Source organism: Rhizobium sp. BR 315 (genome assembly GCF_050577975.1).
Lineage (GTDB): Bacteria > Pseudomonadota > Alphaproteobacteria > Rhizobiales > Rhizobiaceae > Rhizobium > Rhizobium miluonense.
Genome location: NZ_JARWKZ010000016.1, coordinates 57,672 through 115,033, shown reverse-complemented (window position 1 = coordinate 115,033; position 57,362 = coordinate 57,672). Strand labels below are relative to the sequence as shown.

Sequence of the window (57,362 nt, the reverse complement as noted above, 5' to 3'; positions counted from 1 at the left end):
GCCGCCTATGCACTCGCGATGACGATGGGGCACGGCAGTTTCGGTGCCGTAAATATCGGCCTGCTTCTGGCTGCAGCCCTCGGCGCCGCGCTCTTTGCGTTCACGGAGACGAAAGTGAAGTCGCCGCTGCTGCGCCTTTCCATGTTTAGCGATCGCGCGCTCAGCACAGGCCTTGCCATGAGCACCCTCGTCTCTACCGTCATAATGGCGACACTGGTGGTCGGCCCTTTCTATCTCTCCCGCGCCCTCGGCTTCGATGCGGCCCATGTCGGCGCCATCATGTCCGCCGGCCCGCTGGTGTCGGCCCTGACGGGCGTACCGGCTGGCCGCATCGTCGATCGCTTCGGCGCCCACCGTATGACCGTTACAGGTCTGATCGGCATGATTGCCGGCCTCTCCTTGCTCGCAGCGCTGCAAGGCAGATTCGGCGCCGCCGGTTATATCGGCCCGCTCGTCATCGTCACCGCGAACTATGCGCTCTTTCAGGCGTCCAACAACACCACGATCATGAGCGACATCACTCAGGAGCAGCGCGGCGTCATTTCCGGCATGCTGAGCCTGTCGCGGAACCTCGGGCTGATAACAGGCGCATCCGTTATGGGCGCGATCTTCACACTGGCGTCGGGAACGACCGATATCACCACAGCACACCCGGAAGCGATTGCAACGGGCATGCAGATCACCTTCGCGATCGGCGCCTTGCTGATCGTCGCGACATTGATCGTCGCCATCACCGGCCTGGCTTTTGCAAAGCGCGATGCGCTCTCCCGGGAAGCTTCTTGAGAACACGACAAGCAGGGATGGCGGATAACAAGCCCGCCATCCGATCAAACCGGTCCGTGGCTGCCGAATTCGGATGAGGCGAAGTCGAGAAAGCTGCGAAGCTTCGGCGTGATGCGGCGATCCGGTGCGTGGAGAATATGCAGTTGACGGGTCGGCACGCGGTACTCCGGCAGCAGAGGCACCAGCGCGCCCGTCTCCAAGCTGGATTGAATGAGCTCGATCGACTGCAGGACGATGCCTAGCCCCGCCAGGGCTGCCTTGAGCAGCGCCTCGCCATTGTCGATCATCAGCCGGCCGGAGATCGGAATGCTGACATTTCCATCCGGCCCTTCGAAATCCCAGTGCGTTCTCAACATGGTATGCGAGAAGATCAGGCACTCGTGATCCCGCAGATCATCCGGCTTGGAGGGAACGCCATGGGAGCGCAGATAGCTCGGCGCCGCGCAGATCACCAACCGATACGGGCCGAGGCGGCGGGCGATCAATCCGCTGTCGGCGAGCTCCCCGATGCGAAACACCGCGTCGTAGCCCTCGTCGATCAGATCCACCATCCGGTTCGTCAGAGACAATTCGAACGAAACCTCCGGATGCGCGCTCAGATATTTGGGGAGCACCGGTGCGAGCGCGTGGATTCCGAAGGTAACGGGTGCGTTAACCCTCAGCTTGCCGCGCGGCACGGCCCGGCTCTCCGCCGCCAGCGCCTCAGCCGCCTCGACCTCGGCCAGGATATTGCGCGAGCGCTCGTAAAACTGGCTGCCGACCTCCGTCAGATGCTGGCGGCGCGTGGTACGGTTCAGCAGCCGAACACCGAGATGCTGCTCGAGAAATTGCACATGCTTGCCGACGAGCTGCGGCGACATGTTCAATGCGTCCGCTGCGGCGCTGAACGAGCCGAGCTCGACCGCCCTGACGAAGATGCTCATGCTGGAAAAGCGATCCATTGGAAACATTCCGTTTCAAGTATAGTGCCCTATAGCTCACTTATCCGGATCTGGCGATAATCGTATTCATTGGTCAGCAACAACAAGGAGCTGACCAATATGAAAATCGCTGTCATCGGAACTGGAAATATGGGCGCGGGCCTGGCACGGCTGCTGGCCGGAACAGGATCTGATGTGGTTATCGGTCATCGCGATCCCGCAAAGGCTGCTTCCTTCGCCGCAGAACTGGGCAGCAATATCGAGGCGGGCGGCATTGCCGCCGCTGTCAAGCTCGCGGATATCGTCATACTGGCCGTGCCCTACGGCGCCGTGGCAGAAACGCTGAAGGCGGTTGGTAATCTCAAGGGCAAGGTGCTTATCGATATCAGCAACCCCGTCACATCAGACTTCCGCGGTCTCGTCGTCGGACATTCGACCTCTGCTGCCGAGGAAATTCAGGCGCTCGCACCGGAGGCAACGGTGGTGAAGGCGTTCAACACCATCTTCTCGCAGTTGCTGCCCGTCGAGGGGCGCAACGGAAAGGTGCTTCAGGTCTTCGTTGCCGGTGACGATGAGAAGGCTAAGGATACCGTATCTCGCCTCGCCAAATCCGCCGGCTTCGAAGCGGTCGACGCGGGTCCGCTCACCAATGCTCGTTTCCTCGAGCCCATCGGCGAGATGAACATCCACTTCGGCTTCTTCCTCGGCAAAGGCCCCAGCGTGGCGCCTGGCTGGGTTCAGGTCTGACGGCACTCGGCACGACAAGGAGACGAAAGAGGCTCGGAGTCTTCACTCTGAGCCTCTTTGCATGGGCGGACGGCGACCCGCGATTAGAAGCTTGCCGTCATCGGATCCGGGCCGATACGGCCGCTGGCCGAATCGAGCTTGGCGATCTCAGCCAGATCGTCGCTGTCGAGCTTGAAGTCGAAGACTTTCAAGTTCTCTTCGATACGGCTCGGCGTCACCGATTTCGGGATAACGATCAGGCCATTGTCGATGTGCCAGCGAATGATGACCTGCGCCGGCGTGCGGCCGTGCTTTGCAGCGACCTTGCCGATCGTGGCATTCTCCAGAAGCTTGCCCTGGCCGAGCGGGCTCCAGGATTCGGTCTTGATGCCGAGCTTGTCGTGCACTTCGCGCAGAGCCTTCTGCTGGAAGGTCGGATGCAGCTCGATCTGGTTGAGCACGGGCGTGACGCCGGTCTCGCCGATGATGCGGTCGAGATGTTCCTTGGCGAAGTTGGAAACGCCGATCGAGCGGGCGCGGCCTTCTTCCTTCAGGCGCACGAAGGCCTTCCAGCTGTCGAGATAACGGTTCCGGTGCGGCGACGGCCAATGAATGAGGTAGAGATCGACATAATCGGTGCCGAGCCGCTTCAGGCCATCGTCGAAAGCCTTGAGGGTAGAATCGAAGCCCTGCGCCTCGTTCCACAGCTTGGTGGTCAGGAAGATATCCTTGCGGGCAACGCCGGACTGGCGCATGCCTTCGCCGACGCCATCCTCGTTGGCATAGATGGCTGCGGTATCGACATGGCGATAGCCGGCTTTCAAAGCGGTGCTGACGGCCATCGGCGCGACGTCTTCCGGCGTCTGCCAGACGCCGAGGCCGACCTGCGGAATGGAATTGCCGTCATTGAAAGTGATCGTCGTTTGCGTGGTCACGATAAGTCTCCAAAGAATGAGAAGTGGGTGGAGTGAAGGCGTGATTTAAATTTTGAAAGAAACAATTTGGGCCAAGCCCGCGCGGGCGTGCCAATAGGAGAGCTATATAATAGAGAATATTGGGATTTTAACCCCACGTAGCGTTTCAGGCAATGCGAACTGTCGACCTTTTCGCAGCAAGGGAAGGGTCTGCCGCATCGGCGGCTGCGCTCCTCGACATCACAACACGGCCACCGGAGTGATCAAAAATTCGAACCGTATCGGCGCGCGATTTTTGCCCGGCGCAGTACCCGCGACAAATGTGGCAGCGGCCCGCTCGGCTCCACTCTCGCCTTTTCCATTTGCTCACATGTTTTTGCTTTGCGCGTGATTTCATTTGAAATCATAGCAGTTTCAACCAAACGACCAAGCCTGGGCTGCCTCGCGACTTGCTAAAAATGCAATTTGGCGTAGGACTTAGGTGGGATTAGAACGAGGATCCGAACGGCATGACGGCACGCACCATACTCCTGGTGGACGATGATAACGACCTGCGCGAGATGTTGGTCGAGCAATTATCGCTTTACGAGGAATTCAATGTCCTGCAGGAGGTGACGGCCGGAAAGGGTGTGCAGACCGCGCGTACCGTGCCTGTCGATCTCCTCATCATGGATGTCGGGCTGCCCGACATGGATGGTCGCGAAGCCGTGAAACTGCTGCGCAAGAACGGCTTCAAGCCGCCGATCATCATGCTGACCGGCCACGACACGGATTCCGACACCATCCTCGGCCTCGAAGCCGGCGCGAACGATTATGTGACCAAACCCTTCCGCTTCGCCGTCCTGCTCGCCCGCATCCGTGCGCAGCTGCGCCAGCACGAGCAGAGCGAGGACGCGACGTTCACCGTCGGCCGCTACCTCTTCAAACCAAGCCAGAAGCTTTTGACCACCGAAGACGGGCAGAAGATCCGCCTTACGGAAAAGGAAGCCGCCATCATCCGCTATCTCTATCGCGCCGACCAGAAGGTCGTGACCCGCGATATCCTGCTCGAAGAAGTCTGGGGCTACAATTCCGGCGTGACCACCCACACGCTCGAGACCCACGTCTATCGCCTGCGCCAGAAGATCGAGCGCGATCCCTCCAACGCCGAAATTCTGGTAACGGAAAACGGCGGCTACAAGATCATCCCGTAGGCGACAGATATGGCGCTGAACGACGATATCCGACTGCTGTCGCAACTGCCGCTCTTCCACGGCATGGGCGATGAGCCGTTGCGGCTGATCGCCTTCGGCGCCGACCGCCGTCATGTAAACGAGGGTCAGACGCTTTTCAGGGAAAAATCGCCCGCCGAATGCGCCTATGTCGTCACACGCGGCAGTTTCGAGCTCAGCACGATCGATGCGGCCGGACAGAAGCAGGTGGAAGCGGTCGTCCAGGCCGGCACCATGCTTTCGGAGCTTGCGATGGTAACGCTGGTGGAGCGGAAATACACGGCCGTCGCCGCCGAAGAGTCCGACGTGATCCGCATCACGCGCGCACTCTTCCACCGGTTGATCGAGGAATATCCCGATGCCGGCCTGCTGATCCAGAACCGCATCCGCGAAAACTTCGCGGCCCTTGCCAGGCAGACGGCCGCACTTCTCGGCCGTTTTTCCTGACCTTAGACGACGATCCTAGAGATCGAAATGCGCCGTGACGGGCACGTGGTCGGACGGGCGATCCCAGCCGCGCGCTGCCTTCAGGATCTCGATCCGCTGCAGATGCGGGCCGAGATCGGATGACGACCAGATATGGTCGAGGCGACGACCGCGATCGGCGGCCTCCCAATCCTTGGCGCGATAGCTCCACCACGTATAGAGCTTCTCATTGGCAGGCACCTGCTGGCGCATCAGGTCGAGCCAGGCGCCGCGCTTCATCACCTCGATCAGCCCATCGGTCTCGACCGGCGTGTGGCTGACGATCTTCAGGAGCTGCTTGTGCGACCAGACGTCATGTTCCAGCGGCGCAATATTGAGATCGCCGACGAGGATCGCAGAGGTGTTCTGCTCGGCATTCGCATGCAGCCGCTTCATCTCCTCGATGAAATCGAGCTTGTGGCCGAATTTCGGATTGATCTCCCGATCCGGCTCGTCACCGCCCGCCGGAACATAGAAATTGTGCAGGCGAATGCGGCGGCCGCCGCGCTCGAAGATCGCCGAGATGTGCCGGCTGTCGCCGACATTGCAGTAGTCCTGCCGGTGATCCTCCATCAGCGGGAATCGCGAGGCGATCGCGACACCATGATAGCCTTTCTGGCCATGAATGATGATGTGCTCGTAGCCGAGCGCCCTGAGCGGCGAATAGGGGAAAAGCTCGTTCGGAACCTTGGTTTCCTGCAGGCAGAGAATGTCAGGCCGGGCCTGCATGACGAACTGCTCAACGATGGGCATGCGCAGCCGCACCGAGTTGATGTTCCACGTCGCAATCGAAAATCCCATGCCCAAGCCTTTCCCCTCTCGCGCAATTCCAGGAAAAATGCGCCGCGGTTTTCCGTCCGGAATTGCGTCAAAACAGACAGCCAAGGCGATTCAGCGAAACGCTGAAGCGCCTAGTCAGCGTAAGGCTTTAGACCGGCTGCAACGGAAAGAAAAGGCCATTCGGGCGCGTCCCCGGCCAGCGGGCCGGAGATGCGGTCGCTGCGGATATCAGCGCGTATAATCGATACGGAAAACGCTGTCGTCGAAGGCGACGTTGGTCTTGACGTTGTTGATGATGACGTCGGTCGTCTTGCCCTGCGGATCGATGACGGTCCATTGGCGCAGGTCGTAGCTCTTCGAATCGAAGATCATCGTGATCGTCGAATCACCGAAGACGGTGCGGTTGCCGAGCGTAATCTTGGTCAAGTCCGGCTTCGAATCGACATCGCGCACCATGTCGGCGGAAAGGTCGATCTTGTTGGCGAGCAGCAGGCTCAGCGGCGTCTTCGACAGCTGATACATGTTACGCGTCTGCGTCTGGTCGTTGATGACCTGCACGTTGTTACCGTCGCAGATCACGCGCATCCGGGATGGCGGATCGTAGTTGAAGCGCATCTTGCCTGGCCGCTGAATGAAGAAGGAGCCGCTCATCTGATCGCCGCGCGGTCCGATCTGCAGAAAGCCGCCCTTCATCGTCTTGATGGACGAGAAGTGATCGGCGATGGCCTGGGCAATGCCGGGATTGAGGTTGGCTGCAGCTGCCTGTGCCGGTGCTTGCGCCTGGGCCTGCGCAAAGGCCGAAACCGGCAGTGCGCCCGCCGCGCCGACTGCGACCGCGGCGCCGAGAAAATGCCGGCGGGTCAGGGAAAGTCGGTTGGACGGCTGCGCATCAATCTTTGTCATCGAATTCTCCTTCATGCTTCGTCCATGGCGCGCAAAGTCGGCGTCTTCATGGCGCGGCGGCCCATGGCCGGCAAGGGGCCGCGATCAAATTTGCCTGACAATAGGCGGGATATATGACACGGAAAGGCGGTTCGCCTCAGCGATCCAGAATATCCGCTTCGGTGGGAACGAGAATTTCGCGCTTGCCGGCATGGTTGGCCGGGCCGATCACGCCCTCCTGCTCCATGCGCTCGATCAGAGAAGCGGCGCGGTTGTAACCGATGCCGAGACGGCGCTGGATGTAAGAGGTCGAGGCCTTGCCATCGCGCAGCACGATTGCAACCGCCTGATCGTAAGGGTCTTCCGAATCCGAGAGATTGGAAGTGCCTGCCGGACCATGGCCGTCATCATCCTCGTCGTCATCTTCGGTGATCGCGTCGAGATATTGTGGCGCGCCCTGCGTCTTCAGGTAGGCGACGATATCTTCCACCTCGCCGTCGGCGACGAAGGGGCCATGAACGCGCTGGATGCGCCCACCGCCGGCCATGTAGAGCATGTCGCCCATGCCGAGCAGCTGTTCCGCGCCCTGCTCCCCAAGAATGGTGCGGCTGTCGATCTTCGACGTCACCTGGAAGGAGATGCGCGTCGGGAAGTTCGCCTTGATCGTACCGGTGATGACGTCGACCGACGGGCGCTGCGTCGCCATGATGACATGGATGCCGGCTGCACGCGCCATCTGCGCCAGGCGCTGCACCGCGCCTTCGATGTCCTTGCCGGCGACCATCATCAGGTCGGCCATTTCGTCGATGATGACGACGATGTAAGGCATCGGCTTCAGGTCGAATTCTTCGGTCTCGTAGATCGCCTCGCCGGTGTGGCGGTCGAAACCGGTCTGCACCGTCCGGCTGATCGCCTCGCCCTTGGCGACAGCCTGCTCGACGCGCGTATTGAAGCCGTCGATGTTGCGCACGCCGATCTTCGACATCTTCTTATAGCGCTCTTCCATCTCGCGGACGGTCCATTTGAGCGCGACGACCGCCTTCTTCGGGTCGGTGACGACGGGCGACAGCAGATGCGGAATACCGTCATAGACGGAGAGTTCCAGCATCTTTGGATCGATCATGATCAGGCGGCACTGTTCCGGCGTCATGCGGTAGAGCAGCGACAGGATCATCGTGTTGATTGCGACCGATTTGCCCGAGCCTGTGGTACCTGCCACGAGCAGATGCGGCATCTTCGCGAGATCGGCGATGACGGGCTCGCCGCCGATCGTCTTGCCGAGCGCCATGGCGAGCTTGGCTTTCGAAGACTCGAAATCGCGGCTGGCGACGAGCTCGCGCAGATAGACCGTCTCGCGGGTGGAATTCGGCAGTTCGATGCCGATGGCGTTGCGGCCGGGAACCACTGCGACGCGCGCTGCGATCGCGCTCATCGAGCGGGCGATGTCGTCGGCAAGGCCGATGACGCGGGACGACTTGATGCCGGGTGCCGGTTCCAGTTCGTACAGCGTGACGACAGGGCCTGGACGGACGTGGATGATCTCGCCCTTGACGCCGAAATCCTCGAGCACGCCTTCGAGCATGCGCGCATTCTGCTCCAGCGCATCCGCCGAAAGTGTAGCGTCGCGGGCAACGGCCTTCGGCTCGGAAAGCAGGTGCACGGCGGGAAGCTGGAAGCCGTAGGGGCGGATGAAGGATGTCTGCGCCTCGCGCTCCGCCCGCGCCCCCGGCTTCGGGCGTGCTGCGGCAGGAATCACGCGCTGACCGGCCGCAGCCTTCGGCGAAGCTGGACGCAACGGCCATTCGTCGTCTTCATCGTCAGGCAGAATGCCGGCCGGGCGCGGCGGGTCGCGGTCGTAGGACGAATCATCGTCCTCATCCTCGTGGTCGCCGAGACTGATCGATGGGGCAGAAACGACGCGGCGTGCGGCCGAACCTTCGAGCGACGGCTCGACACGCGCTATCGGCGCCTTGGCGCGCGCAGGCTCGTTCAGCGTGCCGAATTCGTCGTCATTGAAATCGTAAGGGGCATCGAAGGCATGGTCGCGGCGCTTGCGCGGGCCCATGCCGAAGAGGCGGCGAAGGCGGGCCTGGGTGTTGTACCAGGCATGCATGACCGCACCGAATGCCATGAAGTTGCTGAGGAAGCTACCGCGGTCGTCATCCTCGCCCTCATCGCCGACGCGGCGCGCGCGGCTGCGCGTTTCCTCGTAATCGTCCTCATCCTCCTCATCCTCAACGGGGCCTTCCCCGATCACGCCTGCGCCGAAGAGCATGAGCCAGGCCGCGGGAACGGCGAGGACGCAACCGATCACGATGGCGACAACGCCGCTCGGATAGGTGCCGATGAAAAGGGCGGGAAAGCGCAGGAGGATATCGCCGACAACCCCGCCGATGCCGTTCGGGATCGGCCAGGTGGGCGGCGCGGGAAAGCAGGCCATGGAGCCGGCCGCGACGATGCAGCCGCCGAGCCACGCGCCAAGGCGCGACGGCACGCGATTGAGCTTGCGGTTGGAAATCATCGCGAAAGCCCAGGCGGCAACAGGCAGCATTGCGACAAGGGAGGCAAGGCCGAGGGCCTGCATCAGGACATCGGCAAATGCGGCGCCGGGAAAACCGAGCAGGTTGGTCGGGACATTGGCTGTGGCGTAGGAGTAGCTCGGATCCATGACGTTCCAGGTCGCCAGCGCAGCGACCGCCAGCGCCAGCAGGAACAGCAGCGCAAAGCCCGCCAGACCCTTGATCTGACGCCAAACGACACTCGATAGCGATAAGCGGTCGGGGCGACCGCTCAACGCCGCCGAATTGCTTCTGCCCATGGTATTCAGCCCCGTTCCTTATCGAAAGCGCAAGCGAATCGGTCGATGCCCACTCGCCGGCAGGTTAGCTCTACCTAATCAGAGGAGGGTTAATGGCATGTTAACCATGCGCCCCAAGGTGTCGAATCGCCGGCCTTGGCGCGCAAGTGGCGCTGCATAAACAAAAAAGGCCCGAACCGAGGTTCGGGCCAAAAGCAACCCATTTGCGATGAAACAGGCTGCGACGGGATGTTCAGCGATGCCGGCTGTTGGCTCCGGCATCGCAAGCTCGGATCAGGAATTGTGGTAGGCAGCTTCGCCGTGCGAGGCGAGGTCGAGACCTTCGCGCTCGGCTTCCGGAGCGACGCGCAGGCCGATGATGATGTCGACGACCTTGTAGAGGATCGCAGAACCGATACCGCACCACAGGATGGTGGTGACGACTGCGGTCAGCTGCACCATGACCTGGCTGCTCATGGTGACGCCATCGGCATAGCCGACGCCGCCGAGCGATGCGCTGGCGAAGACGCCGGTCGCGATGGCACCGAAGATGCCGCCGACGCAATGGACGCCGAAAACGTCAGCCGTATCGTCGTAGCCGAACTTGTTCTTCACGACGGACACGAAGAAGTAGCACAGCGGCGAGACGATCAGACCCATGACGATCGCGCCCATCGGGCCGGCGATACCGGCAGCAGGCGTGATCGCGACGAGGCCGGCGACCATGCCGGAAGCGCCGCCGAGCATGGAAGCCTTGCCGCGGGTGAAGGTTTCAACCAGCGACCACGAGATGATGGCGGCAGCGGTTGCGATGAAGGTGTTGACGGTGGCGAGCATCGCGCCGCCCGAGGCTTCGAGATTCGAACCAGCGTTGAAACCGAACCAGCCCACCCAGAGCATCGAAGCGCCGACCATGGTCAGCGTCATCGAATGCGGGGCCATCATGTCCTTGCCGAAGCCGACGCGCTTGCCGACCAGGAGGGCACCGACGATGCCAGCGATACCGGCATTGATGTGAACGACGGTGCCGCCTGCGAAGTCGAGTGCGCCCATCTTGAAGAGCATGCCGTTCGAATCCCAGACCATGTGAGCGATCGGGAAGTAGACGAAGGTCGCCCACAGCGCGCAGAAGAGAACCGATGCGCCAAACTTGATGCGCTCGGCATAGGCGCCGATGATCAGTGCCGGTGTGATGGCGGCAAAGGTCATCTGGAACAGCATGAAGATGAACTCAGGAATGACGACGCCCTTGGAGAAGGTCGGAGCCGTGGTTGCGGTCGAAACGCCCGAAAGGAACATCTTCGCCGTGCCGCCCCAATAGGGGCTGGTGCCGCCGCCGAAGGCGAAGGAATAGCCGTAGAGGACCCAGATGATCATCACGACGGCGCCGATCATCGTGCACTGCATCAGCACGGAAAGCATGTTCTTCGAGCGGACGAGGCCGCCGTAGAATAGCGCCAGACCTGGCACGAGCATGAACAGCACAAGAATGGTGGAGATGAACATGAAGGCGGTGTCGCCCTTGTCCGGTACCGGCGCTGCGGCAGTCGCAGCAGCGGCGGCGGCTGGAGCCGCTTCCTGCGCGAAAGCAATCGCCGGCGCGAGCACGGCCGCAGAAAGCATACCCACCCGTGTCAGGGCGGAGGAAAGCTTGGAAATTGACATGCAAATAACTCCCTGATCAGCCGTGTCTTACAGAGCTTCAGAATCGGTTTCGCCCGTACGGATGCGCACGGCATGGTCGATCGAATAGACAAAGATCTTGCCGTCGCCGATCTGGCCGGTCTTGGCGGCCGACGCGATGGCCTCGACGGCTTTGTCGACGATCTCGGACGCGACTGCGACCTCGATCTTCAGCTTCGGCAGGAAGCTGACGGCATATTCGGTGCCGCGATAGATCTCGGTGTGCCCCTTCTGGCGCCCGTAGCCTTTCACTTCAGTTACAGTCAGGCCCTGAATGCCGACAGCGGTGAGGGCCTCGCGGACCTCATCGAGCTTGAACGGCTTGATAATGGCCATCACAATTTTCATCTGGTTTCCCATCCTTTGTTTAGCCTCGGCCTTGAGCCGACTCTCCTTGCCGCCGACGAGTGTTTCAGCAGCGACTGGAGATACACATTCAAAGGACGTGCCAGATTCGTGACACATTTATAAACTATTGAAATTAAACAGATTTATTGTCGACGCCCAATAAGTTGGCGTTCAACGACAGAGCAAGAGCACAAATAAAGTGCATATTTATAAATTTGCACTTTATTTAATCATTTGCCTTTTTGCGAATCAGGCCCTCCTGCGCCACCGACGCAATCAGGACACCGGATCGCGTAAACAGGCTGCCGCGGGTAAAACCGCGCGCGCCGGAAGCGCTCGGGCTTTCCTGGCTATAGAGCAGCCAATCGTCGAGCTTGAACGGGCGGTGAAACCACATGGCGTGGTCGAGGCTTGCCACCTGAATGCTTGAGTCCAGAACCGATGTGCCGTGCGCATTAAGAGCAACATCGAGCAGGGTCATGTCCGAGAGATAGGCGAGCACCGCCTTCTGATAGAGCTGGTCATCCGGCACGGGGCCGGTCAAGCGCACCCAGATATTCTGCCTTTGGCTTGGCTGAGAGCGGGAGAAATAACTTTCGATCGAGACCGGCCGGATTTCGATCGCTCGCCTGCCTGCCCAATAGCGGCGCACGTTCTCGGGCGCGTGCACGAGATATCGCGCCTTGATCTGCTCTTCATCCATCAACTCCTCAGGCATCGGCACCCGCGGCATCTCTCCCTGATGCTCGAAGCCGGGCTCGTCGGCCTGGAACGAGGCCGTCAGCGCAAAGATCGCCTTGCCGTGCTGGATCGCCAGCACGCGCCGCGTGTTGAAGCTGGAGCCGTCACGCAGACGATCGACCTGATAAAGGATCGGAACCGAGGGATCGCCCGGCAACATGAAATAGGCATGCAGGGAATGCGCGAAGCGATCTCCCTCGACCGTCCGCTGCGCCGCCATCAATGCCTGGCCGATGACCTGCCCGCCGAACACACGCTGCCAGCCCACCTGCGGGCTATTGCCGCGAAACAGGTTCATCTCGATCGTTTCCAGATCGAGCGTCGCAAGCACGGTTTCCATGGGGGTGGGCTTTTCCGTCTCTCGCGACATTTTGCTTGAACTCCGATGGTAGGAACGACGAATAGGATGCTCTATATAGAACAGGAAGTGACAGTAAGACACAGGGAAGCGCTATGTTGGACATGCTGGTAGTAGGTGGCGGATATGTGGGTCTTGCCGCAGCCGTTGCAGTCAAACAAGCGGCTCCGCATCTCGACGTCATGGTCATTGAAGCCGCTCCGGAGAGCGTCTGGAAGCAGGATATGCGGGCCTCAGCAATTATCGCCGCCGCTTCCAAGATGCTGGATGTGCTTGATGTCTGGGACGAGATCGCGCCGGAGGCCGAGCCGATCACCCGCATGATCGTCACCGATTCGCGCACCAGCGATCCCGTACGCCCGGTCTTCCTCACCTTCGACGGCGAAGTGGCCGAAGGCCAGCCTTTTGCCCATATGGTGCCCAATCTCACTATGGTCGGCGCGTTGCGCGGCGCCTGCGAGCGCCTGGGCATTACGATCAAGCATGGCCTCAGCGCCACGGAATTCGTCACCGACGACACAAAGACCACGCTCACCCTTTCGGATGGCACCACGCTGGAAACCCGGCTCCTGGTCGCCTGCGACGGCGTGCGCTCGAAGCTGCGCGACATGGCCGGCATCAAGACGGTCAACTGGGATTACGGCCAGTCAGGCATCGTCGTCACCGTGGAGCATGAGCGCCCGCACGGCGGCTGCGCCGAGGAGCATTTCCTGCCCTCCGGCCCCTTCGCCATCCTGCCGCTGAAGAACAACCGCTCCTCGCTCGTCTGGACGGAGCGCACCTCCAACGCCGAGCGGCTGATCGCCTCGGACGATCTCGTTTTCGAGGAAGAACTGGAGCGCCGTTTCGGCCACAAGCTCGGCACCCTGCGCGCCGTCGGCGATCGCCGCGCCTTTCCTCTCGGCCTGACGCTCGCCCGCGCCTTCGTCGCGCCCCGCTTTGCGCTGGCAGGCGATGCAGCGCACGGTATCCACCCGATCTCTGGCCAGGGCCTTAATCTCGGCTTCAAGGATGTGGCGGCGCTGGCCGAAACCATCGTCGAAGCGGATCGCCTCGGCCTCGACATCGGCTCGATCAATATCCTGGAGCGCTACCAGACCTGGCGGCGCTTCGACACCTTCCGCATGGGGGTGACGACCGACGTGCTGAACCGACTGTTCTCCAACGATATCTCGCCCCTGCGCATCGCTCGCGACCTCGGCCTCGGCATCGTCGATCGACTGCCCAGCCTCAAATCCTTCTTCATCGGCCAGGCCGCAGGCACGACCGCTAGGGACAATCCGCGCCTGCTGGCTGGTGAAGCGATCTGAAGGATCGAGACCGGACGACAGCGTAATTCGCCCGCGAATGTCACCGCCGGCGACAGCCGGAGTCGGCAACGACAAGACATGCCGTCGGCCCGAGCAAGCTTTTTCAGCCGGAGGATGCGGCGTTAAAAACCGCCAATTGAGCGGCAAAAGCACGTTGGTAGGCGGGCCGTGCTTCGCCGCGGGCCATGTAGGCCGAAAGGTTCGGATATTCGTCCACCATGCCCGACCTTTTCAATCTAAGCAGCACCGTAATCATGAGAAGATCACCAGCGCTGAATTCGCCATCGAGCCAGTCAGCATCGGCAAGGCGATCGGAAAGTTCACCCAGCCGTCTCCGGATTCTATCGTCGACAACGCGAAGGCGCTTTTCATACCAAGGCTCGTCGCGCTCAAGGATCGTGGCGATGGTGCGCTCGAAAATCGGCGGCTCGATCGTGTTGAGCGCGGCAAACATCCATGCGATCGCGCGCGCCCGGGCATTCGCATCCTCCGGCAGCAGACCTCGATGGCGCTCAGCGATGTAAAGCACGATCGCCCCCGACTCGAACAAAACCAGGTCGCCTTCTTCATAGGTCGGAATCTGCCCGAACGGTTGAAGCGCGAGATGCTCAGGTTCCTTCATCGCCTTGAACGAAACCAGGCGAACGTCATAAGGCTGGCCAGCTTCTTCGAGCGCCCAGCGAACGCGCATATCGCGCGCCAGCCCCCTGCCGCGATCCGGCGACCGTTCAAAGGCGGTAATAACGATAGACATGATGCCCTCCATAGCTTGTCTGCCTTGAAGACGACTGGCTAATCGAGATTCCGACACCCCAAGCTCGAGATAATCCCGGCAATCAGTTCAAATGCACCCAGAAGGATGCGCTTCTGCTGCTGTTGAGCGCTGGATTTTTGCGTGAAGCGCCGTCGTGCGGCCTGCCGGGATCGCGTCGGCACTGGCTGCCCGACTCCCTGGAGATCTGCCCTCAATCCTCGATGCGCCGCGCTTCCGAAATTAGCATGATCGGAATGCCATCGCGGATCGGATAGGCAAGGCGGGCCTTTTCCGAGATCAGCTCGTTCTTTTCGCGATCGTAGCTCAGCCGCCCCTTGGTGAGCGGGCAGACGAGCAGATCGAGCAGCTTCGGATCGACCTTGCTGACCGTGACATCCATGTCGACCTCCTATTGCAGGACCGAGCCGGTGTCGCCGGAGCCGGCGAGCACGATCTTGATGATGGCGATGAAGGTTTCGGCCCTCGTCTTCAGATCATGAGCCTCGAGAAGCGCCTGCTTCTCGGCGGGATCGAAGGGCGCCATCATCGACAGCGAATTGACCAGCATCATATTGTCGGCCCGCTCGACGCTTTCCCAATCCGCCTCCAGCTTGTTGGCCTCCAGATAGGCCCGGAAGGCCGAAAGCAGCGCGGGCCGGTCGACCGTGCCCTCCTCATGGTGCGACTTGAGGTCGGAGATGAAGGGCGTGATGCGGAATATGCGATAGGGCTGATGAGCGGTCACTTCGTCCATCAGCCGGATGCGGCAAATGCCCGTCAGCGCGACGATGTAACGTCCATCGCCGGTTTCGGACATGGAGGTGATACGGCCGAGACAGCCGACATGAGACAGATTTGGCGAGTCCGCCGGTTCTCCAAGCGCCGGCTGCACCATCGCGATCAGGCGGTTGCCCGTAATGGCGGCATCGACCATGGCGAGGTACCGCGGCTCGAAAATATTGAGCGGCAGTTGCGCACCGGGCAATAGCAGGGCGCCCGACAAGGGAAAGACGACCACGGTTTCAGGCAGATCGCTTGGCTTCAGGTATCTGGCATTACCCACTTGCATGTTTTCCATCCCGCTAGATCGCTGCGCCTCGCCGCCACGGGCGCGCAGGAACGACACACCGTCGCGGCTGTTGCCCATCTTACGCCGCGCAACCGACAATGTGGGCTCGTCTGGCGAAAACACAAGAGTATTTTGCGCCTGAGAGCCTATACGCCGCCATGATCGCCCGCCTTCCGGTGAACGATCTTGCACGACGCCAAGCGCTACGCTTCCTCGCTCAGGAAAACAGGATCGAGGAAAGCTTGCGCCGCGCCGCGATCGTAGCGGGGTCCTTCGGGCCCCATACCTCGAAGAATTCCAGCAACTGACGGCGCGCGCCGTCATCGTCGAAGCTGCGATCCTTGCGCATGACGGTCAGAAGATGATCGGCCGCCTCTTCCCGCTTGCCTTCGACATTGCGGATTTTAGCAAGCTTGATGCGCTGCTCGTGATTGTCGGGATTGGCGGCCAGTTCATGTTCGATCGCCATGGGATCGCCAAGCTTGCGGGCTTCGTCGATCTGGTCGAGCTTCTTGACCACGGCCTGAATGCCGGCGTCATTGGCGAGCGTTTCCGGCAGGTCGGCGAGCGCTTCGCGGGCGCGCTGGCTCTGGCCGGCGGCAATCATGCACTCCGCCATGCCGGCAAGCGCCTTGGCGTTTTCCGGGTCGGCCTGCAGCACCGCGCCGAAGAGCTCGGCGGCACCATTGATATCGCCGGCTGCCAGCAGGCCGCTCGCCTCTTCCGAAACGGCGGCGATCTCGGCTGCCTGATCGTCGGCGCCGCCTGCAGGACCGCCGAGGCGATCGATGAATTGGCGAACCTGGCTTTCGGGAACAGCACCCATGAAGCCGTCTGCCGGGCGGCCGTTGACGAAGGCGATAACAGCCGGGATCGACTGGATGCCGAGCTGGCCGGCGATGGACGGATGATCATCGATATTCATCTTGACCAGCTTGACCCGGCCTTGGGCTTCAGTGACGACCTTTTCCAGAACTGGCGTCAGCTGCTTGCACGGGCCGCACCAGGGCGCCCAGAAATCGACCAGCACCGGCTGCTTGCGCGATTCCTCGATGACGTCCTTGGGAAAGTTGGCGGTGGTCGTGTCCTTGATCGGCGAAGCGCCGGATGCCGCAGGCGCAGCACCAAAGGATGCCGAGGCCGACATCTGTCCGCCGAAGGAAGCGTTATAGGGATTGTTCGGACCGCTCATGAGTGTCTCCCGCCTGCCGGCATCCGTGATCTTTTGAAGAGCATGCTTCCCAAACGAATCGATCAAATCCGGATGGCCACACGCTCAATGAAGTCGTCGAAGCGATGGGACAATCCGAAGACACCCCGTTCGCAATAATCTCAGCGCTAAAATCGTACGTTAGCCCGTGACTTTCAAGACTTGCGGCGCATGACCCGTCGCCTCCATGAAGCGCAACAGGTCGGCGCTGGCAATCGACGTCGTCGCATCATTCGACAACGGGTGACAGTTGACGATATCATGCGCCATCAGGTCGGCATCGAGAATGAAGGTGACGTTCTTGCCGATATCGTTAATCGCACCGAACGCAGTGACCGAGCCTGGAATGACGCCGAGATATTCCATCAGCTTTTCCGGCTTGCCGAACGAGACTTTGCTGGCCGCGCCGATCAGGGTGTGCACCGTCTTCAGATCGACGCTCGCGTTTTCCTCGACGGTCAGCAGGAAGAAATTGTCCTTCTTGTCCTTCACGAACAGGTTCTTCGTGTGGCCGCCGGGAATCTCGTCGCGCAGCGACACCGATTCGGCAACGGTGAAGACCGGCGCGTGATCCTTGGTGCTATGGCTGATGCCGAGCCCATCAAGGAATTGGAAAAGATCGTCGCGTGTTTTCGGGCTGGTCTCTGTCATGGGATCTCGCAGTGCAAATAGTTCGCCCCTGATACGTCGCCCACAATTTCATTGCAATCTTTCAGACACGAAAGGCCGACGTTTCCGGGCTTTCCGCGAGCCCCGGAACGAAACCTGGAATTTTTCTTCGCGAACTCGTCATTTCCCTGTTGCATTTAAAAATCGGTTGGGCCATATAGCGCCCGTCGCCGCAAGACGACGCCCAGCGGTCCAACACACTACCCCGGATCGCGACGGGAATGAGCGGGTGTAGCTCAGGGGTAGAGCACAACCTTGCCAAGGTTGGGGTCGAGGGTTCGAATCCCTTCGCCCGCTCCAGTTTTCCTCAGAAATGAGTTTTGATGGGCAGGCCGGCAACGGCCTTCATCTTTTTCCGCAGCAGGCTGCAGCCGAAGTGCTACGTTGACGATGCTTATCGCGACACTCGACCATGACCGGCATTCCGCGAATCGGAGCGATCAGTTACAGTCGGAATTCTCCGGGTCTCAAATCAGTCTCAATTGACGTTCAGTGCTGCACAACAACCTGACGGACGGAACCCGGTATTGCTCGCATGAGAAGAAAGACGCCCCTGCTGATTGCGATGCTGTCGTTTTTGCCCGTGCCGGCGCTCGCCCATCCGCATATCTTCATCGATGCAAAATTCGAAGTCGTTGCGGCACCCGATGGCTCCATCAGCGAGCTGCGCAATGTCTGGAGCTTCGATGAGGTGTTTTCCTCGTCGGTTTTGATGGACTACGACAAGACCGGCAACCAGGCGCTGAATGCGAGCGAGCTTAAGGCTGTTGGCAAGACGGTCAAGGATTCGCTTGCACAGTATAACTACTATACGAACGTCACCAGTAACGGCAAAGCGGTGCCGATGGCCAAGCCCGATGCCATCCAGGCCGATTACAAGAACGGCTCGCTGATCCTCACCTTCTCGCTGAAGCCTGAGCAGAAAACCTTCCTCAAGGGCACCACGACCTTCGGGATTTACGACAAGACGCTCTATACCGCGGTCGATTTCGCGACCGACAGCGACATGACCAGTTCGGGAACTGCCCTGGGCCGCTGCAAGCGCAAAGTGATCAGGCCTAACCCCAAGGAAGTCATGGCGGAAAACCAGGCGGCGCTGACCAGCATGTTCTTCAGCGATCCGAAGGGCACGGACTATTCACTGCTGGTGGCAACGCGGCTGGAAGTTCAGTGCTAATCTAGCCCCACAGCCTGTCCGCGCTCTGACGCCCCCGTCACTCCGACGGCGAAGAATCGGCCCCTGCCGGGCTGTCAGTGCCTCGTGAGAGCGATATGAAGCGCCGGGCGAGGATCCAGCAGCCGAGCGCCCAGGTCGCTCCGGCGCACCAGCCGCCGAGCACATCGGTCGGATAATGTACGCCGAGATAGACGCGGCTCATGCCGATCAGCAGGGTCAGCAGAATACCGGTCGCGACGACGAAGATGCGTGTCGACCGATAGTGGCGCGTGCCGGAAATAAGGGCGGCCAGTGTCAGATAGGTAACTGCCGACACCATCGCATGGCCGCTTGGAAAACTCAGATCATTCACGTCGACCAGATGCGGCACGATATCTGGCCTCGGCCGCGCGACGCTGAGCTTCAGTAGAGAGCTCAGCGCCCATCCGCCGAGCACCGAGGCAAGCACGAAGATGGCGATCGCGCGCCGGCGGTCCAGCAGCAGGTAGATCGTCACCAGCACCGTCATCATCGCAAGCACGGTGGTCCCGCCGAGGCTTGTGATGTCCTTGACGGCATGGGTGAGCCACCCCGGCCCTATCGGAACGGACAGATCGCCCGGCTGGCGAAGCGCCAGCAATATGGCCTCGTCAAATCTCTTGGTGCTTCCTTCGAGAACCTCGCCCGTCAGGTAGACGAACAGGAAAACTCCACCCGAAAGGGCAGCAAACATGGAGAGCAGCAACGGCTCGTAACGGCTCAGCCGTGCCATAACGCCTGCGTTGCGAGATCCCTGATCCTTCATGCCTTCGCCTGTCTGCCTGGTCGCCGCTTCCACGAGCGGAAAGGATCCGCCGTCGCCCGGAGTTCCATCCGAAATGAGGACAATCGCTATCTAATGATAAAAACAGCGCAATCCAACCGCAACGAACGAACAATCGGCCTGTGCCGGATGCGAGGTTTCAGGTTCATGAAATGTTACGCCCTTATTCTCATCCGCACCCTTTGCGATCATTGACGGCAGCAGAGGTTCCATTCGTCGGGGACGGAGAACATTTCGATTGCCAGCAAGTGAACACGCCATCGTCCTCCGCCGTCACCGAGATCCGGAAGAAGCGTCTCCGCGGCCCGTGAAGCGCGCCGGACGCAGCAGCCGATCTTCCGCAACCGGCGCAACGCATTCCGGCCGTCAGCGAAGCGCGCGAACTGCATTTAAAATTTTCGCTATTTTCGGAACCTTGGGCTGTGATAAGACTGCCGCGAGGGCGATCAGGGATCGGGTATTGTCATAGTGTTAAGTGTTGGGACATCATTCGCTGCCCGGTTGATGGCAATGGCCGGAACGGGCCTGCTGGTAACATCCGCGATCATTGCGTTTCCCGCGTCATCCATGGCGCAGGGTTCTGCAAAATCCTCCTCCGAAACATCCAACACCTCCGACACCTGGGTCGTGACGCTCGGCGCCACCGTGGAGTATGGCCCGACTTACGAAGGATCGAAGCATTACAGCTTCGGCGTCTTGCCGTCCTTTGACCTCCATCGCCTTGGTGAAGCCCCGGAATACAGCGCCCCGGACGATAATTTCGACTATGGTCTCTTCAATATCGGCGGCCTCGAAATCGGGCCTGTGGTCGGTTTCAGGGACGATCGCCTGGACCTCGACAATTTGCGCCTGCAGAGCCAGCGCCGCGTGCATTGGAACCTTGATGCCGGCGGCTTCGCACAATATTGGCTGAAGGATAACCAGCTCCGGTTTCGCACGGAAGTACGTCAGTCCCTCTGGGGCGGCGACGGCCTTATCGCAGATCTCGCGCTTGATTGGTTCCAGCCGGTCGGAGACAAGTGGCTGCTGTCAGCCGGACCACGCCTGTCGCTGGCAAACACCACCTATATGCGCAGCAATTTCGGCATCTCGCCGAATAGCCCGGCGGTAAGAAGCGGCCGCGTCAGCGCCTTTGACGCCGACGGCGGCTTTAAATCCGTCGGCGTTACCGTGGCTGCGACCTATTCGATCTCGCCCGATTGGAGCGTGCAGGTCTACGGGAAATATAACCGCCTGATAGGCGCCGCCTCCGATAGCCCGGTCACCTCGCGGTTCGGCTCACCCAACCAGAACATTATCGGCTTTACTCTCAACCGAACCTTCAACATTAATTTTTGAGCCGTTGCGCGCCTCGTGATCGGCGATGTAGTTCCGCGTGAGCGGGATGATATCGTTGCGCTTGCTCATCTGGATCTGGAAGACGACGAGATCCTCATAGCGAAACGCCGCTTCCGCCGTCGACAGATAATATTCCCACATGCGGCAGAAGCGCTCGTCATAGAGCTGCGCGACCTGGTCCCAGCGCGCCACGAAGCGCTCGCGCCAGTTTTCGAGCGTCTTTGCATAATGCAGACGCAATACTTCGACGTCGGTGATCGCAAGCCCCGCCGCCTCGATTTCGGGAACGATTTCCGAAAGAGCCGGAATATAGCCGCCGGGGAAGATGTACTTGTCGAGCCACGGCGTCGTGAAGCCGGGCGTCGCAGAGCAACCGATGGTGTGAAGCACCATGATGCCGTCATCCTCGAGCAGCTCGGCGCATTTGCGGAAGAAGGTGCGGTAGGATGCGAGGCCGACATGTTCGAACATGCCGACCGAGACGATCCTGTCGAACCGGCCGGTCAGGCTGCGATAATCTCTGAGCGCAAATTGCACCTCTGCCGGCGTTCCCCCGACCTTTTCGGCAACGCGCTTCGTGGCATATTCATGCTGCTCCTCGGAGAGCGTTACACCGAGGACGTAGCCGCCGGGCGCATGCTCGGCCATGTGCAGCGCCAGCCCGCCCCAGCCGCAGCCGATGTCGAGAATGCTATTGTCGGGCTCGATCAGAAGCTTGGCGGCAAGATGCCGTTTCTTGGCTATCTGCGCGTCTTCCAACGACTGCTCGGCATGTTCGAAATAGGCGCAGGAATATTGCCGGTCCGGATCGAGGAAGAGTTCGTAGAGCCGGCCATCGAGATCATAATGGTGGGCGACATTGGCCTTCGAGCGGCCCGGCATGTTGCGGTGACGGAAAATCCGCAGCTTGGTTCTTGCACCGTCAATGATGCGCGCGATCAGCGGGTGGGTGCTGTTCTGCGCCTCCCGCAGCATCATCGCCACGAAATCATAAAGCGTGCCTTGCTCGACGATGAAGCGGCCGTCCATGTAGAGTTCGCCGAGCAGCCTGTCAGCATCGATCAGAAGCGCCCATTCGGCCCGGTTATCGGTGAAGCGGACATGAACGGGCTCGCCGGTGCCGTCGCCGAATGTCAGGACGCGACCGCTTGCCGTCGTCACCGTCAGCGCCCCACGCGTGACGATGGACGACAGCGCGCGCTTCACACACCAGTCCACGAGGCTGGAGAAAGCAGCAGGAGATGCGCCCTTGGGGCGATTTTCAGCTTGTAAGTTAGGCATTATCTATCCTTGCCGGTACCCGTGCGCAGTTCTTTGCGCTGCCCCACGTCCAAATCGCGGCGATCCCCCGCCTCGGCCTTGGTCTCAGTCTCAACCTTGGCCGCAGTCTCGACTTTGGTTCCCGTCTCGACATTGGCGCCCGCGATAAGCCAGACACCTGTCAGGATCAGTCCGCTGCCGATTATCTGCAGGGCAACGACCCGCTCGTCGAAGATGAACCAGCCTGTCGCGATGATCAGCACATAGCTGATGCCCGAAAGCGGAAAGGCGCGGCTGAGATCGAGTTCGGCCAGCACGTTCATCCAGATGAAGAAGGTGACGATTTCGACGGCGATGGCAGCCAATATCCAATAGGAAGAGAGCGCCTGCCAGAGCCAGACTTCGGGGCTTTGGCTGTGCATTTGCTCGGCGCCGAGCTTGATGAAAAACTGGAATAGCGTGTTCAGCACTGGCACGGCGAGCCAGGAAAGGCGCATCGGCATCACGCTTCCCCCTCGTCCGTCGAGAACAGCGGCGATACCAGCCTGAGCAGCCCCTGAAGTATGGGGTTGCGATGGCGGAAGAACATCGCATTGGCGGTCAGCTTGCTGCCGAGGCGTACCTTGTTTTCATAATATGCCTGGCCACTCTGGTAGCGGCGGATGCCGTGATCCAGGCAATAGCGCAGATTGGTGAACCAGCTAAGGAAGTAAAGGTTGTAGGGTCGTCCTTTTTCGCCGTCCATGCAGAAGAATTTGTCGATAGCGACGCGGTCGTCATGCACGATCAGATTGGCGGCGAGCAACGTATCTTCGACGAAATAGAAGGCGCAGTAGGAACGCCCTTCCATGCGGGTAAGAACGCCCTGGAAATATTCAGGGGTCAGCTCCTCGAATTGCCAATCGCTGCGGTTGCGCGTGTCGTGATAGAGCGCCATCACCTGCGGCAGGAACTCGCCAAAATCGGTCCTGATCTCGACCCTGACCTGCTCGAAGGACTTCAACTTGCGGCGCATGTCCTTGCGGGTGCCGGAGGAGAGCTTGGCGAGATATTCGTCGATCGTCTTGAAATCGACGTCGAGCCAGGCTGTCGGCAAACCGCCGATCGAAGCATAACCACGAGCGGAAAGCGCAGTGCCGAACTCCGCCGAGGTCGGTTCGGGAATGTCCTTGAGCCCGACCAGCGCGCAGCGCTGGGTCGCGGCATACTTTTCGAAGAAGGACAGAAGCTCTGTAAACAGCACGCTGCGGCGTTCCACCGGAACGTCAGGGTGGAAGCCGACCGCCCCGGTCTCGGTGCAGGGCGATCCGAGGCAGGCAAGGCGCAGCTTCAGGAAATTCGGGAAGAGCCGCTGTACGCGGCGTACGGACTGGCGCAGGAAGCCTTCTTCCAGCGTCGTATCAAGCGCATAAAGGCACAGGAAGGCCGGCATGGCAGCGCTGACGCGCCCATCCTCGACGACGGTGACATAGCGCCATTCGAAACCTGCGATCCCCGCTTCCTCGATGGCAAGCAGGCAATCATAGTCTTCGGCCTGGCCTTGGAAACACGCGTTCCAGGCATCGCGGCCGATCGCACGGATGCTGGGATGAACTTCCGTCATCGGATTGCCAGCTGGTTTGGGCACAAGTTTAAGCAGCGGCTGCGACATGACGCGCCTCGAAGAAATCCGCGGTAAAATCGGCCACCTGACGGTGCTGCCGGTCGACATGGATCATATGATAACTGTCCTTGATCCATTTCAGCTCATGAGGACTGCCGATATGCTCTGAAATGTAGCGTGCGTGTTTCGGGCTGGCGAGATCGTCGTCCTCGGCATGCAGGATCAGCGTCGGCGTCTGCATCTTCGGCAGAACGCCCTTTAAAGCCTTGCCAAGCCGATGCATCTCGACCAGGCCCTTGCCTGGGAATTTTTCCAGAACGCCCTCGCTTGCCATGCCCTCGATCAGGCGACGCATCCGCTCGTCCTTGATCCCGAGCGAGTTCGTCTCGCTGAAATTCAGGCGATCGAGGAACGGAACGCGCGACAGCCAGCCGATCTGGGAAGAAAGCAGCGGATAATAGAAGGGAACGTCCCAGCCGTCATATTTGAAGCAAGGCGAATAGATGGCCGCAGCGCCGATGGTGCCAGGCTGCTGCTCGGCGGCCAGCATCGCCAGCTTGCCGCCAACGCAGATGCCGGCAGCGAAGACATCTTGGGTCCTTGTCGCCAGCAGAGCCGATGCCTCAACGACACTTTCGAGCCAATCCTGCCAGCGGGTGCGGCGCAACGTCTTTACGTCAACGCCATGACCAGCCAGCAGCGGCGCATAAATGCTATAGCCCCTGCGATTGAGATGACGGGCAACCAGCTTCATTTCAGCCGGTGCACCCGTCAACCCATGCACGAGAAGTATGCCTTTTCCATTTGAGCCCTCCATGAAGAAGCTCAATGCATCAGCTTTCATGAGAGAGCTCCGACTGCCTATTCTCCTTGGCCATGAAGCCAAGCGCGTGGCAGGTGCTGATGACATGCGTTCCGGCTTTTTCCTGCTCTTCCTTGATCTGATCGTGAAGAGCAGGCAGCTTCGTCCAGTGCGTGCGCGGGCGATAGTGATGCTCGGCGTGATAGCCGTTGCCGAACCAGAGCCAGTTGTAGAACGACTTGTGGCTGGAAACGCCCCAGGCGATCGGCTCGTCCGGATCGCCGTTCAGATGCTCGTAATAGCCGTTGAGCGACGACAGGCAATTGCCGAGATAATAGAAGGGCACGAAGAACAGCACGGCCTTCCAATCATAAAGAAGCGCTGCAGCTGCAAGGCCCAGGAAGAAGAAGAGTTCGAACCGGCCCCAGGCCGCATCGAAGGGACGGTTGCGCGCGATGGCCTTGTGGATATCGCCGAGACTGTCGCGGAAGAAGCTCAGGAACGTATAAGACCAAACGTTTTCCGGCTTGCCGTCGTGACCGTGGCGATAGATCGACAAAAGATCGACGGTATCGCCCTTTTCGTCCGGCCGGTCGCTGTTGCCGGAGTGATGGCGCATATGCACCCAGTGATAATAGGTCTGCGAAAAGCCGATCGCGACGGATTCCAGCAGGCTGAAGCCATAATTCATCCACCGCGGCTTGAAATAGGGCGTGTGAATGAAATTGTGCGAAATGCTGTTGATGTTCCAGGAGATCGATACGGCATATAGGCAGCCGAGGACGACCGAAAGCCACAGGGGGCGGCTTTCGAAGCCGACGATCAGATAGACGTCGAAAGCGAGATGCGCGACGGCAGCCAGGACCGGCGCCACATCCCATCTGGTGTGCGCAAATATTTTCATAATCCGGTAACTCCCACGCAAGCCACGCCGGCGGTGACGAAAAACACGCCCGTCGCGTGACGCAAGTTGATATGTTCTTTAAAAATGACGGCACCAGCGAACACGATGACGACGTAGCTCAGTGCCATGAGGGGAAAGGCGATGGTGAGAGGAACACTCTCCAGAACGGCAGTCCAGCCAAATAGCTCAACAGCCCAGAAGATGATACCCAGCCAGGTCACGGGCTTACCCATCGCGGCAACCAGCGTATGCGCGCTCGCAGATTGCTTGAAGCAAACTTCGCGAGCCGTTTCCGCCAGCACGCAGAAGAGTATGAGCCCAAGCATGGGAAGGGTCAGGCTGCCGGTCATTCCATATACTCCGCCAGAACCTCCAGCAGCGCGTGATTGGCCGCACTGTTGATGTTTCTGGTCTTTTCAGGCCCCTGCCGGACGCGAGGCTGATCGATGAAAATCTCAGCTCGCTTCATGAATTGGGTCCGCAGGCCGCCAGCATAACTCGGAACAGAATAATCGCCTATGACATCAGCGCCTATGATGCGGTGACGACTGCCGATTTCGCTGATCAGAGCCAAAAGATAGGGCAGCCGCATGCGGCCCTGATCCCAATTCGTCACGGCGTCGTCTGCGGCCAGCACGTCCTTGTCGATCGTCACATACACGGCTTCGGTGCGAATGCGGCTGAGCATCCGGTCGATGAAGTTCTCTTCGCCGATCTCCGAGATCGACTTCCAGTGCAAGGCTCCCCTTTCCTGCCGATAGCTGGCGCCATTGCCGTAATCGGCAAGAACGCGGCTCGGCGGGTGCTCGTAGGGGTAAAGCTCCAGCTTGCCTTCGCCGAGCCAGTGCAGGTTCGCACCCTTGCGCTCGGGACTGCGAAGATCATGGCTGCAGACACCGATCGTGATGACCTTCTGGATATTGGAGTTGGCAAGCGCGCTGTTGACCCAGGAGCCGCAATGCATGCCGCCGTCGAAGTTGACCCAGTCCGGATGGTTGTCGAAATGGATGAGAGTCGCGGGACCGGGTTGCCGCTCCAGCGCACCGTCGAGAAGCAGCGCTGTAATATGATGAAAGTCGCCGGACCCCATGAAGCAGAGTTGCGAGTCCTTGCCGGTTGCAGGCGTATTCTTGACGATTTCGCGGCCGAGATCGGCAAGGGCGCTCTGTTTACCCCAAAGCCGGACCTCCCGCCCCGCGTCCTTGTCGAAATACTGGTGCGCGCCTGCAAATTCGCAGGCGCGCACGAAGTCCGGCTGCAACTCCAATGCGTCATCGAGATGAAGAAGCAGGAGTTGCACCGTCTTATCTCCGGGCAGCGCGCGTCAGAAGCTGATCGAGCAGTGCGAGCGCAAGGTCGATCTCTTCGCGGGTGATGAGCAGGTTCGGCGCGAAGGTGATGACGTTCTTGTGGTAGCCACCGACGTCGAGCACGAGACCGTAGGTCTTGGAACCGACCTGAAGGTCGCCCTTCATGCCTTCGTCGCACATCCAGTCCATCGTCGCCTTGCACGGCGTGTAGCTGTCTTCCTTGCAGATTTCCATGCGCAGCGCGAGACCAAGACCATCGACTTCGCCGACGATGGCGTGGCGCTTCTGCAGCTGCTTCAGCCCGTCGAGGAAATGCGCGCCTTTCTCCATGATCGCAGCGCCGAAATCTTCCTCTTCCAGCATCTTCATCGTTTCGAGCGCAACGGCAGTGCCCATCGGGTTGCTGGCGAAGGTCGAATGCGTGGAGCCGGGCGGGAAGATGGTCGGGTTGATCAGCTCTTCACGAGCCCAGACGCCGGAAAGCGGGTTCAGGCCGTTGGTGATCGCCTTGCCGAAGATCAGCGCATCCGGCGAAACGCCGAAATGCTCGATCGACCAGAGCTTGCCGGTACGGTAGACGCCCATCTGGATTTCGTCGACGACGAGCAGAATGCCGTGATCGTCCAGCACCTTCTTCAGTTCAACGAAGAAGTTCATCGGCGGAATAACGTAGCCGCCGGTGCCTTGGATCGGCTCGATGTAGAAGGCAGCATATTCGGACTTACCGGCCTTCGGATCCCAGACGCCGTTATATTCGCTCTCGAACAGGCGCGCGAACTTCTGGACGCAATAATGACCGTATTCTTCCTTCGACATGCCCTTCGGGCCACGGAAGTAATAGGGGAACTCGACGAACTGCGCGCGGTCGCCGAAGTGGCCGTAGCGGCGGCGGTAGCGATAGCTCGAGGTGATTGCCGAAGCGCCGAGCGTGCGGCCGTGATAACCGCCTTCGAAGGCGAACATCAGGCTCTTGCCGCCGGTGTAATTGCGCACGAGCTTGAGCGAATCCTCAACGGCCTGCGAGCCGCCGACGTTGAAGTGGACGCGGCCCTTGTAGCCGAACTTGCTCTCGGCATCCCGGGCGATCATCGCTGCAAGCTCGACCTTCTCGCGGTGCAGATATTGCGAGGCGACCTGCGGCAACACGTCGAGCTGGCGATGAGCGGCAGCATTCAGACGCTCGTTGCGATAGCCGAAATTGACGGCGGAATACCACATCTGCAGATCGAGGAACGGCGTTCCCGTGCGATCATAGACAAAGGAGCCTTCGCATCCTTCGAAGAATTTCGGCTTGTCGGTATAGTGAACCGTATCGCCATGGGAGCAATAGGCTTCTTCAAGAGCGCGCAATTCTTCTTCGGAGCGGACGGACGTCTCAGTCCGGCCACTGAAGGCTTCGGCTACATTCGTTTTCATTCTATGCCTCTCGGTCTAGTTCACGCTGTCTTGAAATGCGGCAGCGCACGGGAGCGTCGCTCGACGCTCGGGAGAACGGCTTCCATCTTTGGAAGCAGATCAGAAAAGTCTTCGAAACCGACATAAGGAATGCCGTGTTCCTCGCAGTAATCGACAAGCTTGGCCTTCGCGAAAACGAGGTCGACCTTGTCGGAAACGCAGAAATCGCTTCGCCCGTCGCCGATATAGACCTGCAGGTCATTGCTATCGACAACACGGCACTTGCACACGCCGGCACCGGACACGCAGCCGGTTGCCTGGAACGGCGGAAACAGCGAATAGGACTCGCGGCCCTGGGAAACGCTGCAGGTGAGCACGTTGGCCACGATCGGCAGGCTGTTGATACCATGACGCGCCAGAATGCGGCGGATGAAATAATCCACACCGTCGCTGACGACGGTCACGGGCAATTCACCGCTGCGGCAATAAGACAGGAAGCCCTCGAAACCCGGATCGATCGACACAGTGTCGAGAAACTGGTCGAGCTCCGCTCTGCTTGCCTCGATAAGAGCGATCTGCCGGCGCATACATTCGCCGGAGCCGATCAGCCCCTGCTTCCAGAGCTGCTCAATATCTTCCCACTCGGAGCCGGCGAAACGAGTCAACACCATATCCGTCGCGTCTTCGATGGAGATCGTTCCATCAAAATCGCAAAACACCTGCATAACATGCCCTTTCGCCTGATCCCCAGCTGCCTCTAACAACCTCGGATGAGCCGTGCATGAGGGGAAAATGAAGCGAAAATGAAAAAACGCTGTGAAGTTGATTTTCAGCTAGCCAGCAATCTCAGGTCTACTTGAAGACCCTTGCTCCACCGTGGCGTCGAGAGTTTCACCGTAGCGGACAGGCGGTCAGCTGTATCGGCTACAATGGCAAGGCCGAGTCCGGCGCCTTCGGTATGAAGCGTGTTGAGCCTGTAGAACCGCTGGAATACCGCTTCCCGCTCGTGCGGAGGTATCCCCGGCCCGCTGTCACTGATCGAAATCTGGCCGACGCCCTCTTCGGAAGAAATCGAAACCCTGATCTCCCCGCCGACGGGCGTATATTTGATGGCATTGTCCAGAAGATTATTGATCATCATGCGCACCAGCGATTCATCGGTCTGGACCTGAACTGTCTGGTCGCCTTCCAGCACGATATCGAGTTCACGATTGGTGATGATGTTTCCGAATTCGGCAAGCACCGACGCCACCAGATGGAAAAGCGTCACCGGTGTTGGATTGAGCGGGTGATGGCTCACCCTTGCCAGCTGCAGCAGCTGCTCAATCAGATGGGTGGCTTGGTTGTTGCTGGCAACGAGGTCGGCGATGATCGCCTGCCGTTCATGCTCGTTGTCGCTGTTTCCGAGCAGCTGCAGCAGCAGTTTCACGCTGGCCTGCGGCGTGCGCAGCTGATGCGCGGCCAGATCCGAAAAACGCCGCTCGAGCGTTAGCGACCGCGCAAGCTTCTCCAGCAGCTGATTGATCGAACGGCCGAGCGGCAGGAGGTCACGCGGCAAGCTTTCGACCGGAATGGCCGAGAGATCGTCTGGCGAGCGAGTGCGGATCTGCCGCACCAACCCATGAATCGTGCGCAGGCCGCTATTAATGCCGAGCCAGATCAGAAAGCCGATGACCGGCACGAGTATCAGCAGCGGAAAGAACAGATTGAGCAGAATGTTGGAAACGAGCGTTTCGCGAAGCTCTATCTTTTCCCCAAGCTCTATCACGATGGTCGAGTTCGGTATCGGCAGCGAATAGATGCGCCAATCCTCCCCACCATAGGTCAGGGTCGTGAACCCCACCTTCTGCTGCGGTACATCGGAAAGGAAAGCCGTGCTGCTGTAGAAGCGGATACTGCCGTCGACCCAGGCGCGAAACATATGCGCATCGGCATAATCGTCGGCGTCTTCATTGAAGGCCAGCTGATTGTCCATGTTGAAGTCGATGTCGTCGATCTGCTTTGCGGCATGCCCGGGCGTCTTCTCCAGGGGGCGGCGCAGCAGGCTCCAGATGACATTGGCGTCGTCGATCAGCTGAGCATCGTAGATATTGTTGATCTCGCGCGTCGCACTGTTGAAGGCGAAGGCGCCGATCACGACGATCGTCACCACCACGACCGGCGCAATGCGGAGAAACAGCTTACGGGTGAGCGTGGAATTGTTCATCGCTCGATCATATACCCGACGCCGCGGATCGATTTGATAAAATCGGTGCCGAGCTTCTTTCTGAGATTGTAGATGGTCACTTCGATCGTGTTGCTCTCGACCGTATTTTCGGCGTCATAGAGCGCGTATTCGATATCGTTCTTCGTGACGTAGCGGCCGCTGCGCTCCATCAGGAGCTTCAGAAGATGGAACTCCTTGGCCGTCGTATGCACCGGCGCGCTGCCCTTGCGCGCGACCATGGCGGAGGGATCGACCTCCACCTCGCCGCAACGAATGACGCTTTCGGTGCGGCCATCCCGCCGGCGGATGAGCGCGCGCAGGCGCGCCAGCAATTCGTCGAGATCGAACGGCTTGACCAAATAATCGTCGGCGCCCTCATCGAGACCCTCGACCTTCTGGCGCACGGAATCAAGCGCCGTCAGCAACAGGATCGGTACGGAATTGCCACGCTGGCGGACGCGTCGCAAGACCTCCATGCCGCTGAGCCGCGGCAGATTGATATCGAGGATGACGGCCGCGAAATGCGAATGCTCGGCAGCTTCGAGGCCGGATTCGCCGTCGCGCATCCAGTCGACGCCATAGGCATGCTTCTCCAGGGCCTTTTTTAGTGACGATCCGAGGATATTGTCGTCTTCAACAAGCAAAACGCGCACGATCGACCCCATTCAGTCGAAAATTCTATAGTTGAGGCGGCCGCATTTGGAGCGGCCTTGTGGCAAAGCTATGACGGATCAATTCCGCATGGCAAGAGCGCCGTCTCCAGGATCGCGAAGTATAGCGGGCCGAGACCTGCGTTCCGCAGCCCAAGACTGTTAGCGCAGCCGTCGCATGGACGCCTCCAACACGCCGAAGATCCGGGTGTCGGTGGATTGCGCAACATTGAAGCGCATGAAGCTGCCGGCATTTTCAGCTACGCTGAAGACATTGCCCGGCGCAAGGATGATGCCTTCGGCAAGGCAGGCGCGGGCGACATCGGCGGCATTCACACCCTCGGGCAGCCGGCACCAGAGAAACATGCCGGCTTGCGGCTTGAGCCAGGGAATGATGCCGATGGCTTCCAGCCGTGCTGCCACCTCGCTCATGGTCTTGGCGAGCCGAGCGCGCAGAGCCTCGACATGCTTACGATAGCTGCCGTCCTTCAATGAGAGATAGACGAGTTCCGCCGACAATTGCCCGCAACTGAAGCTGCTGGCAACCTTCAGATCGACGAGCCCGTCGATCCAGTCCCGCCTCGCCGCAATGAAACCGCAGCGCACCGAGGCCGAAAGCGTCTTTGAAAAGCTGCCGATATGGATCACCCGATCAAGCCCGTCATAGGCGGCAAGCCGAGGCGCCGGGACATCCTCGAAATCGGCGAAAATATCGTCTTCGATGATGATCAGACCGGAAGCGTCGGCCAGCTTCAGCAGACGATGCGCCGTCACCGGCGAAAGCGCTGCGCCCGTAGGATTGTGAATGGCAGAATTGGTGATGTAGAGGCGCGGCCGATGCTGTTCCAGGGCCTGGCCGAACAGCTCGACATCCGGCCCGGTCGGCGTAAACGGCACGGTGACGACATTGGCCCGGTGCGCACGCAGCAGCGCATGGAAATTGAAATAGCACGGGTCGTCCACCAGCACGGTATCGCCGGGTTCGAGCAGGAAGCGGCAGAGCAGATCGATCGCCTGCGTGCCGGACTCCGTCAACAATATCTGGTCCGGCGGCACGGTGATGCCATGGTCGCCCAAACGCCTGGCGAGCAGCTGCCGCAGCGGCGGCAAGCCGAGCGGCGTTCCGTAATTGGCCAGGGCCCCCATATCCCCCCGCGCCAGCGTCCGCATCGCCCGACGCAGTGCTGCCTGCGGGAACCAGGACGGCGGAAGCCAGCCGCAGCCGGGCTTCAATACATCATCACTCACCTCGAGCGATTGCCTGGAGATCCATAGCGGATCGACATTGCGATCCGATTTCGCTCCGGTCTCGGACAGCGACAACGGCGGCAACGGACCGCACACGTAAAATCCCGAGCCAGGCCGGGAGCGGATCACGCCCTCGGCGGCAAGCCGCTCATAGGCCTCGACCACAGTGGAGACCGATACCTGCATCGTCCTGGCAAAGCTGCGCACGGATGGCAGCCGCGCGCCAGGCATCAGGCTGCGGGTGGCGATGCGATCGGAGATCGCCGCCATCACCCCTTCGATACGCGTGCCGCCAACGGCATTCGTCACCGACAGATCATCCATCCGTACTGCACCTCTCACCATAACAGTTCGTAGAAATTGTACTGCACTGTCTCTGGCTTGGCCAGACAAACTCTCCGATACCGCGAAAGCCAGAAGGAGCATCCGCAATGGACAAGACGACGACAGGATGGATCTACGGACTGACCGGGGTGGTGATTTTCAGCGGATCGCTGCCGGCAACGCGGGTGGCCGTCATGGATTTCGATCCGCTGTTCCTGACCGTCGCCCGCGCCGTGATCGCCGGCCTACTGGGCCTCAGCCTGCTGCTCGCCTTTCGCGAAAAGCGCCCAGCCCGCGGTGATATCGTTTCATTGGCGATCGTCGCGCTCGGCTGCGTCATCGGTTTTCCGTTGCTGACGGCGCTGGCGCTGAAACACGTCACCTCGGCCCATTCGATCGTCTTCATCGGCTTGCTGCCGCTTGCGACTGCGATCTTTGGCGTATTGCGCGGCGGCGAACGGCCTCACCCCGCCTTCTGGATATTCTCCGCCATCGGCAGCGCGCTCGTCAGCGGCTACGCGCTAGCGCAGGGCGTATCGGCCTCGCCGGTCGGCGATCTGCTGATGCTGGCAGCCGTTCTCATCTGCGGGCTTGGCTATGCTGAAGGAGCCGTGCTGTCGCGCCGTCTCGGTGGATGGCAGGTCATTTGCTGGGCGCTGGTTCTGTCCCTGCCTGTCACCATTGCGCTCTGCGTCGTCACCATGCCGCACACGATCGACGGCATCGGCGGGCCGGCCTGGATCGGCCTCACCTATGTTTCGCTTTTCAGCATGCTGATCGGCTTCGTCTTCTGGTATCGCGGGCTCGCGCAAGGCGGCATCGCAGCCGTCGGCCAATTGCAATTCCTGCAGCCCTTCTTCGGCTTTGCGCTTGCGGCTACACTGCTCAAGGAAAGCGTCAGCTGGTCCATGCTCGTCGTAACAATCGCCGTCGTCGGCTGCGTCGCCGGCGCCAGGAAGTTCGCGCGTTGAGGCATCGAGCCGTTAAAAACCTTGCCGCTTGACCTTCTAAACTGATCGGTCTATAAGATACCAATCAGTCTATAAGGAGTACATCATGCCGAGCCCTCTTGTCCCGCCATTCACCCGCGAAACTGCGATCGCCAAAGTCCGCATGGCCGAAGATGGCTGGAACAGCCGCGATCCGGAGCGCGTTTCCAAGGTCTATACAGAAGACAGCCAATGGCGGAATCGCGCCGAATTCCCGCGCGGTCGCAAGGAAATCGTCGAGTTCCTGACCCGCAAATGGGCAAGGGAACTCGACTATCGGCTGATCAAAGAGCTTTGGGCATTTGACGGCAATCGCATCGCCGTGCGCTTTGCCTATGAATGGCGCGACGATAGCGGCCATTGGTTCCGCTCCTACGGCAACGAAAACTGGGAATTCGACGCCGACGGCCTGATGCAGCGCCGTTTCGCCTCCATCAACGACATGCCGATCAAGCAAGAAGACCGGAAATTCCACTGGCCGCTCGGCCGACGGCCTGACGATCACCCCGGCCTGTCGGAACTCGGCCTCTGAGATGGCGCGCACCGTCTTCGAAAAACCCGATGCCATCGCCCTTGTTGCCGAAGTCTTTCGCGAACTCGGCTACGAGGGAGCATCGATGAGCCATATCACTGCCCGCACGAAACTGTCCAAGGGCAGCCTCTATCACTTCTTTCCCGGCGGCAAGGAGGAGATGGCGGCGGAGATCATGGCCAATATCGACACCTGGTTCGTGATGGAGATGTTCAGGCCGCTCGAAGAGGGTGAACCCCGTGCCGCCATTGCCCGCATGTGGGAGACGACCGACAGCTATTTCCGTTCCGGCCGCCGCATCTGCCTGATCGGCGCCTTTGCGCTGGACGAAACGCGTGATCGTTTTTCTGCCGCCATCCAGGGTTATTTCTATCGCTGGATCGAGGCGCTCGCCGGCGCCTTGGTCAAAGCCGGCCTGCCCGGCGCGGAAGCAAAAACGCTCGCCGAGGAAGCCGTTGTCGGCATCCAGGGTGCGTTGACGCTTGCCAGGGCACTTGGAGACGACACGATTTTCGGCAGGACCCTGACGAGACTGAAAGAGAGGCTGGAATCCGCGCTCGCATAGCGCTGCCCGACCAGCGCGAATCAGCGCATCTCACATGGGCAAACCGATCCGGGATCGATGATTCGCCTTCCCTGAAGGAGGCAAAAGACCGCTGGAGACTACATTGCCGACAATGGGAATTGGCTGTGAACGGTGCATAAGGCCCTGATCTTAAACAATCCTCCATAAATATATGGCAATATTAACCATGTTTGATTTGCAACTATCCAAGCTCCTGTGTTCAGCAGGAAGCAGGGGCGGAGGAGACGGATAGACGATGCTGCAGCAGGTAAACGAGACCGACGACGCGCTGATCGATCGCTTGCAGCGGTCCGCGTTCGAATATTTCATGCTCCACACCAATCCGGAAAACGGACTGGTGGCGGATACTTCCATCAAGACGAGCCATTGCAGCATTGCCGCAGTTGGCTTCGCGCTATCGAGCTATCCGGTCGCCGTCGAACGCGGATGGATCAGCCGCGCCGATGCGGCCAAACGCGTCCTGACCGCGCTCGATTTCTTCGCCGATAGCCAGCAGGGCGAGGAGCGCGGCGCCACCGGCCATCGCGGCTTCTACTATCACTTCCTCTACATGGAGAGCGGCAACCGCGCCTGGAACAGCGAGCTTTCGACCATCGATACCGGTCTGCTGCTGATGGGCGTGCTGACGGCTGCCGCCTATTTCAACGGCTCCAGCCAGACCGAGCGCGATATCCGCAAGCAGGCGAAACTCCTCTACGAACGCTGCGATTGGCATTGGGCCCTGAACAAGGGGCCGACGATCAGCATGGGCTGGAAGCCGGCCAGCGGTTTCCTACGCTGGCGTTACCAGGGCTATGACGAGGCGGTCTTCCTCTATGTTCTGGCGCTCGGATCTCCCACGCATGCGATCCCGCCGGCAAGCTACGACGCCTTTGCCTCGACATACACCTGGATGATGTTCAAGGATGCGCCCTTTCTCTATGCCGGGCCGCTGTTCATCCACCTCTTCTCGCATGCCTGGATCGATTTCCGCGGCATCCGCGACAAGCATGTAGCCGATAAGGATATCGACTATTTCAGCAATACGCAGACGGCGATCGCCGTCCAGCGCGACTATACGGAACGCAATCCCAATCATTTCGTCGGTTACGGGAAGGATGTCTGGGGTCTCTCCGCCTGCGACGGCCCGAACCCGACGGGAACCAAGCATAGCCAGCGATACAGCCCGAAAGTCTTGGGCTATGCTGCCCGCGGCGCACCGCTCGGACCCGATGACGGCACGATCGCGCCCTGGGGGCCGCTCTCCTGCCTGCCCTTCGACCGCCAAGCCGCGCTCGACGGCACGAAGGCACTGCTTTCCAACTATCCCAACCTGCTGCTCGATGGCCGTTTCCCTGGCGGCTTCAATCCGAGCGTCAAGGGTTCAGGCCCCGAAGGCTGGGTGGATGACCGTTCGGTCGCCCTCGATCAGGGCCTGCTGGTCATGATGATCGAAAATGCCCGCACCGGCATGATCTGGAACCTGATGCGTCAGTCACCGATCCTTCGCAGCGGCCTGGAGCGCGCCGGCTTTACCGGCGGGTGGCTGGACGAAAAACCGGCAATCGCGTGATTTGTAGATTGCCGGTCAATTCTGGGTGTTCGTGCCTGGCCCCTCACCCTAACCCTCTCCCCGCAAGCGGGGCGAGGGGCCGCGTGTGAAAGAGCGGCAAAAACACGCTCACCCGACCATCACCTTCAACGCCTCAAAGCCCCTTGATCGCCTCGAGCACCTCGTCTTCGACTGCGATGCCTTCCGTCAGAGCAAGACGCCGCGAAGTCTGCCCGCGCCGGCCGGGCAGGCGAACGTTCGGATCCCGAGTAATCTCGCTCGCGAGCAGGGTAAGCCGCCGCGCCGTATCGACAGCACTCATCGCAGCCGGATTGATGGCGATGATCGTATGGCCGAGCGCCGGCGGTAGGCCCCTATCGTCGAAGAGCGACGAAGCCTCGAAGGCATAGTTGGCGCCGGTGAGGCCGGCCGCCAGAATTTCCACCATCAGCGCCAGCGCCGCACCCTTCGAATCGCCGGCGGGGACCATCGTGCCCTCAAGCGCTTCCTCGGCGCTGGTGGTCGGCTTCCCCTCGCGATCGAAGGCCCAATCGGCCGGGATGGGAGCCCCTTGCTGCCGCGCCGCCATCACCTTGCCGCGCGCCACTTTGGAAAGCGCCAGATCGATCACGATCGGATCGTCATTGGGAAGCGGCGCGGCAAAGGCAATCGGATTGGTGCCAAAGACCGGCGTCTTGCCGCCCCAGGGCGCCATCGCCGCCGGCGCGTTGGCGACCATCAGCGCCACCAATCCCTGATCCGCAAAGCGCTCCACCGTCAGCCCCATGACGCCCGCATGGTGCGAGCGGCTGATGGCGGCAAGCGCAATCCCTTGCTCGCGGGCAATAGCGGGAAGCTCCGCAACAGCAAGATCGAGCGCAGGATAGGCGTAACCATTGCCGGCATCGATGCGCAGCACGGCCGGAAAGGGCCGGCTCGTCTGCGGCTTGGCGAAACCATCGGTCTTGCCGACCTTGGCCTGTCCGGCATAGGCGGGAACGCGGCGCAAGCCGTGGCCACCCTGCCCGGCGGCCTCTGCCGCCACAAGAGCCACCGCCACCGAGCGGGCATTCTCAGCGCTGACCTTGCTTCGCTGCAGCGCCTCCTCGACCAGCGTTTCAGCTTCGGCGAGCGACAGGTGCATGAGGCTAGACCTTAAAAATGAGGAGGGTAAAGGCTTTCTACGCTTTCAACTTCCTCATCGCAATGCAGCAAATACCGGCTATTCCACGTCGAACTTGACGCCTTGCGCCAAGGGCAGGGTGCGGCCGTAATTGATGGTGTTGGTCGCCCGGCGCATATACGCCTTCCAGGCATCCGAACCGGATTCGCGGCCGCCGCCCGTTTCCTTCTCGCCGCCGAAAGCCCCGCCGATCTCGGCACCGGAGGGACCGAGATTGACGTTGGCGATGCCGCAATCCGAACCGCGTGCAGACACGAACATCTCGGCCTCGCGCATGTCGTTGGTGAAGATCGAAGACGACAGGCCCTGAGGCACGGCATTGTGCAGCGCCAGCGCACTGTCGAAATCGCCGTATTTCATCACATAGAGGATCGGCGCGAAGGTTTCCTGCTCGACAGGGCCGGTCTGCTCGGGCATTTCGACGAGAGCCGGGCGAACATAGAAGGCATCGGCGGTGCCGTTTTCGACGCGCTCGCCGCCGGTGACCTTGCCGCCGGCCGCCTTCGCTGCCGCAAGAGCCGATTGCATGCGGTCAAAGGCCTGCTTGTCGATCAGGGGACCGACAAGGGTTCCCGCTTCGAGAGGATTGCCGATCGTCACCGAACCATAGGCCTTCTGCAGGCGCGGAACGAGCTGGTCGTAGACGCTTTCGTGGACGAAGAGGCGGCGCAGCGTCGTGCAGCGCTGGCCGGCAGTGCCCATCGCGGAAAACGCAACGCCGCGCAACGTAAGGTCGAGATCGGCCGTCGGGCAGACGATGGCCGCATTGTTGCCGCCAAGCTCGAGAATGGCGCGGGCGAAACGGCCGGCCAGGCGCGGGCCGACGGCACGACCCATGGCCGTCGATCCGGTCGCCGAAACCAGCGGCACCTGCGGATGATCGACCAGCAGCTCACCAAGATCGCGGCCGCCGATCAGCAATGTCGAAAGATTGGCCGGGGCTTCGCCACCTTCTGCGACATAACGCTTCAGCGCCTTTTCAAACAAGGCCTGCACGGCAAGCGCCGTCAGCGGCGTCTTTTCCGACGGCTTCCAGATGGTGGAATTGCCGCAGACCATGGCAAGCGCTGCGTTCCACGACCAGACGGCAACGGGGAAATTGAAGGCCGAGATGATGCCGATCGCACCCAGCGGATGCCAGCTTTCCATCATCCGGTGCTCCGAGCGCTCGGTAGCGATAGTCAGGCCATAGAGCTGGCGCGAGAGACCGACTGCGAAATCGCAGATGTCGATCATCTCCTGCACTTCGCCGAGGCCTTCGGAGGTGATCTTGCCGACTTCGATCGAGACGAGACGGCCAAGCGCCGCCTTGCCGGCGCGCAGCTCCTCGCCGAGCAGGCGGATCAGCTCCCCCCGCTTCGGCGCCGGCACGTTGCGCCAGGAAAGAAACGCTTCGTGCGCCCTCCCGATCGCGGCCTTCGCCTCGGCGGTCGAATGCTCCCTGAGCCAGCCGATCTCAGCGCCGGTCACGGGTGAGGTAACAGCGAGCGTTCCGCCCGTATAGCGATCGGCTGAAACGCCGAGTTCCGTCAATATCGCCCTGGTTTCAGCGGCAAGATCGAGTTTCGCGGTCATCTCGTTTCCTCTTCCTGTAACGGTGCTTTGATTATTCTTTTAGACCCTTGCGCCGACGAAATGTGCGGCCTGAGCGCCGGCCTCATACCACATTTCCTTCACCGTCCTGAAGCTTGGCTCGATGATATCGGTCAGCGGCAGCGGCAGATCGGCTTCGGGGATGTGTCCGAGGATATGGCCGGCAAGCACCTTGCCGAACACGGTTCCGGGCGCGATGCCGCGACCATTATAGCCGGAAAAACCGACGACATTGGGTGCGAACTTGTGGAAGCGCGGCAGCGCATTGTCGGTCATGCCGATCTTGCCGTACCATTCGCATTCGAAGGGAATGTCGCCGAGCTGCGGGAAGAGCTTCCTGAGCGACCGCCGGGCCCAGCTCTTGTGCACGGCAAGGCCAGTGTTGCGCAACGCCCCGACGCTGCCGAAAACGAGCCGGCCGGCTTGATCCATACGGAAGGATGACAGGACTTCCTTGGTATCCCAGGCGCCCTCGCGGCCGGGCAGCACGGATTTGCTGAGGTTGTCGCCAAGCGGCACGGTGGCAAAGTTGAAATAGGGCAGATGCACCTGCTCATTTCGCACCTGCTCCCAGGGGCCGGTGCTGTATGCGTCCGTCGCAACGACGATCCAATTGGCGCTGACCTTGCCGCTATCGGTCGATACCACCCATTTCGTGCCGCTCTTTTCCGTTGATATCACGCGGCTGCCGGTGTAAACGGCGACGCCTGCCTTGACCACGGCATGGGCGAGCCCGCGCGCATAGGCAAGCGGTTGCAGCGTACCGGCACGCATGTCGAGCAGAGCCCCGGCATAGGCGGAGCTGCCGACGCGCCGCTCCGTCTCCCCCGCATCGAGCACAGTGACCGGCGCGCCGCGCTTACTCCACTGCCACGCCCGCTCCTCGATCTCCTTCAAGCCCTGCGGCCCAACGGCGCAGTGCAGCGTGCCGTTGCGCTCGAGTTCGCAGGCAATGCTGTGCTTGTCGATCAGCTCCATCACCAGCTTCGGCGCATTGCTGAGAAGCTCGAGAAGCCGCTCGCCGTGAACGGTGCCAAGCTCGCCCGGCAGATCGTCCGGCATCACCCACATGCCGGCATTGATCAGGCCGACATTGCGCCCGGCCCCGCCAAAGCCGATCTCATTGGCCTCCAGCAACACGACGCTGCTGCCTGCTTCGGCAAGGTGCAGCGCCGACGACAGCCCGGTATAGCCGCCGCCGACCACGACGACATCGGCAGCAACCTGACCGGTGAGCGGCTTCGTCGCCGGCGGTTGCGGCGCGGTCTTTTCCCAGAGACCGTGGGAACGGGGATCATTCAGCATGAAATCGGTCCAATCGACAGAGGCATTCGGGGGTAATCTAGCCTCACGCTTGCCATTGCGAAAGCGGGAAGAACGACATCCGGTGGACAGAGCATGATGCCGAAAAGTGTGATCAGTTTTCGGACCACATCATGCTCCACTTCTTTGGTTTCAGAGCGGATTCAGATTTTAGGTCGAACAGACCTAAAATCATCCGGCTCTGGAGAAAAACTTGCATGGCCATGGGGCTTTCGACCATTATAGAGGAACGCCGGCCACCGTCACGGCCGCCGACAGAATCAGGACAATCTCATGAAGCCCATTTTCGTTCAGCTCCAATGCGCCCCCGGCAAGACCTATGAGGTCGCCGACGCAATCTACCAGACGGAGCTGGTGTCGGAACTCTATTCCACCAGCGGCGAATACGACCTGCTGATGAAGGTCTACATCGCCGAAGAGCAGGATATCGGCAAGTTCATCAACGACCATATCGCCAATATCCCCGGCATCATCCGCTCGCTGACGACGCTGACCTTCCGAGCGTTCTGAGCGATCCGGACTTAGGGTCGGTGCATCGCCGTCTAAGGACATTCGAATACAGCCCCTCACCCCAGCCCTCTCCCCGTTCTGACGGGGAGGGGGAGCCTATTACCTTTTGTGCAGGGTGGGAATGCGCTGCAAACGCCGGAGCAGTCCCCTCTCCCCGTCAGAACGGGGAGAGGGCTAGGGTGAGGGGCCAGGCACAATGGACCGGAATCAACACCCTCACCTGAGAAGCTCAACACTCCCCAGAGCAACGCCCCGCCATTAACCCTCTTGCCCGAAACCGCTTGGCTTTCCACCAGCGATTAAACCCTTTTTAACCGCCCGGATGATCTGCTTTGCCGACTGATCAACAAGCGGCGCGCTGCGGCGCCGGATTGCCGATGCTTGGCGCGGCATAGGGGTCGAGGGTGGATCGATGACATCGGCAGTTGCGGATATTCAGGCAAACAAGCAGGCCGCGCCGCTGATCGTGCATGTCGTGCGCCAGTTTCTGCCCAATAAGGGCGGCCTGGAAGACGTCGTTGCCAATCTCTGCCGGCAGCTGATCGCCCACGGCTATCGCGTGCGCGTCGTCACCTGCAACAGCCTGTTTTCCGATCCTGGCCGAGAACTCCCGGCGAGCGAAACGATCGACGGCATCGAGATCGTGCGCATTCCCTGGTCCGGCTCCAGCCGCTATCCGCTGGCGCCGCAGGCCTTCCGCCACATCTCCGACGCCGACCTTGTGCATGTCCACGCCGTCGATTTCTTCTTCGATGCGCTGGCCTGGGGCAAGCTGATGCATGGGCGCCCCATGGTCGCCACCACGCATGGCGGCTTCTTCCACACGCCGAAATACGCCACCATCAAGAAGATCTGGTTCAATACGGCAACAAGGCTTTCGGCACTCGGCTACAACTCAGTGATCTGCTGCAGCCAGTCCGACGCAAAGCTCTTTTCCAAAATCGCCAAAAACCGCGTCCGCCTCATCGAGAACGGCGCCGACGTCGGCAAATTCGCCAATTGCGCTGCCCTGGAAGCACGCCGGCGCATCGTCACCATCGGCCGCTTCTCCGTCAACAAGCGGCTCGACCGCATGCTCGATGTCATGAAAGTGCTGGCCGCCCGCCACGCCGACTGGCACCTCGATATCATCGGCGCAGTCTCGGATCTCGACCAGCCGATGCTCGAAAAAGAAATCGCCGCGCGCGGCCTCGAACAGAACGTTTCCCTGCATGTGTCGATCGACGACTGCTCGATCCGCAACGTCATCGCCCGCGCATCACTCTTCGCCTCGGCCTCCGAATATGAAGGCTTCGGCCTGGTGGCGATCGAGGCGATGAGCGCCGGTCTGCTGCCGGTGCTGAATACCAACGAAGCCTACAAGGCCATGGCGGAAACCCATCCGGCCCTAATACTCTCGGATTTCTCCAATCCGGAAACGGCTGCCGATAGCCTGACCGCAGCCTTCGAACGCCTTCAGGCCGATGATCTGACTCTGCGGCAGGAATTGCTGCGTGATGCCCGCGCCTATGCTTGGGACGAGGTGGCGCAGCGCTACATGGATGTCTATGCCGAAACCCTGGCTCCGAAGGGCAAGTCGCCTCAGATCCTGCGCCAGCGCGGCCAGGCCGCATAACCCTCCAGGATCCCCATGAGCCAGGCGCGCTTGTAGCGCGCTGCATCGAGGTTGAGGCGGACCAGCGCCAAGAGCCAGCCTGTAATGGGCCGGAGCAGTCGATACGCCACATAGGGCAGCGGAAAGGCCTGCTTGCGAATGAGCGCACCGAAGCCGCGCCCATATTTGCGCGCCCGCTCCACCTGGCGCGGACCATAGTCTGTGGTGACGCGATCGTGATGAACGATCAGGTTCGGGAAAAACCTCACCCGCTTGCCGATGGCAAGCGCGCGCAGCAGAAAATCCGCCTCCTCGCCGCTCTGAAAGGGCGACTCCGAGCCGACGCCGAGGTTTTCATCGAAGCCGCCGATCTCGGCAAGCGCGGCGCGGCGCACGAAGATGCCGTTCGAATTGCCGCATTTAAGGTAGTTCCAACGCGTCAATGAAAGCTGCGTCTCGCCGGTCGGGCTGACCGAGGTCACGCCCTCGGCATCAAGCGTGCGGCCTGTAACGATCGCAAGCTCGGGGTGCTTGATGAACAGCATATCGGCGGTGGCGAGCGTATCGGGTCCGTACCAGCAATCATCGTCCGGAAAGCAGACATAATCGCCTTCGGCGACCGCCATGCCATTGTTGCGTGCCCGCGAAAGCCCTTTCGCGGACCGGATATGCCGGATGACGAAGTGAGAGGAGAAGCGGTCGATGAGCGTGCGCAAGCGATCGTCCGCGTTCTGGTCGACGAGAATAACCTCGAAATTCCGTTGACGCTGTTCGGTCAGCGACCGGAACAGGCGCTCGAGCTGGTCGAAGCGATCGACCGTGCAAACGATGAGGCTGAACAATGAAGCTCTCCGGACAAGTCCCATACAGCCAACATCAGGCCGCAACACCAGAGCGGATGAATATTAGCCGAAGTAAAAAGTGAACTTCGAGCAGCATTAAACCCTAAATATTAAGGCATATGAAATAGAGCTGACGCTATCTCCACGAAGAGCCGACATCCACATTGAGTTTCGGCGAATTGAGGGACGGTCATCTTCATGACGAAGAGCATCATGGCAAATTCGGTGTTGAACGCGGTAGCGGGTCTGAGCCTGCTCGCGACCGGCTTTGCATGTTCGATCATTGCCGCGCGCCTGCTTGGCCCGGAAGCCAATGGCATCATCGCCTTCTCGCTGTGGCTGACGACGACGGGAGCGCTTGTTGCCGAGCTCGGCGCCGGTGTTACCTTGCTGCGCCTGCTGCCGCAATTGAAGGGCCGGGGCTATTCGACGGAGGAGCGACTGGGTTTTGCCGCCTATCTCCTGCAGCCGACGATCCTTGCGACGCTGGTCCTCTTCATCGGCTATACGGTGTATTATTGGGATACGGAGCGGCTGCATTGGGCCGGCGAAGCATCCGCCGTCGTTGCCATCACCGGCATTTTCTTCGTTCTTCAGTCGCTCGGCGCCTATAGCAAGAATTATCTGATCGGCGAGCAGCAGCTCGGTGTGTTCCTGCGCATCACCCTGATGAGCTCGGGGCTGCAGCTGGTCACCGTACTCATTGGCGCAATCTTTTATGGCGTCAGCGGCGCGCTTGCCGGCTATGCGATCGGCCAATTGCCGATGTTCTTCGCGACCCTCAAGATCGCCATCGCGCGCAAGAATAGCTGCGGCGTCGGTCTCGCCTCCCTCGTCAGCTCCTCGTTCATTCTTTCGATCGAGTTCATCAACAGCTCGATCTTCCTCAACCGAATCGAACTCTTGTTCCTGCAGCACTACTGGGGCGTCGAAGCGGTCGGCTTCTATGCCGTCGGCCTCTCGCTCGCCAATCTGGCGCTGCAGCTGCCGGTGCAGCTGAGCGGCAGCCTCCTGCCTTATTATTCCGAGCAGATGCATGCGCGGGCATCCGACAAGCTGCCGGTGCACGTCTTCGCCGGCGTAGCGCGCAGCATAGCCTATATCACTCTGCCGATGAGCTTCGGCCTTGCCGCCATCGCGCCTGAGCTGGTGGTGGCGATCTTCGGCAAGCCCTTCGCGCCGAGCGGCGGCATGGTGGCGTTGCTGTCGCTGACCGCAGCGCCCTACGTCGTCATGCAGATTTGCACGCAATATCTCTATTCGCTCGATCGCGTGCGCGAACGTACGGTCATCGGCATCATCGCCAGCGCTATCATGGTCGTCGGCTGCCTGGTTGCAGTGCCTTTCTATGGTGGCGAAGGCGCCGCCCTGGTTCGCTTTCTGACCTTCACCGCCATGTGTCTGCTGATGGTAAGGCGCATGGAATTCGAGGGCTCGACGCGCGACATGCTCATCAACCTCGCCAAGGTGACGATGGCAGCCATTCTTTGCGCCGCCGCCGCCTACAGCTTCGTTCAAGCCCTACCGGGTATTGCAGGCCTTGTGGGCGCAATCATCGCTGGTGCATTCGCCTATGGCATCGCTCTCAGGCTGCTGAAAGCCGTGCCGGCCGAGGACATCGATGTCCTGCAGAAAGTTGCGGCGCGATTGCCTGCCCGCGCGCATCCGATTGCTGTTCACGCTCTGGCGTTACTGGCGCCACGCCGAATGTGAGGAGAATACGATGGCTGGTTGGGGAGCCGCCGGAGATCAAAGCGAAACGAAAGATATAAGATCGGCCGCGACGCCGGTAACCTTCGCCGGCACGGTCGGGCTGTTCATGGCCGCTGCCAAGCCATCGATGGGAACCGCAGTCCTGTTTCTCAGCCCCTGGGGCTTCGAGGAAATGTGCGTTCGCAAGTTCTGGCGGATACTGGCGGAAGATCTTGCCGATCTCGGCATAGCCAGCCTGCGTTTCGACTATGCGGGCACCGGCGACGCACTCGATCCTGCCGATGAAGGCGAAGGCTTGACGCTTTGGGAGGAAACGGCGCTTGCCGCTGCCGCCGAGCTGAAGTCGCTCTCCGGCTGCGATCGCCTGATCCTCATCAACCAGGGCCTCGGCAGCGCCATCGCCGCCCGGCTGGCGGAACGCCTTACCGGCATTGACGGCATCGCCTTTCTTGCACCCGTCGTCTCCGGGCGTGCCCATTTGCGCGAGCTGACCGTCTGGTCGAAGATGATCGACGAGAGCATGGGACTGGCGGAGGCGCAAAGGCAGACGGAAGGGGTCACCGTTGCCAGCCTGCGCATGCCCGACACCGTTGCCGACGCCGTCAAGAAACTCAATCTGATGAGCCTCGCCGGGCTTGCCGCACCGAACTGCCTTGTGCTGACAAGGCCCAACCGCCCGGGCGATACGGACTTTGCCCGCCATCTCGATACATTGGCTCCCAATGTCGTCCAGGCAACGTATGAAGGCTATGACGAACTGGTATCCAACCCCACTATCGCCGTCATGCCGACAGCGACGGGCCGCACGATCGTGGGGTGGACAAGGTCGATCGCCGGCCCATCCCGCCCGGCGGCATCGATCAGTTCAGAGACGGCGAGTGCTGCACCTCTCGCCGGCGACGGCTTTCGCGAGACGCCGCTGCGTTTCGGCAAAGGCCTGCGTCTCTTCGGCATTCTCTGCGAGCCCGAGGGCAAACGGACAGGCGCGACGGCACTGCTGCTGACCACGGCCTATGACAGGAATGCCGGCTGGGGCCGGATGTCGGTCACCATGGCGCGAGCGCTTGCCCGCGACGGCATTGCCTCACTGCGTTTCGACACCGCCAATGTCGGCGACAGCCCGCCGCTTCCCGGCGCACCGGAGCAGGTGCTCTATTCCAGCAAACAATATCGCGACGTCGCCGAGGCTCTCGATCTGCTGGAGGCACGCAAGCTTCTGCCAGCCTTTACCGTCGGCCGCTGCAGCGGCGGCTATCTGGCTTTCCAGGCAGCCGTGCACGACATCAGATGCAAGGGCCTCGTGACGGCGAACCCCTACAGCTTCTCCTGGGACGAAAGCCGATCGGTCGACGAAGCCCTGCGCTTCGCGCCGCGATCGCTTGAAACCTACGGACGGAAATTCCTGCAGGTGGAAACGCTGAAGCGGCTGCTTGGCGGCCAGATCGATGCGAAAAGCGCTTTGCGCAACCTGGCCACCGTCTTGGGCCGGCGCGCAGTGCGATCGGGCCGCCGGCTGCTCGGCTTCTTTCCCTTCCTCGCCGGTGCTCAAGGGCCCGTCGTCAACGGCTTCCGCACGCTTTCCAAACGCCGGGTCGACATGTCGCTGATCTACAGTGCCCACGACATCGGCCTCGATCATCTCCGCGAACAATTCGGTCAAGACGCCTGCGGCCTGAAGCAGTTCCCCGACATACGCCTCACCATCATTCCCGAAGCAGATCACAATCTGACCCCGCCCAGCGCGCGCAGCATATATCTCAGCGAGGTGAAAAAGATGGGATTGAGGCTCGGCAAGGCATGATTCTCGACCCCGATAATCGCTGGAAATACTCGCCATATCCGGCACTTGCTGTATAGTTGCTCCATGAGGCTCCTGATCGTCGAAGACAACCGCGAACTGGCGTCCTGGCTCGGCAAAGCGCTGCGTCAGGCACAATATGTCGTCGACATCGCCTATGACGGCGAGGACGCGGAGCACATGCTGAAAGTGGCAGCCTATGCCCTCGTCATCCTCGATCTGTCGCTGCCGAAAATGGACGGATTGACGCTGCTGAAGCGCCTGCGCCAGAGCGGCAACAAGGTGCCTGTCATCATCCTGACGGCCAATGCCAGCCTCGACGGCCGGGTTGCCGGCCTCGACAGCGGCGCCGACGATTATCTCGCCAAGCCTTTCGAGATTGCCGAGCTCGAGGCCCGCATACGCGCCGCTGTCCGCCGCGGCCACGATCGCGCCGCTCCCGAGATCGCCGTGGGTGACTTGGTGTTCGATGGCGGGACGCGGCAATTCTATCTCGCCGGCGAAATATTGTCGCTGACGCCGCGCGAGCATGCCGTGCTCGAACACCTCGTCATGAAGGCCGGAACGACGGTGACTAAGACCACGCTGTCGGAAAGCGTCTTCGGCTTCGACGATCTCGCCGATACCAGCGCCATCGAAATCTACGTCCACCGCGTCCGCAAGAAGCTCGAAGGCAGCACCGTGCAGATCGCGACGCTGCGCGGCCTGGGTTACCTCCTCCGCCATGCGCAATGAGGATGCTCCCCCGCCGAAAGGACGTCTGAGGCGAGCCATGAGCGCGGTGACGAGCAGCCTGCGGGCGCAATTGTTCGCCTGGGTCGTGCTGACACTGATCGGAGCGATCTGCGTCAACCTCTATCTCAGCTTCCGGACCGCCGACGCGACGGCCAATCTCGTCACCGACCGCACCCTGCTCGCTTCGGCGCGTGTGATCGCGGAGGCCGTGCGTGTCGATGCCAGCGGCAGCGTGCAGATCGATATCCCGCCTGCCGCATTGGAAATGTTCGACACAGGCTATGGCGACCGCGTCTTCTACAAGGTCGTAACTGCATGGGGAAACCTCGTGGCCGGTTTCCCGGATCTGCCTCGGCCGAAGCGCGACATGATCGGCGAAGACAGGACGTTTCGGACCGACGGCGTCCGCATGCTGATGTTGAGCCATCCTGTGGTCGGCCTCGATCAGGACGGTACGATTTCCGTCGCCGTTGCCGTCACCCACAACAGCCAGTATGCCATGCGCCGCAGGCTGTGGCTGTCGGACTTCACAAAACAGCTCGCGCTTGTGCTGCTTGCCGGCCTGGTGACGATCATCGGCCTGCAGCGCGGCCTCACTCCCGTGCTGCGGCTGCGTGACGCCGTTCGCGAGCGCGGTCGCCAGCGCCTGGATCCGCTGGACCCCCATATGGTGCAGAACGAGCTTCGGCCGCTCGTTCACGCCCTCAACGATCACATGGAGCGCGTGCAGAACCAGATGGCGGCGCAACGCCGCTTCGTCTCGAATGCCGCCCATCAGCTGCGCACGCCGCTCGCCCTTATCTCGACACAGGCAAGCGTTGCCGCACGCGAGACGGATGATCGCAGCCGAGACGAAGCGCTGGCCGCATTGCGCTCCAGCACGCGGCATGTGACCCGGCTTGCCAGCCAGCTCCTGACGCTTTCGCGCGCCGAACCCGGCAGCCGGCGGCCGCGGAACGACACGATCGATCTCGCTGAAACGGCCCGACGGGTGCTGGAAACGCTTGCCGAGGAAGCCTTGCGCCGCAACATCGATCTTGGGCTCGAGACAGACGAAACGCCGGTGCGCATCGAAGGCGACGGCACCATGCTGCGCGAGATGCTGGTCAATCTCATCGACAATGCGCTGCGCTACACGCCGACGGGCGGTCGGGTCACGGTCGGCATCAGCCGGGAAGGCGCTACGGCTCTGCTATGGGTCGAGGATAATGGACCGGGCATTCCCGAAGCCGAGCGCGCCCAGGTGTTCGAGCGCTTCTACCGCATCATGGGCACGGACCCGGAAGGCAGCGGCCTGGGGCTTGCAATCGTCCGCGAAGTGGTCGACGGCGCCGGCGGCTCGGTCACGCTTGGCGACGCGGCCGGCGGCGGGCTGCTCGTTAGCGTGCGGCTTCCTGCCATTTGAAGGTGTAGGCGGCGGTAATCACGGGATAGTCCTTCTCCCCGCGGGCGGGGAGAGGGTTAGGGTGAGGGGCTTTTCGCAGAAGGCCGTAAAAGCACCTCTACAGCTCTTCCCATGCGAAACCGATCATAACTCTCCCGCAAGTCGATAGCCCGCGGCCCCTCACCCCAGCCCTCTCCCCGCCTGCGGGGAGAGGGGGCCTCCGTGCAGACCAACAAAAAAAGGCCGGGCAAGATGCCCGGCCCTGGCCTTGGGAGGTGCCAGTAATTGGCGGCTTAGTGCGTGTCGAGGCTCTGCTGCGGACGCCAGCGGGTAATGCGGTTCTCGATGAGCGTCATCACATATTCGGCGCCGAGCGTGACGACCATCACGAGGATGATCGCGGCATAGAGGCCGGCCGCATCATAGGTGCCCTTGGCGATCGAGATCAGGTAGCCGATACCGGCCAGCGATCCCACGAACTCGCCGACGATGGCGCCGATGATGGCGAAGGAGAAGGAGATGTGCAGGCTTGCAAAAATCCAGCTCATCGCCGAGGGCAGGATGACGTTGCGGGTGACCTGCCAGTTCGAAGCGCCGAGAATGCGGGCATTGGCGATCATGTTGCGGTCGGCTTCGCGAACGCCCTGGAAGGCATTGGCGAACACGACGAAGAACACCATGATGAAGGCGAGCGCCACCTTGGACGGCAGACCGAGACCCATGATCATCACGAAGATCGGCGCAAGAACGACACGCGGGATCGAGTTGATCGCCTTGATGTAGATCGACAGGATGTCGGAAGCCAGCTTGTTGCGGCCGAGGGCGACACCGACGAGAACGCCGGTCACCGAGCCGATGACGAAGCCGATCAGCGCTTCTTCCATGGTCACGCCGAGATGATACCAGAGCGGGCCGCTCTCGGTGCCCTCGGTGATCCAGTCGCGGAGGCGCAGCGCAATGCCATAGGGGCTGGAATAGAAGAACGGATCGATCCAGTGCAGATCGGAGGAGAGCTGCCAGAGGCCGAGGATGCCAAGCAGAATGCCGATCTGCCAAGCCACGACGACGTATTTGCGGCGTGTCATCGCCTTCAGTGCTGCGGCTTCGATTTCCGCGTCCGAGGTGCCGGCGCGGAAGATCGGAGCATTGCCTGCTTCGAGAGCTGTGTTTGCCATGATCAATCCTCCCTTATGCCGCTTCTGCGGCACGGCGATAGCTGGTTTCGACCTCTTCACGCAGGTCGTCCCAGATCGTCTTGCAATAATCGATGAAGTTCTGCTCGTAGCGGATTTCCGAGACGACGCGTGGGCGCGGCAGGTCGATCGTATAGACCGATTTCACCGTGGCCGGACCGGCTGTGAGAACATAAACCTTGTCGGCAAGGGCGACTGCTTCTTCGAGATCGTGCGTCACGAAGACGACGGAAGCCTGACGTTCAGCCCAGAGCTTCAGAAGCTCTTCATGCATGACCGTGCGGGTCTGCACGTCGAGCGCCGAGAACGGCTCGTCCATCAGCAGGATTTCCGGCTCGTTGATGAAGGTCTGCGCCAGCGAAGCGCGCTTGCGCATACCGCCGGAGAGCTGATGCGGATAGTGATGCAGGAACTTCGAAAGCCCGACGCGAGCGAGCCAGTCCTTGGCGGTCTTTTCGGCCTCGGCCTTCGACTTGCCGCGGAACAGTGGGCCGGCCATGACGTTTTCGATGACATTCTTCCAGGGGAAGAGCGCATCCGTCTGGAAGGCGAAGCCGACGCGCGGGTCGATGCCGTTGACCGGGCCGCCCATCAGGCGGACCTCGCCGGCGCTCGGCTTGGCAAGGCCGGTGACGAGATTGAGCGTCGTCGACTTGCCGCAGCCCGTCGGTCCCACAACGGCGACGAATTCGCCGCGCTCGACGGTCATGTTGAAATCGCGAAGTGCGGTCAGCGACTTACCGGTCGGCGATACGAAGCGGCGGCTGACATTGATGAGCTCTATCGCCGGGGTGCGGCGTTCATCCTGTTGCATATTGCTGATCCTGACGCGTGCCTTCGGGCGTGCACGCAAAGCCCGGTGAACTGCCGCTTCCGGAACCGGCCGGAAGCAGCGGCATGACTGCTTACTTGACGTTCTTCACGAATTCCGTCGTATAGGTCTTCGACAGGTCGATCGTCTTGCCCTTCACGTTCTTGGAGAACTGCGAGAGCACGGCGAGAACGGTCTTCGGACCATCTTCCGGCATCACGCCATCGGCCGTGAACATTTCCTTGCCGGCGTCGAGAGCCTTGATGTAGCCGTCCTTGTCGCCGACGTAGAAGTCCTTGGGCATCTTGTCGGCAATTTCAGCGGCAGAATGGGTATGAATGAAGCGCAGCGTCTTGACGAAGGCGTTCGCAAGCTTCTGAACCTCTTCCTTATGGGCATCGACCCATGCGGCATCCATATAGAGCGAAGCCGCCGGATAGGTACCGCCGAGCGCTTTCTCGGTGCCCTTGAGCGTACGCAGATCGACCAGAACCTTGGCCTCGCCCGTCTTCAGTAGGCGCGAGATGGTCGGTTCGGTGGTCATGCCCACCTGGATGGCATCCTGCTGCATGGCGGCAATGAAAGTCTGGCCTGCTCCGACCGGAACGGGCGTTACATCAGCCGGCGAGAGGCCAGCCTTGGAAGCCATGTAAAGCGTCAGGAAGTTGGTGGAGGAGCCGAGGCCGGTGACGCCGGCACGCTTGCCCTTCAGATCGGCGAAGGACTTGATGTCCGGATACTTGGCCGAAACCAGCTCTACTTCGCCCGGTGCCTGGCTGAACTGCACGACGGACTTGATGAACTTGCCCTTGGCCTGTAGGTCGACACAGTGATCGTAGAAGCCGACGACACCCTGAACGGCGCCTGCCAGCAGCTGGTTTTCGGCGTCGACGCCGGCGGATTCGTTGAGAAGCTCGACCTCGAGGCCTTCATCCTTGAAGTAACCGAGGGATTCGGCGAGCTTGGCCGGCAGATAGATCTGCTTTTCGTAGCCGCCCACCATGATGGAGATCTTGTCAGCGGCGTTGGCTGCCGTGGCAGCGAAGGAAGCAGCTGATATGACGAGGGAAAGGGCTACGGTATGAAAAAACGTGCGCGATGGACGCATCAATGTCTCCTCCTATTTAGATCGTTGCGCCATGCGACGCTGCAGAAAAGGCGCTTCCTCCACGAAGCTCAGCGAACCTAACGTAGGTTACCTTTCAGTCAGCTTTCAGCACGCAACCCCTCCAAGGCGACATTGCAATTTTATTACGTGGACGCCGGCGGCACAGATATATGGCCGCCGGCGCTTGTCTTCTGTTTCCGGATCAGACGTGAAACCCACCCCCGGTTAAGACCGGGAACGATGCTCCGCGCTATTTGGCGTTCTTGACGAATTCGGTCGTATAGGTCCTCGCCAGGTCGATCGACTTGCCCTGGACGTTCTTGGAAAATTCGGAAAGCACGGCGAGAACGGTTTTCGGACCATCTTCCGGCATCACGCCATCGGGCGTGAACATCGCCTTGCCGTTTTCGAGCGCCTTCACATAGCCTTCCTTGTCACCGACATAGAAGTCCTTCGGCATCTTGTCGGCAATCTCGGCGGCCGAGTGGGTGTTGATGAAATGCAGCGTCTTGACGAAAGCATTCGCAAGCTTCTGCGTTTCCTCCTTGTGATCCTTGACCCACGCTTCCTGCATGTAAAGAGACGCGGCAGGATAGGTTCCGCCCAGCGCSGCCCTTGTTCCGGCCATCGTGCGCATGTCGATGAGAACCTTGGCCTCGCCGGTCTTCARGAGACGCGAGACCGTCGGCTCCGTCGTCATGCCGGCCTGGATGGCRTCCTGCTGCATGGCGGCAATGAAGGTCTGGCCGGCGCCGACCGGAACGGAGGTGAATTCCCCGAGCTTCAGGCCGCTCTTGACGGCCAGGTACTGCGTCAGGAAGTTGGTCGAGGAACCGAGGCCGGTGACGCCGAGGTTCTTGCCCTTGAAGTCGGCGGCGGACTTGATCTCCGGATGCTTGGCCGACACCAGCTCGACTTCGCCGGGCGCCTGGCTGAACTGCACGACGGATTCGACGAACTTGCCCTTGCCCTGCAGGTCGATGCAGTGATCGTAGAAGCCGACGACGCCCTGGACGGCGCCCGCAAGCATYTCRTTTTCGGCATCGACGCCCGCGGGCTCGTTCAGAAGCTCGACGCTGAGACCCTCATCCTTGAAATAGCCGAGCCCCTCGGCAAGCTTGGCCGGCAGGTAGATCTGCTTCTCGTAGCCGCCCACCATGATGGAAATCTTGCCGGCCGCCTGTGCAGCCGTCGTCGCAAACGACGCCGCAGTCATCGCGAGGGAAAGTGCCACCGAATATTTGAGAACGTTTGATGCACGCATTTAGTTTTCCTCTCCATTTGTGTGCCGGGGCAGTTGATCGCCGCACAGCACGCTTCCTCCTCGAAGCTTCAGCACGCTAGCGCCACCAACCTTTCAGTCAGCTTTCAATGGGACATCGAGCACAGCAATATTGAGCCTTTGTTTCGACCGAGCGTACAAATTGCTGCGCATGCCAAGACGGCTTCTTCGGTTGAAATATATGCGGCCACGCTCAGGGGACTGGACCATATCAGCGATGGTCCCGCAGTCTGACGACTTCAGCGCCCCGCAGAAACCGACCACAGCGCCAAGTTACTTAGCTGTCGACCGATCCTGATACGGTCGTCGTCATTTGCCGTAGAGCGCACGGGAGCGTTCTAAGTGCTTCAAGATGGCGTTCTCCGCGCCGTCGGCATCGCTTTGCTCGATCCGGCTGACGATTTCCTCGTGTTCGACAAGCGTGAATTTCTCCTTGCCCGCCCAAATCAGCATGTCGGTGTGATACTCCTTCAGCCAGGCAAGCATTGCTTCACTGAAGGCGACAAATATCGGGTTTCCAGAGATCTTCGCGATACGCGTGTGAAACTCCATATCCGCGTCGATGAAGCTGTCTGCATCGCCAATCGAGCTTCGCTGACGTTGAATTATAGCCTTCAGATCGTCGATGTCGTTCTTGGACACACGCTGAGCCGCTTCGCGGGCCATGCCGCGCTCAAAAAAAATCCGGGCGCTCTTCAGATGTTCGAGCGTGTCGTGCGACTGGGAAAGCATGATCTTCGCCGTCAGGTCGACTTGCTGGAATATCGACTGCGCCGTCAACCTGAGAACCTTGGCTCTTTCGCCATGAGAAATGTTTACGAGACCTTTGGCGGCCAGCGCCTGCATCGCTTCGCGAATGGCAGGGCGGCCGACGCCAAATCGCTCCATCAGGACACGTTCGGAAGGCATTTCGTCGTCAGGCTTGAGATCACCTGATGTGATCATTCGCTCAAGTCGATCGAATACCTCGTCGGACAGCTTCCGACGCACGATTTGTTCGATGGGTTGGGTCATTGGGTTCCGCTGGCTCAAATCTTCCCTCCTCCTACTACGTTCGCGTCTCGGGGCAAAGCGCCCGAAATTACGGCTTCTAAAATTTTCGCTTCCAATCACATGGAATACTCATTATACCAGCTAACGAGTTGACGCCACGACTATTTGATCTGGCGAGAGGAGCAACTGGCATTCGATGATGATTACGCTGACTTACCGCATCGAGACATCAGGCAGCGTCGAGGCTATGGCGGACAAGATCGCAAGCGATCAGTCGACCGGAACCTTCGTGTCGATCCCCGGCGAGACCGAGGAATTGAAGTTGCGGGTTGCCGCACGGGTATTGGCGGTCCGCCCACTTGATGACGGGGACCAGCCGACCTGGCCGGAGGTAGCCCCTGGCACACGCCTTAGCCGCGCCGACGTCGACATTGCCTTTCCTCTGGACGCGATCGGCACCGATCTCTCCGCGCTGATGACCATCGCGATCGGCGGCGTATTTTCCATCAAGGGTATGACAGGCATCCGCATCGTCGACATGAAATTGCCTGATGCCTTCAAGGACGCGCATCCCGGACCGCAATTCGGCATTCCCGGCAGCCGTCGCCTGACCGGCGTCGAAGGGCGCCCGATCATCGGCACGATCGTCAAGCCGGCGCTGGGGCTTCGTCCGCACGAAACCGCAGACCTTGTCGGCGAACTAATCGAATCCGGCGTAGATTTCATCAAGGATGACGAGAAGCTCATGAGCCCGGCCTACTCGCCGCTCAAGGACCGGGTTATGGCGATCATGCCGCGAATTCTCGATCACGAGCAGAAGACGGGCAAGAAGGTGATGTACGCCTTTGGCATCTCGCACGCCGATCCCGACGAGATGATGCGCAACCACGATATCGTCGCCAAGGCCGGCGGTAACTGCGCGGTCATCAACATCAATTCGATTGGCTTTGGCGGCATGAGCTTTCTGCGTAAGCGGTCCAATCTGGTGCTGCACGCTCACCGGAACGGCTGGGACGTGCTGACACGTCATCCGGGCGCAGGCCTGGACTTCAAGGTCTACCAGCAATTCTGGCGCCTCCTTGGCGTCGACCAGTTTCAGATCAACGGCATCAAGGTCAAATATTGGGAGCCGGACGAGAGCTTCGTTTCCTCCTTCGAGGCGGTCAGCGCCCCACTCTTCGATCGGTCGGATTGCCCGCTTCCGGTTGTTGGCTCCGGCCAATGGGGCGGGCAGGCGCCCGAGACATATCAGCGGACCGGCCGCACCACCGACCTTCTCTATCTCTGCGGCGGAGGCATTGTCAGCCACCCCGGTGGTCCGGCAGCCGGCGTTCGCGCCGTGCAGCAGGCCTGGCAGGCGGCCGTGGCTGACATTCCCTTGGAGATCTACGCAAAAGACCATCGCGAGCTCGCCGCCTCTATCGCGAAATTCGGCAATGGCAGAGACGCGTGAAAAAGATGACGGCCCCCCTCATCAGCTACTACGGCGACGACTTCACCGGCTCGACGGACGTGATGGAAGCTTTGGCATCGAACGGCGTTGCGACGGTGCTCTTTCTAGGGGTTCCTTCCTCCGAGATGCGCGGCCGCTTCAAGGAATGCCAGGCGATCGGCATTGCCGGAACGAGCCGAAGCGAGACGCCGGAATGGATGCAGTCGCACCTGACACCTGCGTTCGAATGGCTGAAATCCCTCGGGGCGAGCATTTGCCACTACAAGGTCTGCTCGACGTTCGATTCCAGTCCCAAGATCGGCAACATCGGAAAAGCGATCGAAATCGGTCGCGGGGTCTTCGATCAGTCTACCGTGCCTGTAATTGTCGGCGCCCCGCAATTGAAACGCTATACGGCTTTCGGCAACCTGTTTGCCGCTTACCAGGGCCGCACCTTTCGCATCGACCGCCACCCGGTCATGAGCCGCCATCCGGTAACGCCGATGCATGAGGCGGACCTGGTGCGGCATCTTGCGATGCAGACCGAGGTTCCCGTCGCATTGGCGGACTCTACTGTCATCACGGCTCCCGACGCCGACGACCGCATCGACGAACTCGTCGCCACGGATGCCGGCATACTCATGATCGACGTCAACTCCGCCGACACACAGCTGGCGGCCGGCCGACAGATGCTCCGCGTCACGGGAAAGGTGGGCACGTTCGTCGCAGGTTCGTCCGGAGTGGAGTACGCGATCGTAAGGGCGCTGCAGGAGCAGGGCGAACTGAAGGCAGGCGCCGGGTTCGCCGACGTCGGTGCCGTCGATCGACTGGCCGTGGTCTCAGGAAGCGTTTCGCCGACGACGGAACGGCAGATCCGGACCGCCCTCGAACAGGGCTTCGATGCGGTTGCGGTCGATCCGCTCGCGCTTGCCACATCGCAGGGCACACAAGCGGTTCAGGCCGCCGTCGCTGCCGGCCGCGAGAAGCTCAGAAACGGCAGGAGTGTTATTGTCCACACGGCGCTCGGACCATCTTCCGACGTCGGCAAGGCGCTTCAAGACGTTCCAGACGCGCGGCATCGGCTCAGTCGCGCCCTCGGGACGATTTTGCGCCAGCTTGTGGAAGCTGAAGGCCTCAAGCGCGCAGTCATTGCCGGCGGCGACACGTCCAGTCACGCATTGACGGAACTGCGCGTGGAAGCTCTGACGACCCTTTTGCCTCTTCCACAGACGCCCGGATCTCCGCTCTGCGTTGCCCATGGAACATACGTGCCCACCGATGGGCTGCAGATTGCGCTCAAGGGCGGACAGATCGGAACCGATGGGTACTTCGCCCAGATCCGCAACGGAAGGAGATCCTAGATGATCGATCGCCCTGGCAATCCAGGCAACGTTAAGGAGCAGGCAAATCGAGCGGCGCAAAGCGCGCGCTTCGTACGACGTGCGGGCGCAAGATCCATCTGATCTGCCGAAGTCCATCGTTGAATTGGGGCGCTGGCACCCGTGGTCTTTCGGATGCCAGCGCCTGAGTGGCCACAACGATATGGTGATCTGTCCACCGTATCGGCGTGATTTCAAATCCAGCATCTGAA

Annotated in this window: 53 protein-coding genes, 1 tRNA gene and 1 pseudogene (1 of these 55 only partly in view); 20 read left to right on the top strand and 35 right to left on the bottom strand. The window is 60.7% G+C overall.

The window, feature by feature from the left end; genetic code table 11:
* Window positions 1–783, top strand: the 3' portion of a protein-coding gene (locus QD409_RS17640) for an MFS transporter (protein ID WP_430763238.1). 678 nt of this gene lie to the left of the window's left edge; 783 of the gene's 1,461 nt are visible here — the last part of the coding sequence; its start codon lies beyond the left edge, outside the window; it ends in the stop codon at window positions 781–783.
* Between the two features lie 44 nt (window positions 784–827).
* Here QD409_RS17640 and QD409_RS17635 read toward each other — a convergent pair whose 3' ends face one another.
* Window positions 828–1,724 carry a LysR family transcriptional regulator gene (locus QD409_RS17635; RefSeq protein WP_430763237.1) on the bottom strand — a complete coding sequence of 299 codons (897 nt, stop codon included), beginning with the start codon at window positions 1,722–1,724 and terminating at the stop codon, window positions 828–830.
* A gap of 69 nt (window positions 1,725–1,793) precedes the next feature.
* On the opposite strand from QD409_RS17635, the gene QD409_RS17630 reads away from it, so the two are divergent.
* Window positions 1,794–2,450, top strand: a complete 657-nt coding sequence (locus QD409_RS17630; RefSeq protein WP_430763236.1) for an NADPH-dependent F420 reductase — start codon at window positions 1,794–1,796, stop codon at window positions 2,448–2,450.
* Window positions 2,451–2,533: 83 nt separating this feature from the next.
* Here QD409_RS17630 and QD409_RS17625 read toward each other — a convergent pair whose 3' ends face one another.
* Window positions 2,534–3,364: an aldo/keto reductase gene (locus QD409_RS17625; RefSeq protein WP_092856061.1), complete on the bottom strand. Its 831-nt coding sequence runs from the start codon at window positions 3,362–3,364 to the stop codon at window positions 2,534–2,536.
* 488 nt (window positions 3,365–3,852) lie between these two features.
* Here QD409_RS17625 and QD409_RS17620 point away from each other — a divergent pair, with 488 nt between their 5' ends.
* Together QD409_RS17620 and QD409_RS17615 are read left to right on the top strand one after the other, a co-directional pair.
* Window positions 3,853–4,536, top strand: coding sequence for a response regulator transcription factor (locus QD409_RS17620; RefSeq protein ID WP_004125729.1), 684 nt, complete (start codon window positions 3,853–3,855; stop codon window positions 4,534–4,536).
* 9 nt (window positions 4,537–4,545) lie between these two features.
* Window positions 4,546–5,001, top strand: coding sequence for a cyclic nucleotide-binding domain-containing protein (locus QD409_RS17615; RefSeq protein ID WP_092856059.1), 456 nt, complete (start codon window positions 4,546–4,548; stop codon window positions 4,999–5,001).
* A 15-nt stretch (window positions 5,002–5,016) separates the two neighbouring features.
* Here the strand turns inward: QD409_RS17615 and QD409_RS17610 are convergent, their stop codons facing one another.
* The 6 genes from QD409_RS17610 to tesB all read right to left on the bottom strand — a co-directional run bounded on the left by QD409_RS17610 (window position 5,017) and on the right by tesB (window position 12,620).
* The gene (locus QD409_RS17610; protein ID WP_430763235.1) at window positions 5,017–5,820 is read right to left on the bottom strand and encodes an exodeoxyribonuclease III; all 804 of its coding nucleotides are present in this window, start codon (window positions 5,818–5,820) and stop codon (window positions 5,017–5,019) included.
* Between the two features lie 207 nt (window positions 5,821–6,027).
* Window positions 6,028–6,702, bottom strand: a complete 675-nt coding sequence (locus tag QD409_RS17605) for an outer-membrane lipoprotein carrier protein LolA (RefSeq protein ID WP_430763234.1) — start codon at window positions 6,700–6,702, stop codon at window positions 6,028–6,030.
* Between the two features lie 136 nt (window positions 6,703–6,838).
* Entirely contained in the window at window positions 6,839–9,499 is a 2,661-nt protein-coding gene (locus tag QD409_RS17600; RefSeq protein ID WP_430763233.1) for a DNA translocase FtsK 4TM domain-containing protein, read from the bottom strand.
* Between the two features lie 273 nt (window positions 9,500–9,772).
* Window positions 9,773–11,143, bottom strand: a complete 1,371-nt coding sequence (locus tag QD409_RS17595) for an ammonium transporter (protein ID WP_430763232.1) — start codon at window positions 11,141–11,143, stop codon at window positions 9,773–9,775.
* A 27-nt stretch (window positions 11,144–11,170) separates the two neighbouring features.
* Complete coding sequence (locus QD409_RS17590) at window positions 11,171–11,521, bottom strand: P-II family nitrogen regulator (protein ID WP_034509110.1); 351 nt, start codon at window positions 11,519–11,521, stop codon at window positions 11,171–11,173.
* Between the two features lie 214 nt (window positions 11,522–11,735).
* Window positions 11,736–12,620, bottom strand: a complete 885-nt coding sequence (gene tesB, locus QD409_RS17585) for an acyl-CoA thioesterase II (protein WP_092856051.1) — start codon at window positions 12,618–12,620, stop codon at window positions 11,736–11,738.
* A gap of 77 nt (window positions 12,621–12,697) precedes the next feature.
* On the opposite strand from tesB, the pseudogene QD409_RS17580 reads away from it, so the two are divergent.
* A pseudogene (locus tag QD409_RS17580) lies at window positions 12,698–13,918 on the top strand (ubiquinone biosynthesis hydroxylase); the annotation flags it as partial.
* A gap of 103 nt (window positions 13,919–14,021) precedes the next feature.
* On the opposite strand, the gene QD409_RS17575 reads toward QD409_RS17580, so the two are convergent.
* From QD409_RS17575 to QD409_RS17555, 5 genes are all read right to left on the bottom strand, one after another.
* Complete coding sequence (locus tag QD409_RS17575; RefSeq protein ID WP_430763231.1) at window positions 14,022–14,672, bottom strand: glutathione S-transferase family protein; 651 nt, start codon at window positions 14,670–14,672, stop codon at window positions 14,022–14,024.
* 211 nt (window positions 14,673–14,883) lie between these two features.
* Window positions 14,884–15,072 (bottom strand): Trm112 family protein, encoded by a 189-nt coding sequence (locus QD409_RS17570; RefSeq protein ID WP_037154712.1) that lies wholly within the window; start codon window positions 15,070–15,072, stop codon window positions 14,884–14,886.
* Window positions 15,073–15,081: 9 nt separating this feature from the next.
* Window positions 15,082–15,741, bottom strand: coding sequence for an LON peptidase substrate-binding domain-containing protein (locus tag QD409_RS17565; protein WP_092856073.1), 660 nt, complete (start codon window positions 15,739–15,741; stop codon window positions 15,082–15,084).
* Between the two features lie 217 nt (window positions 15,742–15,958).
* Complete coding sequence (gene trxA, locus QD409_RS17560; protein ID WP_430763230.1) at window positions 15,959–16,933, bottom strand: thioredoxin; 975 nt, start codon at window positions 16,931–16,933, stop codon at window positions 15,959–15,961.
* Between the two features lie 159 nt (window positions 16,934–17,092).
* Window positions 17,093–17,602, bottom strand: coding sequence for a prolyl-tRNA synthetase associated domain-containing protein (locus QD409_RS17555; protein WP_092856045.1), 510 nt, complete (start codon window positions 17,600–17,602; stop codon window positions 17,093–17,095).
* A gap of 243 nt (window positions 17,603–17,845) precedes the next feature.
* Here QD409_RS17555 and QD409_RS17550 point away from each other — a divergent pair.
* A tRNA-Gly gene (locus QD409_RS17550) sits at window positions 17,846–17,920 on the top strand.
* A gap of 235 nt (window positions 17,921–18,155) precedes the next feature.
* Entirely contained in the window at window positions 18,156–18,797 is a 642-nt protein-coding gene (locus QD409_RS17545) for a DUF1007 family protein (protein WP_430763229.1), read from the top strand.
* 37 nt (window positions 18,798–18,834) lie between these two features.
* On the opposite strand, the gene QD409_RS17540 is transcribed toward QD409_RS17545, so the two are convergent.
* Window positions 18,835–19,581 carry a phosphatase PAP2 family protein gene (locus QD409_RS17540; RefSeq protein ID WP_430763228.1) on the bottom strand — a complete coding sequence of 249 codons (747 nt, stop codon included), beginning with the start codon at window positions 19,579–19,581 and terminating at the stop codon, window positions 18,835–18,837.
* Between the two features lie 528 nt (window positions 19,582–20,109).
* On the opposite strand from QD409_RS17540, the gene QD409_RS17535 reads away from it, so the two are divergent.
* Window positions 20,110–20,937 (top strand): MipA/OmpV family protein, encoded by an 828-nt coding sequence (locus QD409_RS17535; RefSeq protein WP_430763227.1) that lies wholly within the window; start codon window positions 20,110–20,112, stop codon window positions 20,935–20,937.
* Here QD409_RS17535 and QD409_RS17530 read toward each other — a convergent pair.
* From QD409_RS17530 to QD409_RS17475, 12 genes are all read right to left on the bottom strand, one after another.
* Window positions 20,878–22,218: a class I SAM-dependent methyltransferase gene (locus QD409_RS17530; RefSeq protein ID WP_430763226.1), complete on the bottom strand. Its 1,341-nt coding sequence runs from the start codon at window positions 22,216–22,218 to the stop codon at window positions 20,878–20,880. The genes QD409_RS17535 and QD409_RS17530 overlap by 60 nt on opposite strands.
* Window positions 22,218–22,700, bottom strand: coding sequence for an EamA family transporter (locus QD409_RS17525; RefSeq protein ID WP_430763225.1), 483 nt, complete (start codon window positions 22,698–22,700; stop codon window positions 22,218–22,220). Before QD409_RS17525 ends, QD409_RS17530 begins: the two co-directional genes overlap by 1 nt.
* Window positions 22,700–23,848: a GNAT family N-acetyltransferase gene (locus QD409_RS17520; protein WP_430763224.1), complete on the bottom strand. Its 1,149-nt coding sequence runs from the start codon at window positions 23,846–23,848 to the stop codon at window positions 22,700–22,702. The genes QD409_RS17525 and QD409_RS17520 overlap by 1 nt, the downstream gene beginning before the upstream one ends.
* Window positions 23,829–24,644, bottom strand: a complete 816-nt coding sequence (locus QD409_RS17515; protein WP_092855482.1) for an alpha/beta hydrolase — start codon at window positions 24,642–24,644, stop codon at window positions 23,829–23,831. The genes QD409_RS17520 and QD409_RS17515 overlap by 20 nt, the downstream gene beginning before the upstream one ends.
* Window positions 24,634–25,506, bottom strand: a complete 873-nt coding sequence (locus tag QD409_RS17510) for a fatty acid desaturase family protein (protein ID WP_092855484.1) — start codon at window positions 25,504–25,506, stop codon at window positions 24,634–24,636. The genes QD409_RS17515 and QD409_RS17510 overlap by 11 nt, the downstream gene beginning before the upstream one ends.
* Window positions 25,503–25,856 (bottom strand): hypothetical protein, encoded by a 354-nt coding sequence (locus tag QD409_RS17505; RefSeq protein ID WP_004125789.1) that lies wholly within the window; start codon window positions 25,854–25,856, stop codon window positions 25,503–25,505. Before QD409_RS17505 ends, QD409_RS17510 begins: the two co-directional genes overlap by 4 nt.
* Window positions 25,853–26,806: an arginase family protein gene (locus QD409_RS17500; RefSeq protein ID WP_092855486.1), complete on the bottom strand. Its 954-nt coding sequence runs from the start codon at window positions 26,804–26,806 to the stop codon at window positions 25,853–25,855. Before QD409_RS17500 ends, QD409_RS17505 begins: the two co-directional genes overlap by 4 nt.
* Window positions 26,807–26,810: 4 nt before the next feature.
* Window positions 26,811–28,232, bottom strand: a complete 1,422-nt coding sequence (locus QD409_RS17495; RefSeq protein ID WP_430763223.1) for an aspartate aminotransferase family protein — start codon at window positions 28,230–28,232, stop codon at window positions 26,811–26,813.
* Between the two features lie 20 nt (window positions 28,233–28,252).
* On the bottom strand, window positions 28,253–28,936 hold the full coding sequence (locus QD409_RS17490) for an MtnX-like HAD-IB family phosphatase (RefSeq protein ID WP_092855490.1): 684 nt from the start codon (window positions 28,934–28,936) through the stop codon (window positions 28,253–28,255).
* A 104-nt stretch (window positions 28,937–29,040) separates the two neighbouring features.
* Window positions 29,041–30,417, bottom strand: coding sequence for a sensor histidine kinase (locus tag QD409_RS17485; protein WP_430763222.1), 1,377 nt, complete (start codon window positions 30,415–30,417; stop codon window positions 29,041–29,043).
* Entirely contained in the window at window positions 30,414–31,070 is a 657-nt protein-coding gene (locus QD409_RS17480; RefSeq protein ID WP_430763221.1) for a response regulator, read from the bottom strand. The genes QD409_RS17485 and QD409_RS17480 overlap by 4 nt, the downstream gene beginning before the upstream one ends.
* A 159-nt stretch (window positions 31,071–31,229) precedes the next feature.
* Window positions 31,230–32,639, bottom strand: a complete 1,410-nt coding sequence (locus QD409_RS17475; protein ID WP_430763220.1) for a PLP-dependent aminotransferase family protein — start codon at window positions 32,637–32,639, stop codon at window positions 31,230–31,232.
* Between the two features lie 107 nt (window positions 32,640–32,746).
* Here QD409_RS17475 and QD409_RS17470 point away from each other — a divergent pair, with 107 nt between their 5' ends.
* The 4 genes from QD409_RS17470 (at window position 32,747) to QD409_RS17455 (ending at window position 36,298) form a co-directional block, all read left to right on the top strand.
* Window positions 32,747–33,610 (top strand): DMT family transporter, encoded by an 864-nt coding sequence (locus QD409_RS17470; RefSeq protein WP_430763219.1) that lies wholly within the window; start codon window positions 32,747–32,749, stop codon window positions 33,608–33,610.
* An 85-nt stretch (window positions 33,611–33,695) separates the two neighbouring features.
* A complete protein-coding gene (locus QD409_RS17465; RefSeq protein WP_092855498.1) occupies window positions 33,696–34,160 on the top strand; it encodes a DUF1348 family protein in 465 nt (154 codons plus the stop codon).
* Between the two features lies 1 nt (window position 34,161).
* A complete protein-coding gene (locus QD409_RS17460) occupies window positions 34,162–34,725 on the top strand; it encodes a TetR/AcrR family transcriptional regulator (RefSeq protein WP_092855500.1) in 564 nt (187 codons plus the stop codon).
* Window positions 34,726–34,981: 256 nt separating this feature from the next.
* Window positions 34,982–36,298: a glucoamylase family protein gene (locus QD409_RS17455; protein WP_092855502.1), complete on the top strand. Its 1,317-nt coding sequence runs from the start codon at window positions 34,982–34,984 to the stop codon at window positions 36,296–36,298.
* A gap of 133 nt (window positions 36,299–36,431) precedes the next feature.
* Here QD409_RS17455 and QD409_RS17450 read toward each other — a convergent pair whose 3' ends face one another.
* The 3 genes from QD409_RS17450 to QD409_RS17440 all read right to left on the bottom strand — a co-directional run bounded on the left by QD409_RS17450 (window position 36,432) and on the right by QD409_RS17440 (window position 40,358).
* On the bottom strand, window positions 36,432–37,421 hold the full coding sequence (locus tag QD409_RS17450; protein ID WP_092855504.1) for an Ldh family oxidoreductase: 990 nt from the start codon (window positions 37,419–37,421) through the stop codon (window positions 36,432–36,434).
* A gap of 78 nt (window positions 37,422–37,499) precedes the next feature.
* Complete coding sequence (gene amaB, locus QD409_RS17445) at window positions 37,500–39,035, bottom strand: L-piperidine-6-carboxylate dehydrogenase (protein WP_430763218.1); 1,536 nt, start codon at window positions 39,033–39,035, stop codon at window positions 37,500–37,502.
* Between the two features lie 39 nt (window positions 39,036–39,074).
* The gene (locus tag QD409_RS17440; protein WP_430763217.1) at window positions 39,075–40,358 is read right to left on the bottom strand and encodes an NAD(P)/FAD-dependent oxidoreductase; all 1,284 of its coding nucleotides are present in this window, start codon (window positions 40,356–40,358) and stop codon (window positions 39,075–39,077) included.
* A gap of 291 nt (window positions 40,359–40,649) precedes the next feature.
* Between QD409_RS17440 and QD409_RS17435 the strand changes: the two genes are divergently transcribed.
* A complete protein-coding gene (locus tag QD409_RS17435) occupies window positions 40,650–40,886 on the top strand; it encodes an Lrp/AsnC ligand binding domain-containing protein (protein ID WP_004125824.1) in 237 nt (78 codons plus the stop codon).
* 412 nt (window positions 40,887–41,298) lie between these two features.
* On the top strand, window positions 41,299–42,501 hold the full coding sequence (locus QD409_RS17430; protein ID WP_092855512.1) for a glycosyltransferase family 4 protein: 1,203 nt from the start codon (window positions 41,299–41,301) through the stop codon (window positions 42,499–42,501).
* Here QD409_RS17430 and QD409_RS17425 read toward each other — a convergent pair.
* Window positions 42,468–43,322 (bottom strand): glycosyltransferase family 2 protein, encoded by an 855-nt coding sequence (locus tag QD409_RS17425; RefSeq protein ID WP_092855514.1) that lies wholly within the window; start codon window positions 43,320–43,322, stop codon window positions 42,468–42,470. The two genes, QD409_RS17430 and QD409_RS17425, sit on opposite strands and share 34 nt — an antisense overlap.
* A 198-nt stretch (window positions 43,323–43,520) precedes the next feature.
* Here QD409_RS17425 and QD409_RS17420 point away from each other — a divergent pair, with 198 nt between their 5' ends.
* From QD409_RS17420 to QD409_RS17405, 4 genes are all read left to right on the top strand, one after another.
* A complete protein-coding gene (locus QD409_RS17420) occupies window positions 43,521–45,035 on the top strand; it encodes a lipopolysaccharide biosynthesis protein (RefSeq protein ID WP_092855516.1) in 1,515 nt (504 codons plus the stop codon).
* A 10-nt stretch (window positions 45,036–45,045) separates the two neighbouring features.
* Window positions 45,046–46,836, top strand: coding sequence for an alpha/beta fold hydrolase (locus QD409_RS17415; RefSeq protein WP_092855518.1), 1,791 nt, complete (start codon window positions 45,046–45,048; stop codon window positions 46,834–46,836).
* Window positions 46,837–46,899: 63 nt separating this feature from the next.
* Complete coding sequence (locus QD409_RS17410) at window positions 46,900–47,568, top strand: response regulator (protein WP_092855520.1); 669 nt, start codon at window positions 46,900–46,902, stop codon at window positions 47,566–47,568.
* Between the two features lie 37 nt (window positions 47,569–47,605).
* Window positions 47,606–48,973 (top strand): sensor histidine kinase, encoded by a 1,368-nt coding sequence (locus QD409_RS17405; RefSeq protein ID WP_425348572.1) that lies wholly within the window; start codon window positions 47,606–47,608, stop codon window positions 48,971–48,973.
* Between the two features lie 272 nt (window positions 48,974–49,245).
* Here QD409_RS17405 and QD409_RS17400 read toward each other — a convergent pair whose 3' ends face one another.
* From QD409_RS17400 to QD409_RS17380, 5 genes are all read right to left on the bottom strand, one after another.
* On the bottom strand, window positions 49,246–50,127 hold the full coding sequence (locus tag QD409_RS17400) for an ABC transporter permease (protein ID WP_092855523.1): 882 nt from the start codon (window positions 50,125–50,127) through the stop codon (window positions 49,246–49,248).
* A gap of 13 nt (window positions 50,128–50,140) precedes the next feature.
* Entirely contained in the window at window positions 50,141–50,959 is an 819-nt protein-coding gene (locus QD409_RS17395) for an ABC transporter ATP-binding protein (RefSeq protein WP_092855525.1), read from the bottom strand.
* A gap of 91 nt (window positions 50,960–51,050) precedes the next feature.
* Entirely contained in the window at window positions 51,051–52,064 is a 1,014-nt protein-coding gene (locus tag QD409_RS17390) for an ABC transporter substrate-binding protein (protein WP_092855527.1), read from the bottom strand.
* A 250-nt stretch (window positions 52,065–52,314) separates the two neighbouring features.
* Window positions 52,315–53,328, bottom strand: a complete 1,014-nt coding sequence (locus QD409_RS17385) for an ABC transporter substrate-binding protein (protein ID WP_430763216.1) — start codon at window positions 53,326–53,328, stop codon at window positions 52,315–52,317.
* A 327-nt stretch (window positions 53,329–53,655) separates the two neighbouring features.
* Window positions 53,656–54,360 carry a transcriptional regulator NanR gene (locus QD409_RS17380; RefSeq protein WP_092854708.1) on the bottom strand — a complete coding sequence of 235 codons (705 nt, stop codon included), beginning with the start codon at window positions 54,358–54,360 and terminating at the stop codon, window positions 53,656–53,658.
* Window positions 54,361–54,535: 175 nt separating this feature from the next.
* Here QD409_RS17380 and oiaX point away from each other — a divergent pair, with 175 nt between their 5' ends.
* Together oiaX and QD409_RS17370 are read left to right on the top strand one after the other, a co-directional pair.
* Window positions 54,536–55,792 carry a 3-oxo-isoapionate-4-phosphate decarboxylase OiaX gene (gene oiaX / locus QD409_RS17375; protein WP_092854706.1) on the top strand — a complete coding sequence of 419 codons (1,257 nt, stop codon included), beginning with the start codon at window positions 54,536–54,538 and terminating at the stop codon, window positions 55,790–55,792.
* Between the two features lie 5 nt (window positions 55,793–55,797).
* Complete coding sequence (locus tag QD409_RS17370) at window positions 55,798–57,132, top strand: four-carbon acid sugar kinase family protein (protein WP_092854714.1); 1,335 nt, start codon at window positions 55,798–55,800, stop codon at window positions 57,130–57,132.
* Window positions 57,133–57,362 lie beyond the last annotated feature (230 nt).

Coding starts and splice junctions, on each gene's coding strand:
- QD409_RS17460 (WP_092855500.1), top strand. CDS start 34,162: ATGGCGCGCACCGTCTTCGAAAAACCCGATGCCATCGCCCTTGTTGCC.
- QD409_RS17405 (WP_425348572.1), top strand. CDS start 47,606: ATGAGCGCGGTGACGAGCAGCCTGCGGGCGCAATTGTTCGCCTGGGTC.
- QD409_RS17535 (WP_430763227.1), top strand. CDS start 20,110: ATGGCCGGAACGGGCCTGCTGGTAACATCCGCGATCATTGCGTTTCCC.
- QD409_RS17370 (WP_092854714.1), top strand. CDS start 55,798: ATGACGGCCCCCCTCATCAGCTACTACGGCGACGACTTCACCGGCTCG.
- QD409_RS17485 (WP_430763222.1), bottom strand. CDS start 30,417: ATGAACAATTCCACGCTCACCCGTAAGCTGTTTCTCCGCATTGCGCCG.
- QD409_RS17435 (WP_004125824.1), top strand. CDS start 40,650: ATGAAGCCCATTTTCGTTCAGCTCCAATGCGCCCCCGGCAAGACCTAT.
- amaB (WP_430763218.1), bottom strand. CDS start 39,035: ATGACCGCGAAACTCGATCTTGCCGCTGAAACCAGGGCGATATTGACG.
- QD409_RS17555 (WP_092856045.1), bottom strand. CDS start 17,602: ATGACAGAGACCAGCCCGAAAACACGCGACGATCTTTTCCAATTCCTT.
- QD409_RS17415 (WP_092855518.1), top strand. CDS start 45,046: ATGGCTGGTTGGGGAGCCGCCGGAGATCAAAGCGAAACGAAAGATATA.
- QD409_RS17395 (WP_092855525.1), bottom strand. CDS start 50,959: ATGCAACAGGATGAACGCCGCACCCCGGCGATAGAGCTCATCAATGTC.
- QD409_RS17440 (WP_430763217.1), bottom strand. CDS start 40,358: ATGCTGAATGATCCCCGTTCCCACGGTCTCTGGGAAAAGACCGCGCCG.
- QD409_RS17490 (WP_092855490.1), bottom strand. CDS start 28,936: ATGCAGGTGTTTTGCGATTTTGATGGAACGATCTCCATCGAAGACGCG.
- QD409_RS17525 (WP_430763225.1), bottom strand. CDS start 22,700: ATGCCGATGCGCCTTTCCTGGCTCGCCGTGCCAGTGCTGAACACGCTA.
- QD409_RS17600 (WP_430763233.1), bottom strand. CDS start 9,499: ATGGGCAGAAGCAATTCGGCGGCGTTGAGCGGTCGCCCCGACCGCTTA.
- trxA (WP_430763230.1), bottom strand. CDS start 16,933: ATGAGCGGTCCGAACAATCCCTATAACGCTTCCTTCGGCGGACAGATG.
- QD409_RS17520 (WP_430763224.1), bottom strand. CDS start 23,848: ATGTCGCAGCCGCTGCTTAAACTTGTGCCCAAACCAGCTGGCAATCCG.
- QD409_RS17465 (WP_092855498.1), top strand. CDS start 33,696: ATGCCGAGCCCTCTTGTCCCGCCATTCACCCGCGAAACTGCGATCGCC.
- QD409_RS17510 (WP_092855484.1), bottom strand. CDS start 25,506: ATGAAAATATTTGCGCACACCAGATGGGATGTGGCGCCGGTCCTGGCT.
- QD409_RS17595 (WP_430763232.1), bottom strand. CDS start 11,143: ATGTCAATTTCCAAGCTTTCCTCCGCCCTGACACGGGTGGGTATGCTT.
- QD409_RS17635 (WP_430763237.1), bottom strand. CDS start 1,724: ATGGATCGCTTTTCCAGCATGAGCATCTTCGTCAGGGCGGTCGAGCTC.
- QD409_RS17575 (WP_430763231.1), bottom strand. CDS start 14,672: ATGTCTATCGTTATTACCGCCTTTGAACGGTCGCCGGATCGCGGCAGG.
- QD409_RS17390 (WP_092855527.1), bottom strand. CDS start 52,064: ATGCGTCCATCGCGCACGTTTTTTCATACCGTAGCCCTTTCCCTCGTC.
- QD409_RS17475 (WP_430763220.1), bottom strand. CDS start 32,639: ATGGATGATCTGTCGGTGACGAATGCCGTTGGCGGCACGCGTATCGAA.
- QD409_RS17450 (WP_092855504.1), bottom strand. CDS start 37,421: ATGCACCTGTCGCTCGCCGAAGCTGAAACGCTGGTCGAGGAGGCGCTG.
- QD409_RS17420 (WP_092855516.1), top strand. CDS start 43,521: ATGACGAAGAGCATCATGGCAAATTCGGTGTTGAACGCGGTAGCGGGT.
- QD409_RS17610 (WP_430763235.1), bottom strand. CDS start 5,820: ATGGGATTTTCGATTGCGACGTGGAACATCAACTCGGTGCGGCTGCGC.
- QD409_RS17515 (WP_092855482.1), bottom strand. CDS start 24,644: ATGAAAGCTGATGCATTGAGCTTCTTCATGGAGGGCTCAAATGGAAAA.
- QD409_RS17505 (WP_004125789.1), bottom strand. CDS start 25,856: ATGACCGGCAGCCTGACCCTTCCCATGCTTGGGCTCATACTCTTCTGC.
- QD409_RS17470 (WP_430763219.1), top strand. CDS start 32,747: ATGGACAAGACGACGACAGGATGGATCTACGGACTGACCGGGGTGGTG.
- QD409_RS17565 (WP_092856073.1), bottom strand. CDS start 15,741: ATGCAAGTGGGTAATGCCAGATACCTGAAGCCAAGCGATCTGCCTGAA.
- QD409_RS17530 (WP_430763226.1), bottom strand. CDS start 22,218: ATGCCTAACTTACAAGCTGAAAATCGCCCCAAGGGCGCATCTCCTGCT.
- QD409_RS17495 (WP_430763223.1), bottom strand. CDS start 28,232: ATGAAAACGAATGTAGCCGAAGCCTTCAGTGGCCGGACTGAGACGTCC.
- QD409_RS17455 (WP_092855502.1), top strand. CDS start 34,982: ATGCTGCAGCAGGTAAACGAGACCGACGACGCGCTGATCGATCGCTTG.
- QD409_RS17605 (WP_430763234.1), bottom strand. CDS start 6,702: ATGACAAAGATTGATGCGCAGCCGTCCAACCGACTTTCCCTGACCCGC.
- QD409_RS17400 (WP_092855523.1), bottom strand. CDS start 50,127: ATGGCAAACACAGCTCTCGAAGCAGGCAATGCTCCGATCTTCCGCGCC.
- QD409_RS17570 (WP_037154712.1), bottom strand. CDS start 15,072: ATGGATGTCACGGTCAGCAAGGTCGATCCGAAGCTGCTCGATCTGCTC.
- QD409_RS17380 (WP_092854708.1), bottom strand. CDS start 54,360: ATGACCCAACCCATCGAACAAATCGTGCGTCGGAAGCTGTCCGACGAG.
- QD409_RS17430 (WP_092855512.1), top strand. CDS start 41,299: ATGACATCGGCAGTTGCGGATATTCAGGCAAACAAGCAGGCCGCGCCG.
- QD409_RS17620 (WP_004125729.1), top strand. CDS start 3,853: ATGACGGCACGCACCATACTCCTGGTGGACGATGATAACGACCTGCGC.
- QD409_RS17615 (WP_092856059.1), top strand. CDS start 4,546: ATGGCGCTGAACGACGATATCCGACTGCTGTCGCAACTGCCGCTCTTC.
- tesB (WP_092856051.1), bottom strand. CDS start 12,620: ATGTCGCGAGAGACGGAAAAGCCCACCCCCATGGAAACCGTGCTTGCG.
- oiaX (WP_092854706.1), top strand. CDS start 54,536: ATGATGATTACGCTGACTTACCGCATCGAGACATCAGGCAGCGTCGAG.
- QD409_RS17540 (WP_430763228.1), bottom strand. CDS start 19,581: ATGAAGGATCAGGGATCTCGCAACGCAGGCGTTATGGCACGGCTGAGC.
- QD409_RS17410 (WP_092855520.1), top strand. CDS start 46,900: ATGAGGCTCCTGATCGTCGAAGACAACCGCGAACTGGCGTCCTGGCTC.
- QD409_RS17545 (WP_430763229.1), top strand. CDS start 18,156: ATGAGAAGAAAGACGCCCCTGCTGATTGCGATGCTGTCGTTTTTGCCC.
- QD409_RS17590 (WP_034509110.1), bottom strand. CDS start 11,521: ATGGGAAACCAGATGAAAATTGTGATGGCCATTATCAAGCCGTTCAAG.